This window comes from Pseudarthrobacter sp. L1SW, assembly GCF_020809045.1.
In the GTDB taxonomy this organism is placed as follows: domain Bacteria; phylum Actinomycetota; class Actinomycetes; order Actinomycetales; family Micrococcaceae; genus Arthrobacter.
Genome location: NZ_CP078079.1, coordinates 2,791,830 through 2,849,500 on the forward strand (window position 1 = coordinate 2,791,830; position 57,671 = coordinate 2,849,500).

Consider the following 57,671-nt stretch of genomic DNA (forward strand, 5'->3'; position numbering starts at 1 on the left):
GGTCAGCTCGTGAACGTGGTGCTGACGGCAGCCAGCGGCTACGACCAGCAGGCACCACCGGAGGTCTTGGCTTCTGGCGTGCCTGTGCTGTGGACGTCCGGCCAGGGCGGGCAGGGCGGCCAGTGGCTGGGCATGGCGGAGACTGACGGACTCATCGTGGTGGCAGCCAATGCGGAACAGGCGGCCCGGCTTGCCGGCGCCTCCACCCAGGGGAAGCTCTTTTTCGTCTTGGTGGGGCCGTAGCCCTTGGGGCTGTGGTCCGGGCCAGCGCCGGAGGCGCAGCGCCGGCTTCTTCCACAACGGGCAGGCACTTGCCTCAGCCTGGAGCTAACCTCAGCCCCAGTGGGGAGGTTTCTGTTCCTTCAGCCACGCATCGTGGTCGTCGTCTTCGCGGTCGCCCCAGCCCCGGGGTTCGTCTTCAGCTGCCTTCTTTGGCAGGGCAGGCGCGCCGGGCTGGGCGGCCGTGCCGGACTGGGCAGCCGTGGACGCGCTGCCGGGAACAGCGCCGCGGGCGCCCTCCTCGTCCTGCCCGGGCGCAGGTGCAGCGGCGGCCTGCCCGCTGTCCGAAGCGTCGTTGTCCTGGTGGTCCGGCGCCATGGCACCCGCCTCCTTGCTGTCCGGGCCTTCGGCCTGCATTGGTTCATGGTTCGATGCCGTGTGCCGGGACACGGCATCTATTCCGTTGAGGGCCTGGTCCACGTCGTCGTCCAGGAAGGCGACGGATGTGGCCGTTCGCCCGGAGAGCGCATTTTTTTCGAGGCCAAGGTACCCTGCGATGCGGTCGGCGCAGGCGGACGGATCAGTGAACACCTCGATGGTCCACAGCGGCATGTAGCGCCAGCCATGGCGCTCCAGCAGCTGGGGACGCAGCCGGCTGCGCTCCCGGACGCTCAGGGCACGGTACTGTTCGGTGCCGTCCGATTCGATCGCCACCGGCCACGGGAGGTCTGCGTCCTCCTGGCCCATGGTGCTCAGCGGATCGGCGGCCGCCACGACGTCGATGGCGCCATCGTACTGGTGCCACACCCGGGCGCCGCGGGCGCGCAGGCGGTCTCCGAGGTCAGCCACCAGCGGATCGGCTCCGAGTGCCTGCTCGCTTGCCGCGGCGCGCGAAGCCGGAGTTCCGAGGTCCGTGTTTCCCGCGATTTCACGGTCAAGGAGGGCGTACAGGTCCACCGCACCGTGCGTCAGCCTGGTCTGGTCCAGGTCCTCCGGCCGGAAGCACGTGAGAACATGCATCGACCTGCGGGCGCGGGTCATGGCCAGGGCGAACTTTTCCCGGCCGCCTTCGGCAGAGAGGGGCCCGAAGTTGTGCAGGGCGCGTCCGTGGGGTGTCCGGCCAAAGCCGGGCGAGAAGATGACATGGTCGCGCACCAGCCCCTGGGCCCGTTCAAGGTCAACAACACGGAAGGACTCCGGACCGGCCCCGAAGAAGCCCGCCAGGGCCGGGTAGTTGGGCAGCTGGAGCCGGATGGATTCCCCGATCCTGGCCGCGTGGCGGAGGCTGGCCGTGACCACGGCCAGCGACGTACGCGGACGCAGCCGGGCGTGCTCGAAGACCAGCTGGACCACCCGGTTGACTTCCGCCACCACGGATTCCACGCCTTCGTGGTCCGCACTGGGCAACCCGGTGCCGTCCGGAAGGTATTCCACCAGCAGGGACCGGTCCAGTCCGGTAGCGGACTGCCCTTCCGGGAGCCGGCGGAGGCCGCCGTCGTAAAAGTTCTTACTCAGCTGGAGGACGAGGTCCTCGTCCACCGCCCGATAGACAAAGTTGAGCCTCCACACCGGAAGGACCTTGGACAGGGCACCGAAGGCGCTCTCCACCCGCTGGTGCGCCGATTCGCCCGGTGCCAGACGCTCAACGCCTACCGTGAAAGTGCGGGGGCTGGCAATCCGGGAATCGCCGAAGGCAATGACTTGCCGGGCACGGGCGATGGACGGAAGCACGGCCTGCAGCGAGGTCGCCTCCGCGTCCAGGATGACTACCGCGTCAAACCGCTGTTCCGCCGGCAGCAGGCCGGTCATGAGATAGGGGCTCACGGACCAGACCGGAACCAGCGTTCCGATCAGTTCAGGTGCCTGCGCCGTCAGCGACGGCAGCGACACCCTCCCGTCCTTGAGCAGGCTCCGGAGGAGGTCGGCCTGGCGGGGATGGGCTGCAATGGCGCTGCGCCACCGCTCGGCAAGGTCCCAGCGGAGGCGGGCGGCGCCGCTGGCGATGTGGGCATTGTCCGCGAGGCGGTACTCGGCCTCCAGCTTCCGCAGCGCGTCGCCGTCGGACATGGCCAGGTAGTCGTCGCCGCTGATCATGGCCTCAAGGGCTGACTGCCACCATGCCAGCTCAAGTTCGGCCGCCACGGAGCTGGCGGGAACCTCGCGCTCCGCGAGGTCGGCCAGCAGCTCGCCGAGCCCGTGCTCGCGCATGTTCTCGACGAGCAGGGTGCGCTCGGGCAGTGTCTTCAGTGTGTCGGTGTCCGCCACCAGCCGTTCAAGGCGCTCCATGAGTTCCTCGTACCGGACGGCTGCCAGGGAACCGCCGGCCGCCGTGTGGCGCAGGGCCTCGCCCAGGCGGGCAAGGTCGCTGTCCAGCGAGCGGTACATGGCGTTCATCTCGGCGAGCCCGGACGGCACGGCGGGATGCCGCTGCGTGGTGGCATAACCCGCCCACAGCGCCCGCTGCTCCTGTACCAGCAGGAGGGACGTGTGCAGGTCGGCGATGTGGACCCCGGGCCTGACATACTCCTTCGCGACCCTCCGCAGCCTTGAGCGCTGCATGGAGGTCATCTCGATGCCGCGCTCCTTGCGCCAGGCCGACGGCGCGGTGGCCGAAATGAGGTCCGTCACGGGGCGGTCGAAAATGTCCGGCGTGAACTTGTCCAGGCTGCCCCGCACCGCCACCAGGAGCTCGAGCTGTTCACCCCATTCCGCGAAGGAGGCTCCCAGCCGGATTTCCGCATGTTCAGCCACGGCTTCCATGCGGTCGCGGAGGGCCGGCAGGCTCTTTTCCACCGAGCGGACAAGCTCCTGTGCTTCCTCGGTCTCTTTCCGCGTCAGCAGCCGGGCACCGTGCCACGGGCTGGCGGTGGAGGCCTTGCTGAAGCTTCCCAGCTCAGCTGCCCGGCGGAGCCTCCCCGCAAGCTCGTCACGGTCCCGGATGCTGTCCAGGACGCTCCGCTTCAGCCGCACAGTGGTGGCCGGGGCGGGGTGGATCGAGGTGAGCTCCGCCAGCGACTGCATGGCCTGGTATGGGGAGCAGCCCCACCGCTGCCGGACGTTGTGGAGCGATGCCACATGGTCCATCAACGCGTGGCGGTGCTCAGTCAGCGTGTTGTGCAGGTTCCCCAGCTGGGGTTCCAGCGACTTTTCGTTGCGGACGATGGCACGGACCAGCTGCGCCTTGAGCTGCTGGGCGGTGACGTTCCCGGACAGCTGGAAGAGGATGGACTCCAGGCCCAGGCCCTCAAGCTGGCCGGACACTTCGTTGAGGCTGGCGCGGCGGTCCCCCACCACCAGGACGGTCTTGCCGGCATCCACCAGTGCGCCGATGGTGTTGATGGCGGTCTGGGTCTGGCCGGTGCCCGGCGGGGTCCTGACCACCAGGGAATCACCGGCACGGGCAGCGTCAATGACGTACTGCTGGTCCGTGTCCGCGTCCAGCAGGAGCAGTTCGTCCTTCGGGTGCCTGCTGTCCAGGGGAGGAAACCGTGAGGGGTCCGGCTCCTCGACGTCCACCACTTCGCCTCCGCCGGCGGTGGCCAGCGCGGAAATGAGCGGGTTGGAGTCGTTGATCCACGGGTCGTCCAGGTTGCCGGACAGGTCCGCGAACGTGGAAACCAGCAGGTTGTGCTGCGCCTCGGCGCCGTGAATAGGCCTGATCAGCGTGCCCAGCCGGTCCAGGACGGGCTGGGGATCAAAGCGGGCCGTGCTGTAGGCGAGCCGCGTGACGGCGTTGACGTCAAAAACAATGCCATGGATGTTTTTCAGGTGCCGCACCAGGGCGGGGTTGATGTGCGCCTGCTCGGTCAGCTGGAGTTCGTAGTCGTCCTCCCCCGGCCGGACGGTGAGCGAAATGGCGGTGAGCATGACCGGGGCCGAGACGCGCTGGGGCTTGCCGCCGACGGCCGACGTCCACACCACGGTGCCTGCGGAGAGATAGCCGGCGTCAATGCCGCGCTCGTTGGACAGCTCGAAGATCTTGGACCGGATGTTCCGGGATGCCCTGGCCGCGACGACGTACTGCTGGCGGTCCCGGATCAGGGTGGACAGCCGCGTCTTGCGGCCCGCCATAAGCTGGGCCAGCCCTGACGGATGGGCGTGCGTCAGGTCGATGGAGCCCTCGGGCGTCTTGGTGAAGCGCAGCATGGTGTCTGCCCCGGTGACGGGTTTAAGCCCGGACAGCCATTTGCGGAGCTCCTCGGAGCCCTCCGGGTGGCCTTGACCAACTGACACTACTGCCTTCTTTTCTGCGCTTGCACGTGACGTCCTGGACCATACGGGCATAGGTTCGAGAGTAGCCGCTCAGGCGGCGGGACTGAGAGACCGCAACACTGCAAAGCCCGAAATTCCGGAGGATTTCACCCCGGAACACCAGTGGCCGGCCTCCATTGACGGAGGCCGGCCACTCAGGATGCTATTCCCACTCGATGGTTCCCGGCGGCTTGCTGGTGACGTCGAGCACCACGCGGTTGACGCCCTCCACCTCGTTGGTGATGCGGTTGGAGATCCTGGCCAGCAGTTCGTACGGAAGCCGTGACCAGTCCGCCGTCATGGCGTCCTCAGAGGAGACGGGGCGGAGCACGATGGGGTGGCCGTAGGTGCGGCCGTCGCCCATGACTCCGACGCTGCGGACATCGGCCAGCAGCACCACGGGCATCTGCCAGACCTCGTTGTCCAGGCCCGCGGCAGTGAGCTCGGCACGGGCGATGGCGTCCGCCTTGCGCAGCAGGTCAAGGCGTTCCTTGGTGACCTCGCCGACGATCCGGATTCCAAGTCCAGGCCCCGGGAAGGGCTGGCGCCCCACAATTTCCTGCGGCAGGCCCAGCTGGGCGCCCACGGCACGGACCTCGTCCTTGAAGAGTGCCCGGAGCGGTTCGACGAGCTCGAACTGCAGGTCCTCGGGCAGGCCGCCCACGTTGTGGTGGCTCTTGATGTTCGCTGCGCCCTCGCCGCCGCCGGATTCGACAACGTCCGGGTAGAGGGTGCCCTGCACCAGGAACTTGATCTTCTCGCCGTGGGCGGCGGCCTCGGCGATGATGGCCAGCTCGGCTTCCTCGAACGCGCGGATGAACTCGCGGCCGATGATCTTGCGCTTCGTTTCGGGATCGCTGACACCGGCAAGCGCGGACAGGAAGCGCTCCTGCTCGTTGGCGACATACAGCTTCACGCCGGTGGCGGCAACGAAGTCGCGCTCAACCTGCTCGGCTTCGCCTTCGCGCAGCAGGCCGTGGTCCACGAACACACAGGTCAGCTGGTCACCGACGGCGCGCTGCACCAGGGCAGCCGCGACGGCGGAGTCCACACCGCCGGAGAGGCCGCAGATCACCCGTGCGTCGCCGATCTGCTTCCGGATCCGCTCCACCTGTTCCTCCAGGATGTTGCCCGTGGTCCAGTTGGGCTCGATCCGGGCGCCCTTGAAGAGGAAGTTTTCCAGGACCTGCTGGCCGTAGGCGGAGTGCTTGACCTCGGGGTGCCACTGCACGCCGAACAGGCCCTTCTCCTCGTTGGCGAAGGCAGCCACCTCAGCGCCCGCCGTCGTCGCCAGCACTTCGAAGCCCTCAGGGGCCTCGTGCACGGAGTCGCCGTGGCTCATCCAGGTGTTCTGGTGCTGCGGCATGCCCTCCAGGACCGAGCGGCCTTCGCCGATGATGGTGGTCTGGGTGGAGCCGTACTCCCGCAGCCCGGTCTTGTCCACCTTGCCGCCCAGGGCGTTGGCCATGGCCTGGAAGCCGTAGCAGATGCCGAAGACCGGGACCCCGGCCTCGAAGAGGTCGGCCCCGACGCTCGGGGCACCGTCCGCGTAAACGCTGGACGGGCCGCCGGACAGGATGATGGCGGCGGGGTTCTTGGCCAGGAGCTGCTCGGTGGTGTACGTATGCGGAACCACTTCCGAATACACGTTCGCTTCCCGGACGCGGCGGGCAATCAGCTGCGCGTACTGGGCACCGTAGTCAACAACCAGCACCGGCTTCTGGGAAGTCTGGGATGCAGTGGGAGTAGTCACCGTCATAGCCTACTTTGCGCCGTTGCGCCGGCGCACCTTGAGAAGCGGTGCTGTGACGCAGCAGACTCCCCCGGCGGGCATCGCCGGGCAAGCGCTGGTCAGTAGCGCTGGGGGGCCTGCGGGTTGGCGGCAAGCTCGGCCTCAACCTCCGCGTGGACCTTCTTTTCCACAATGAAGGAAAGGAAAGGGACCACGCCGCCCAGTGCCAGCAGGATCAGCTTGAGGAACGGCCAGCGCATCAGGGACCAGAGCCGGAAGTTCGAGATCAGGTAGACGACGTACATCCAGCCGTGCACGATCAGGACGGCCACGGACAGGTTCACTCCGCCCAGAACCCCGGGGGGCTCCGCGTCAGCGAAGCCAAAGCCGAAAGGCTGGCCGGTGACGGCGTTGGTGCCGCCGGCGAACAGGTACTGCCCGAAGCCGTACCGGGCGGCCAGTTCCGCGCAGAGGAGCAGCAGCATGGTGCCGGTGAGGTACGCGAGCACTTTGTAGAACTTCAGGGCCGAGCGGATCTGGGCTTCCGTGCCGCCGAAGCGCCGCTTCTTGCCGGGGCGCTTCCCTGCAGTGTTGGTGCCTGCGTTGGTGCCGGCGGCGGGAGTGGCCGGTTTTGGATCAATCATGGCTGTACCTTTTGCTGGTTCTGTTCAGGATGCTCGGGTTGTTCAGGGAGAGGGTGGTCGCCATCATGATCGAGGGCCTCCTCAAGGTCCCGGTGGTAGTCGTCCTTGACCAGGCGCCACCAGACGAAGAGGGCAAAGCCGGCGAAGACCACCCATTCGAGGGAATAGAAGAGGTTGAGCCAGTTGATCTGCTGGGCGGGCGGCTGCGGGCCGATATCCAGGGGAAGGAGTCCACCGGGCACGGCGGCCGGGCTGACGTCCTCGCCGCCGGCTAGTTCAGCAGTGGCAGCGACGAAGCCCGGGTAACTGCTGACTTCCCAGTAGTTGATCAGCTCAGCCACGGACACTGCGGTGGCTTCGCCCGGCCGGGGTGCCGTTCCCGGCACAGGTGCCTCGGACGGCAGGAGCCGCCCCGTCAGTTCGAGGACGCCCGACGGCGGCGCCGGGACGTCTGCGGGGTCCGCCACCCATCCGCGGGCCACGGGAATCCACGTCTGGGGTGAGGCGGCCACGCCGCTCAGGGTGGGGGCGCCGGAGACGGCGAAGGCGGTAACCACCCAGTAGCCCGGCTTGCCGTCATGCAGCCGGCCGGGGACCAGGAGCTGTTTTGCGGGGTCATAGGACCCCTGCGCCGAGACCATCTGGTCGGCATCGGTCCCGTGGAAGAACTCGCCGGGCCGGAGGGTGTCCGTCAGTGGCTTGACCTGTTCAGTGGCAGGGTTGGCCGGGATTTCCGGCCGCGTGGACCGCCCGAACTGCCATTGGCTCAGCAGCACGAAGACCCCGGAGATGGCGATCGCGAAGACAAAACCGGCGATCCATCGGGGCTTAAGGGCTGTTTTCCACACGTCTTAACCGTACTTCGTACCGCTGTAGAACAACTAAACGCCGGAGCTGCTGCTCAGTGATCGAAGAACACCAGGCTCGAGTTGATGAGCTCCGCAATCACCTCGGGATCGTAGGCCCGGCGCAGCGATTCCCTGAACGACTCCTTGGACAGCGACCGGGCCAGCGTTGCGAGGACCTCAAGGTGGTCCGAGAAGGAACTGGCGGGGGTGGCGATCAGCAGGATCACCGTGGCAGGGCCATCGGCGGCGCCAAAATCCAAGGCATGCCCGTATTTGGCGATGCCCACGGCGATGGAGGTCTGGGACACGAACTCGCTGCGCGCATGCGGCAGGCCGATGCCGCCCGGGAGTCCTGTGGCCAGCTGGTGCTCCCGGGCATTCACATGCTTGAGGAACCCGTCCAGGTCCGAGATGCGCCCGGCGGCGTACATCCGCTTGGCGAGCTGCGTGGCGGCGTCGGCCTTGTCCGTTGCCTCCAGCTCCAGGATCACCATTTCGGGAGTGGTGAGCTCGGCGTCGTACCGGTCTAGTGGTTCCGCCAAGGCGTATCCCTTCGGTCAGGAGTGCTGTTGCCGTGAATCCCTCAGCGCAAGGGCACGATGTCTTCCACGCCCAGGCGGGCGGCGTCTGCGGATTCGTCGTCCGGCTGTTGCTGGCTGAGGCGTTCGGCCTCCACCCGTGCGATGTAGTGCCGGACCTCGTTTTCGCGCTGTGCGTCACTCCAGCCAAGAACGTCACCCATTAGTTTAGCGACAACCGGCACCGCGGACACGCCGCGGTCCCACGCCTCGATGGAAATCCGTGTCCTCCGGGTCAGGACGTCGTGCACATGCCGCGCGCCCTCGTGGGTGGCGGCGTACACGGCCTCGGCCTGGAGGTAGTCGTCAGCGCCGGGAATCGGCTCAGCCAGGGCCGGATTCTCTTCGATGATGGCCAGCACCTCATCGGTCATGGAGCCATACCGGTTCAGCAGGTGCTCAACGCGGGCCACATGCACTCCGGATTCCTCCGCGGTCCGGTTGCGCCGGTTCCATGCCGCCCGGAAGCCGCTTGCGCCCAACAGCGGGATGGTTTCCGTGCAGCTGGGCGGAACCCGCTCGTCCATGGTGCGGGTAGCTTCATCCACCGCGTCCTTGGCCATCACGCGGTAGGTGGTCCACTTGCCCCCGGCCACCACCACAAGGCCCGGAACGGGATGGGCCACCACATGCTCGCGGGACAGCTTGGCAGTGGAGTCGTTTTCGCCGGCGAGGAGGGGACGCAGGCCGGCGTAGACGCCCTCCACATCCTCCCGGGTCAGCGGCCGCTTGAGGACCTTGTTGACGTGTTCCAGGATGTAGTCGATGTCCTTGCTGGAGGCGGCCGGGTGGGCCTTGTCCAGGTTCCAGTCGGTGTCCGTGGTGCCGATGATCCAGTGCCGGCCCCAGGGAATGACGAACAGCACCGATTTCTCGGTGCGCAGGATCAGCCCCACCGTTGACTGGAACCGGTCGCGCGGCACCACCAGGTGGATGCCCTTGGAGGCACGCACCTTCAGCTGGCCCCGGTCGGTCACCATGGCCTGCGTTTCGTCCGTCCAGACGCCCGTGGCGTTGATGACCTGCTTGGCTTTGATGTTGAACTGCGTGCCGTCCTCGTGGTTGACCACCTTGGCCCCCACTACCCGTTCGCCCTCGCGGAGGAAATCCACCACTTTCATCTGGTTGACGGCGTGGGCGCCGTAGTAGGCGGCAGTCCGCACCAAATTGGCGCAGTATTTGGCGTCGTCCACCTGGCCGTCGTAGTAGCGGATGGAGCCCACGAAGGCGTCGTTCTTGAGGCTGGGGGCGGCGCGCAGGGTGCCACGTCGGGTGAGGTGCTTGTGGAACGGCACTCCCCTGCTGTGCCCGCTGGAGATGGACATGACGTCGTACAGTGCGATGCCGGCACCCACGTACGGGCGCTCGATGAAGGGCTTGGTCAGCGGGTACAGGAAAGGCACCGGCCGGGCCAGGTGCGGCGCCAGTTCCGAGAGCAGCAGGCCCCGCTCCTGCAGGGCCTCCTTCACCAGGCCGAAATCAAGCATCTCCAGGTAGCGGAGGCCGCCATGGATGAGCTTCGAGGACCGGGAGGACGTGCCTGCCGCCCAGTCGCTCGCCTCAACGATGCCCACCGTCAGGCCGCGGGTGACGGCGTCCAGGGCGGCTCCGGTGCCCACGATTCCGCCGCCGACAATGAGGATGTCCAGCTCCTGGCCGGGCTCCGACGTGGCGCGCAGCCGTTGGATGGATGCTTCCCTGGCTTCCGGGCCGAGGGCCCCGCCGTTAACAGGAAATCTCTTCATTGAACGCCTCCAGTGCCTCTTGTGCCGGTAGTAAAACCACCCTACTTGCTGGCGGCACGCTTGGGCAGGCGTCCGTCAGTTTCCGGCGTAAGGGGAAACCACGACGTCGACCCGCTGGAATTCCTTCAGGTCAGAGTAGCCGGTGGTCGCCATGGAGCGGCGCAGCGCACCGATGAGGTTCGAGGTGCCGTTGGTGTGGTGTCCCGGCCCGAACAAGACTTCCTCCAGCGGGCCCACGGTGCCCACGTTGGCGCGGTCGCCGCGGGGCAGTTCAAGGTGGTGGGCTTCCTGGCCCCAGTGCCAGCCCTTGCCGGGCGCCTCCTCCGCCCGTGCCAGCGCGCTGCCGAGCATCACGGCGTCGGCGCCCATCGCGATGGCCTTGACGATGTCACCCGAGGTGCCCATGCCGCCGTCGGCAATCACGTGGACGTAGCGGCCGCCGGACTCATCCATGTAGTCGCGGCGGGCGGCAGCGACGTCGGAAATGGCGGAGGCCATGGGCGAGTGGATGCCCAATGCGCGGCGGGTGGTGGTGGTGGCCCCGCCGCCGAAGCCAACCAGGACGCCCGCGGCGCCGGTGCGCATGAGGTGCAGGGCGGGCGTGTAGCCGGCGGCGCCGCCCACGATGACGGGGACGTCCAGTTCGTAGATGAACTGCTTGAGGTTGAGCGGCTCGTGGTCCTTGGAGACGTGCTCGGCGGAGACGGTGGTGCCGCGGATGACGAAGATGTCCACGCCGGCAGCGAGGACGGTCTTGTAGTGCTCCTGGGTGCGCTGCGGGGTGAGCGATCCCGCCACCGTCACTCCGGCCTCCCGGATTTCGGCGAGGCGGGAGGTGATCAGCTCAGGCTGGATGGGCGCCTGGTACAGCTCCTGCATGCGGCCGGTCACGGCGGGGCTGTTGGTTTCGTCCTCCAGCGCTCCGATCTCGTCCAGGATGGGCTGCGGGTCCTCGTAGCGGGTCCACAGGCCTTCGAGGTCGAGGACACCGAGGCCGCCGAGCTTGCCGAGGGCAATGGCCGTAGCCGGGGACATCGCCGAGTCCATCGGGGCGGCGATCACCGGCATGTCGAACTGGTAGGCGTCGATCTGCCAGGAGACGGAGACGTCCTTCGGGTCGCGGGTGCGACGGTTGGGGACGATTGCTATGTCATCCAGGGAGTAGGCACGACGCCCACGCTTGCCACGGCCGATCTCGATCTCGTAAGTCACTGCTCTAGGTTATCCCAGCCGCTGCGGTGTCCTTGGCTAGAGTGGCACGGTGGGCAGACGCTGGATCTTTGATGGACACATTGCGGGCCTGGGCACCTCCTCCGGGCTGCGTGCGGTGGTGGGCCTCTGGCAACAGTCCCCGTTCGGCGCGTTTTCCGACGTGATGCTCCAGCAGCCGTCCGGGCGGCGGCTGCTGCTGGCACCCACCGCAGAGGTGGCGGACTTCATCTCCGGCACCTACGCGTTCGACGACGTTGTGCTGGTCGGCGTGTCCGCCCGGCTGGAGCGGGGCTCATTGAGGGTCGACGCCGGCCCGCTCGCCGTGAGCGCCAGCATCGGCAGCCGGACCCTCCTGGGCCGCACGCTGCGGGCGGTTCCCCGGCCCCTCGCCGTCCATCCCCGCTGGCTGGGGGCGGTCAGTCCTGTCGCGGGGCTGCTCAGCGGCGGCCCCCGGACCGCCGGAACGGCCGGAAGCGGCCGCCGGGAGTACTACGGGGTGAGCGACCTCCACAACATCACGTCCGCCGTCGTCAGCTGGAACGGCACGGACGCCGGCGCACTGGTGCCCATCCGCCCCGCCGTGACGTTCGGTTTCAGCAGTGTTCCGCCCCAGCCAAGCCTCGCCCGGGTCCGGACGACCATCCTGCAAACTGGTGGCAGCGGGGACAACTCCCCATCGCGGCGGTCCCAGGAGTGACGTAGGTTTTGCTGTGGGCTCTTTGGACTGTGGCAACAACATTGGGGGCAAACTGTGGCGCCAGGAATATATGGGGCTGACATCGATCAGCTGCGGACGCTGTCACGGTCACTGGCAACATCCGGGTCGAGCCTGAAGGGTGTGGAATCGACCGTGAATGCGCTGGTGCAGTCCGCTGCCTGGAAGGGCACCGACGGCGACAGGTTCCGCAGCGAATGGTCCTCCACCCTCCGTCCGATGCTCAACAAAACGTCGGAGTCCCTGCAAAACCAGTCTTCAGCGTTGTTGAAACACGCTGTCGAACAGGAAACCGCCAGCAACCAGGGCGGCGCTGGTTCTTCACCCGCCTCCGGGAACGGGACCAGCACAAATTCCGCGGGTTCCGCCCCGGAAGGCGGGTGGGGTGATGCGTTCACGGACCCGGACTATCAGCATGCTCCCTCCGGCATCGAGTGGCTCCTCGAAAAAATCGGAGTTGACGACGGCAGCGCGGCATCAGGAATTGCTGCGGCCATGGTGTTTGTTGCCGACAAATTCAACTGGAACCTGGAGCTCGCGCAGGTCCAGCCGGGCGTCAGTAAATTCTTCGACTTCATGAAGGGCACCGGGAAGGTGCTGGGCGTCCTGGGCGGGGCAACCGGTGTCCTGGACGTCCTCTCCGGAATCGATGGAAAGGACCCCTTCAGGATCGCGGACGGCCTCATTGGTGGCGGCCTCTCCGTGGCTGCCGTTGTTGCGACAGGGACCATTGTAGGAGCACCTGCCGGTGTAGTCCTGGGCGGACTTGCCCTCGGCTGGGGACTCCTGGGAATGATGTCGGGGGATGTTCCGGTCACCAAGCGGATCTGGGACTTCGGCGCAGGAGTGGTAGGCGCCGCCAAGGATGTGGCCTCCGGCACCCGGGATGCCCTTGGATGGGTGGGCGGTAAGCTCGGTTTCGGCTGAGGCCGAGCCTGGACCAACCCGGCAACCTGATCCTGTGAGGAAACAATGACAGACCCCAGCAGTACGGAAACGGAGACCGGCTCCGCCACACCCGCCTACCGGATCACGAGCCACGAAATCCTTACGCTGCTCGCCTTCGTGCCCGGGGCCGGAACTTCACTGACCCGCCGGGTCCTTGGGCTGGCCGAACTGGCTGATGACCACGATCTTGTCCGTGCCGGCCTGGGAACACTGAACGTCAGGGACATGCTGGAGATCAACGGCGAGGAAGTGTCCCTCCGGGGGGAGGCCAAGGTTCTTGCGCAGATCTTCAGCACATCATCACAGTGGTACGACGTGACCCGGATTGGTCCCGGGTACACGTCCCCGAGCTACCTGGTGGGCTCCCCCGCCGGCCGCGCGGCCGTGTTCCTCCGACCCCTCAGCGAGTATTTGTGCCTTCCGCTCCGGGAGGACGTGGAATTGCTGGACTTCGTCCAGGCCCAGGTGGATGAGGGGGCAGCAGCCCTGGGGAACCAGGGCGGCGGCATCGTGAGCTCAAGGCGGTACAGCGCCGAAACACCGGACCCCGTCATTGCCAACATCAAGGTCCTGGAGGACGGCACACTTCAGCTTGCCTCGGCGCCACTGGACGAGGACGGACAACTCAGAGTCCGGGACCTGGATGAGGCCCAGCAGCCCGGCCTGGCCGTACGGGCGCTGCTGGCGGCCCCGGCATGACGAACATGGCTGCGACCAACACTGAAGGCTTCCCGCAAATGGCCCTGGGGTACGCCCACCGCCGGGCCCGCGTTTTCTGGTTTTGGTGGATGGGCATGGTTTTCGCCGTGCCAGGCACGGTCCAGGCCGCTGTTTTGGCCGGCACAGGCCAGAACCCGGAGGACGGGCTGGTGCTGGCGTTCCTGGGGTTGGCCATCTCGGGAGCCGGGTGGCTGATGGCCGTGGGACCACGCTTTACGCGCAGCGAGCCCCGCCCGGCGAATGACGTCAACCGCGCTGAGCAGTACATCAGGATTGTTCCGGGGACCGTGATCGGCATGGTGGCGGCCATGCTGGTGCTGGTTGCAGCCGTGATGCTGGCCGCACCGCGGGGAACCTCCCCCGACGTCCTGCCCATCCTTGCGTTCCTGGCGGCGTTTCCCTTGCCCGTTGGAGCAGGAATGCTGTACTCGCGCCACCTGCACCGGCACCGGGACCGTCTCTACAAAGGCTGGCTCAGCCGCCGGTGAGTGGGCGGCCGCGAGGGCGCCCGGCCGGAGCCCGGGGGACTCAACCGGCTTCGGCTGGTCCCTGGCCGGGGCTGGCGGGGACGCTGAGCTGGGACTCGAACATCCGGAAGTACCGCCCGCGCAGCGCCACCAGTTCCGTGTGCGTGCCCTGCTCAACGATCCGGCCGTCCTCCAGCATGTACACGATGTCCGCCTTCTCGATGGTTGCCAGGCGGTGGCTGATGGCGATGATGGTGCTGCTGCGGTCCGCGAAGAGGCGGGTGAAGATCCGGTGCTCAGCGAGGGCGTCGATGGCCGACGTCGGCTCGTCCATCACCATGAATGAAGCGTTCCGGTAGAAGTTGCGGGCCATCGCGAGCCGCTGCCACTGTCCGCCGGAGAGACCGCTGCCCTTCCGGCCACGCGGGTCCTCCATCCAGTTACTGACGTGGTTTTCCAGGCCATTGGGCAGTTTGTTGATGAATTCCAGTGCCTCCGCATCTCCGGCGGCCCTGCGGATGCGGGCGTCGTCACGCGGCGAGTCGACATCGCCGAAGTAGATGTTTTCGGCGGCGGTGGCGAACTCGTATTTGAGGAACTCCTGGCTCAGCACCGCCAGGTGGCGGTGCCAGGAGGTGACGTCGACGGCGGCGAGGTCCACGCCGTCGAGCATTACCTGCCCGGAGTCCGGGCGGTACAGCCCGGCCAGGATCCTGATCAACGTGGACTTTCCGGCACCGTTCTCCCCCACGATGGCGATGTGCTGGCCCTCGCGGATGGTGAGGCTGATCCCGCGGATCACTTCGATGTCGCTGCCGGTATAGGTGAAGCGGATGTCCTTAAGCTCCACGGTTTTTGGGGACTGCAGCAGCGGCGGCGCATGCTCCGAATGCACGGGCAGGGCCATAAACAGTTCGTAGTCCTTGAGGTTGGCCAGGTCCTCGTCAATCGAGCTGAGGGAGGAGACGAGGTTGTTCGCGGTGGACAGCGCCCTGCTGACAATCTGCTGCACGTAAAGGAACTGCCCCACGGGCTGGGCGCGGGCGATGATCTGCCCCACCACCCAGACCAGGGACACCACCTCTGCGCCGTACTGGAGGGAATCGGCGACCAGCTGCTTGGGGATGTACCGCCGCTGGTAATCAAGGCGGCGGCGCTCGTCCGCGTCCCGCAGGCGGGAGCGGAGGTCCATCAGGAAGCCGACGATGCCGTACAGCCGCATCTCCGCGATGTGCTGCGGCCGGAGGAGGTTCGTTTCGATCATTCTCCGCTGCCGGCGTGAGTCCACCTGTGTATTCCAGTGCGCAATCTGCTCCCTGGAGAGCTTGAACTGCAGGTAGACGCTCGGCACGATGGCCACCAGCACGATCACCGCGATCCACCAGCTCACCAGCAGCAGCGCCCCGACGGCGAGGACCACAGAGATGAGCTGGGTGAAGATGGCGGCGATCCGGTCCAGGACGCGTGCGTAGGAGTCCGAGAACCTCTTGGCCCGGTCGTACAGGTCAACGGTTTCCTTGTCGTCATACCGCCAGAACTCGAGCGCGAGGAACCTTTCGTACATCTGGTCGCCCACGATGGCGCCCACCTTGAAGCTCATGAGCTGCTGGATATAGCGGTCCACGCTGGTGAAGGCGCCCCAGAACAGGCCGAGCGCGGCGGTGATGATGACGTAGATGATGGCCGACTGCCCTGCGCCGGCATCACCGGCGTAGGCCGCTGCCAGCGCCGTGGTGGTGAGCGCGGCGAAGTAGGTGGTGACCAGCGGAAGGACGGCGGAGATCAGGGAGCCCAGGACCTTCATGACAACCGCGCCCGGGGAGGCACGGAAGCTGACCCGCAGCACCTGGGCTACGGCCCGGGCATAAGGCCGCAGGGCCAGCCGGCGCTGGGGGTCGCGTTTGGGGGTCAGTTCCGCCGGATGGCGTGGTGCGGACATGCAATCAGCCTAGTTCCGTACAGGCGCGGGCAGGCCCTGGAGTTCGAAAACCCCATGGCCTGCCGGATCATGCTGAACCCGCGGTCAGCGGGAGCCGTAGTTCGGCGCCTCGACGGTCATCTGGATGTCGTGCGGGTGCGATTCCTTCAGGCCTGCCGGGGTGATCCGGACGAACTTGCCGCGTGCCTTCAGCTCGGCAACGGTGGGCGCACCGGTGTAGAACATTGTCTGGCGGAGGCCGCCCACCAGCTGGTAGGCCACGGAGGACAGCGGACCGCGGTAGGCCACGCGGCCTTCGATGCCCTCGGGGATGAGCTTGTCATCACCGGAGACGTCCGCCTGGAAGTAGCGGTCCTTGGAGTAGGACGTGTTCTTGCCTCGCGACTGCATGGCACCCAGCGAGCCCATGCCGCGGTAGGACTTGAACTGCTTGCCGTTGACGAAGATCAGCTCACCCGGGGACTCGTCGCAGCCCGCAAGCAGGGAGCCGAGCATCACGGTGTCGGCTCCGGCTACCAGCGCCTTGCCGATGTCGCCGGAGTACTGCAGCCCGCCGTCGGCGATCAGCGGCACGCCGGCCGGGATGGCGGCCTTGGCGGACTCGTAGATGGCGGTGATCTGCGGTACACCCACGCCTGCAACCACACGGGTGGTGCAGATGGAGCCGGGCCCCACGCCCACCTTGATGCCGTCGGCGCCGGCGTCGATCAGGGCCTGCGCACCTTCGCGGGTGGCTGCCTGGCCGCCGATGATGTCCACGTGTGCGGCAACGGGATCGGACTTAAGCCGGCGGATCATGTCCAGCACGCCCTGTGAGTGGCCGTTGGCGGTGTCCACGAACAGGGCGTCGACGCCGGCGTCAACCAGCGCCATGGCCCGCTCCCAGCCGTCCCCGAAGAAGCCGATGGCGGCGCCCACGCGGAGCCGGCCTTCGTCGTCCTTGGTGGCCAAGGGGTACTGCTCCGCCTTGGTGAAGTCCTTGGTGGTGATGAGGCCCTTGAGCCGGCCCTGGTCATCCACCAGGGGGAGCTTCTCGATCTTGTTGGTGGCGAGCTTGTGCGAGGCCTCCTCGCGGCTGATTCCCACGTGTCCGGTGACCAGCGGCATCTTGGTCATGACATCGCTGACCAGCCGCAGCGGAAAGTCGGACTCGGGCACAAAGCGGGTGTCGCGGTTGGTGACGATGCCCAGCAGGCGGTTGTCCTCATCCACCACGGGAAGGCCCGAGACGCGGTACTGGGCGCACAGGTTGTCCAGCTCGCGCAGGGTTGCCTCGGGGCGGATGGTGAGCGGGTTGGTGATCATGCCCGACTCGCTGCGCTTGACCCGGTCCACCTGGTCCGCCTGGTCCGCGATGGAAAGGTTCCGGTGCACTACGCCCAGGCCGCCCTGCCGTGCCATGGCGATGGCCATGCGGGATTCGGTGACAGTGTCCATGGCTGCGGACAGCAGGGGCGTCTGCACGGTGATCCGCTTGGAAATCCGGGAGGACGTGTCTGCCTCGGACGGGATGACCTCGGTGTGGCCCGGCAGGAGCAGGACGTCGTCGTAGGTCAGGCCAATGAAGCCGAAGGGGTTGTGTTCGGGCTCGGTCATGAGTGCGCCTCTTACCTTGGTTGCTGGACGGGTAGGGGTTGCAGCCGATGACCAGCCCGTCATTACGGGACTGGCCTGTGCAGGAGATCGTGCAGGAAGCACCGCGGCAGGCGGCGCCCCGGGGGCAGAAAGTATTGAGTAAATATTAGAACCTCCGCGCCGATCCCCCTATTCCATGGGTTCAATGTGAGCAACTGCACTCCAGCCCGTGGCTGCCAGCAGCCGCTCCTCGAACATGGGAATCATGCTTTCCACATATGTCCGGGTGAGGTGGTTGTCGTCCTTGTACACATAGACGTTCCCCACAACGCCAGGGCAGATCCCCCGCGCACAGATGAAGTCGCTCAGGTCCATCAGGTGCAGCCGGTCCAGTTTGCCCCGGTAGCCCTCCAGCGGTGACGGCTCCACCAGTGACTCTGCCAGGGGCACACTGCATTCTGCAGCGTAGGCACCGTTCCGCTGCACGCACTCAGGCATGTTGAACGTGAAGCGGGGGTTGTCCCTGATCCCGATCACCTCGATTCCCGCTTCTATGAACGGCCGGACACCGTCCAGGTAGCCCGGCACCTCTGTTTCGAAGGGCGCGTCCTCGTGCGTCAGCGTAGCCACGGTGAACACAGCGTCAGGCCGGTGTTCCAGGACGTAGGCGGCGCTGGCCCGGTTGTAGGCGTTGCACTCCGCGTTCCTGGTTTCCGATTCGGCACCGAAGCGGCACGCCGGCATCAGGAGCGTGACCAGTTCCCATCCTTTGGCGGCGGCGATGGGGGCCAGCGCACCCAGGTATTGCTGGGAGTGGGAGTCGCCCAGGACCACGATCCGCCTGGTGGCCTCCCCTTCCGGAACCTCCTGCCGGCAGCCCTCGAGGATGGGATCGCCCGTGGCGTTGGCATCGGTGCAGGGGGCATGGATCCCAGCCCAGTCGTTGTCCAGCGCGGCGGGCCCGGGAATGATCCTCGCATCCGGGGGCGGCACCGGCGCGTTCTCCAGGTTCAGTGCCGCGGCCCCTGGCGTGAGCTCCCGCGGCTGTGCCGCCGTCGCGCTTTCCTCGGCGGTGAGCGTGGTCTGCCATACGGCGACGGGCCCGGCCAGGAGGGCACCGCAGGCAACAATGACGACGGCGGTGCGGCGCGCCCGCAGCTGGGGCCAGCGCCAGTCGCGAAGCGGCTTTTCAACGAAACGCGTGGTGAAGACGGCGAGCACGATGGACACACCGACGATCCCCAGGCCCTGGACGAGATTGGGCGCCTCCACGCCAGTGGCGGCGAGCACCAGCACCAGGACGGGCCAGTGCCACAGGTACAGGGCGTAGGAGTTGTCCCCCAGGGCCACCAGCGGCTTGCTGCTGAGGAGCCTGTCCACGCCCCAGCGGCTGCCGGTTTGCCCCGCGACAATGACCGCGGCGCCGGCCAGGGTGGGCCAGAGCGCAACGTACCCGGGAAATGAACGGTCCACGGTGAGGAGCAGGCCGCAGGAGACCATGGCCGCCAGGCCCGCCCAGCCCAGCACCACGCGGAAGGCCCGGGCGGGTTTGAGGTGGGGCAGGGCAAGGGCCAGCAGTGACCCCAGTGCGAACTCCCAGAGGCGGGCCCTGGTGTCGAAGTAGGCGTAGGCCTGGTTGGTGGCTGTCTGCTCCACCGAGTATGCCAGTGATGACGCGAAGACCGTGCCGAAGGCCAGCCCCAGCAGTCCGCGGTAGTTGACCCGGGCCAGCGCCGGGACGCGGTGCAGCAAAGCCAGCAGCGCCGCGGTGCCCGCGAAGACGAGCGGCCACAGGATGAACACCTGGCCCTGGATGGAGAGCGACCAGAAATGCTGAAGGGGGCTGGCACCTGCGTGGTCCTGGGCGTAGTAGTCCACCGCCGTGTCTGCGAGCAGCCAGTTCTGGCCATAGAACAACGACGCCCAGGCCTGGTCCAGGACCTGCGGCCAACGGCTCTGCGGGAGGATCAGCCAGGTGCCGGCGAGCACTCCGAGGACCACCACGACGGCGGCGGGCAGCAGCCGCTTGAACAGGTGCAGCCAGTGCGCCACAAGTCCGAACGGGCGCCCGGCTTCCGCTTTCCGGACGAAGGAAAGGGTCAGCAGGAAGGCGGAAACCAGCAGGAAGATGTCCACTCCGCCCGACACCCGGCCGAGCCAGACGTGGTAGGTGACCACCATGAGGACCGCGAGCGCCCGTAGTCCCTGGACTTCGGGACGGAAGGCCGGTTTCCTGCCCTTGGCGGAGGCCCCGGGTACCGGTCCGGATTGGGTTCCTGTTCCCGCTATCGACACAAAAAGACCTCACTGGCGCATGGGCAAAACATCAATCCTACCGAGGCGGGGTATTTTTGCTGCCATGTACCGCGCGTCGCGGCCCACGCCTGGAAGCGTCGCGGAGACGGCCGCATACAGGAACTCCTGCCCCAGGAAGAACAGTCCGGGGGTATCCAGGGCGACGCCGCGGTGCTGCCGCGGCAGCGCGCCGCCGTCGAGCAGGGCCGGATCGATCCAGCTGAAATCGTCCCGGAATCCGGTGCACCAGATGACGTTCGCCACCTCCATCCGGGTGCCGTCCTCCAGGACCGGCTTGCCGTCCTCCACTGCGGCCACCCGCGGTGCGAGCCGCACGCCGGCCGCCGCCAGGTCCCTGGTCTTGGTCCTGATCAGGGGCGTGGCGCGCGCCGTGAAGACAGGCGCCGCCTTGCGCCCGACGGGCGTGCCAAGCGTGAGCACATGCATTCCGAGGAAGCGGATGAGCGGAAGCGCATAGCGGGCAGCGGCGCGGCCGTGCTTCAGGGGAAGCTCGCCCCCGGGCTTGCCTGCCACGGTGGTGGGGTGGGAGCGGCTCACTTCAAGGGCGATCTCCGCTCCCGAGTTGCCCAGCCCCACCACCAGGACCGGACCGTCCTGCAGCTGGCCCGGGTTCCGGTAGCCGCTGGAATGGAGCTGGAGTGTGGAGGGGGCAAGCTCCGCCGCAAAGCCGGGCACCTTGGGTGCCTGGCTCACCCCTGTGGCCACGACGGCGTTGCGCGCCTCCCAGCGGCGGCCGTTGGATGCTGCCACGAAGTGGTCCGCCTCCCGCCAGAGGCGTTCCACCCGGGTGCCGTGGAGGATCGGCAGGCCCTCCCCCGTGGCGTAGTTTTCCAGGTAGTCGGCCACCTCATCCTTGGTGGGGAAGGACAGTGGATCGGCCGGGAACGGTGTACCGGGAAGTCCGTCGAACTTCGCCGGAGTGAACAGCCGGAGCGAATCCCACCGCTGGCGCCAGGCGTCGCCGGTGCGCGGATTTTCGTCCAGGATGAGGAAGTGCCGTTGCTGCTCCTGGAGGTGGTGGCCCAGGGCGAGTCCTGCCTGGCCGCCGCCGATGATCATTGTGTCCAGCATGCCGCTCACGTTGCTGCTGTTCATGGCTTTGCTCCTGTTGGGTTGATGGGAATGCCTTTTTCTGAGCCTTCCTGTCTTCCTCCCGTGGCGCCTTCCCGGCGCGGCCTGCGTCCCTGTAGCGGAGCCACCAGCCCAGCATCAGGGCGGAGGCCAGGACGTAGGCGAGGTGGAGGGCCCAGATGGGGCCGGCCGGGAGGTTGAACACGTAGACGGAATGGACCGCGTTGGCCACGTTTGTCAGCATCAGGTTCCCCAGGCTGTAGGAGCCCAGGTCCCTGGTCCGCGCCGCCTTGGCGAGCATGGGCAGCATTCCGACGGCAAAGAGCACCGTGGAAAGGGTGCCGGCGAGGACTGGGAGGTTCATGCTTGAAGGCTATGGGCCCGGTCCGGGTGGCCGCGTCGGGCGAAACATGCAAGTGCGCGGCAGGGCCTGCTGGGTAATTTTGTGTACGCCTCCTAGCCTGTGAGCCCGTGTTCGAAGGCATATTTGGTGGCTGCGGCCCGGGAGGACAGTCCGAGCTTCAGGAAGATGTTGCTGATGTGCCGGGCCACGGTTTTCTCGCTGAGGAAGAGGTGTGCGGCGATGGCGCGGTTTCCTTGCCCGGAAGCCACGAGCCGAAGCACCTCAACCTCCCGCGGGGTCAAGAGGCCCTGGCGCCGGCCGGGGTCGTCCTGGCCTGCCTGGATGAGGGAAGCCGCCCACGCGGCGGCCGGAGCGGCGCCAAGGTCGAGGAATTCTGCATGGGCGGACTCAAAATCCATGAGCGCGGATGCTTCGTCGCCCAGCGCACGGCAGGCGATTCCGATCAGCACCCGGCACCGGGCGGCCTCATACGGCACGCCCAGTTCAGCCCACAGGTGCCAGGCCTGCCGCAGGGAGACGCACGCGGCGGCAGGGTCGTCCCCGGCCAGCCGGACCTCTCCATCAGCTTGGCTGGCCGCGGCCCGGACCATGGGTTTGGGGTACTCCCGGGCGAAGAACTCCAACTCAGCGGCAGCCCGGGCTGCCGCTTCCGGATCTGCCGCTGCCAGTTCGATTTCCACGATCGCCGGCAACAGGTGCCGGCGGGTGGCCTGGTCAGCTTCGCCTGCGGCCCGCCGTATCATCGTTTGCGCCTGCTGCGGGTCGCCACGGGCCAGCCACAGGAGCGCAAGGCCTGGTTGGGGGTCGTAGCCGCTCCGCGCCGCCTGCCGGTAGGAGGCCTCGGCTGCGTCCAGGCTGCCGGCCAGGCGCTGCACCTCGCCCTGCTGGTAGTAGCCGCCGAACAGCGCCTGGGGATCACCGTTGATAGCCCGTTTCTGGGCGACCGCCGCTGCCTCCAGCGCTTCAGGCCAGGCGCCGTGGAGCCGGAAGAGTTCGGCGCGGTGGCCCTGGCACTGGCCGCTGAAAGGAACCATGTCCGGGCGGGCGGCGCACCAGCGGTCCAGGGCCGCCGTCCACTGCAGCGCCCTCTCCAGGTCGAAGGCCAGATGGCAGTTGCCGATCACCGCGCAGTAGATGATGCCGGAAGGGATCGGGGAGAGCTCCCCTGTTGTCACGGCGATCATTGCTTCATCGAACAAGCTGATTGCCTCGTCAGCCCGGCCCAGCATCAGGGTGGCCTGGCCGGTGCCCAGGAGGCCCAGCGCGGACAGGTCCTTGTCCTGGAACCTTCGGCCGGCGTCGGCGGCCTGGGAGAAGAGCTGGAGTGCGCCTGCGGGATCCCCGCCATAGAGTTTGCCCAGGGCTGCGGGGACCAGCAGGAACCCCTCCACGACGTTCGGCTCCGTCAGCTCGTCCAGGAGCCGCTGGCCGCGGGCGAACCATCCCCCGGCCTGTGCCGCCTCGCCGAGGTTCATGAACTGGATCCCCAGCCAGCCGGCACACCGGGCGGCGCCCGCCACATCGCCGACTTCCAGGTATTCCTCGTGGGCGCGGGTCAGTGTGTGCAGTCCTGTTGGCGTGTTGCCGGTCAGGATTTCGGCGGTGGCCAGCCGTTCAAGGTCGGCAGCGGGGAGTCCGCCACGCTGGTCCGCGTCCGTGTAGCTCCTGAGGGCATCGGTCCAGCGATTCTCCCGGAAGGCCAGCCTGCCGTCGTCGATGGCCGTTTCAGTTGACACGTTGACCTCCTCGGGCGCCGTCCGCCCAGCCGGCCTCGTTGCCCCGGGCGCCGGGCATCCGGGACCTAAGCGCCACGCTACGCCCGGTGCACACCGGGCACAAGCGGCAGGACGGGGCGCCTCCCGCTACGGCCGGAGCAGCGCGCGGAGCGTCTGGATGGTGTCCGCTTCCGCCGCGGCCTTGTCGTCTCGGTAGCGCTTGACCCGCGCGAACCGCAACGCGATGCCGCCGGGATAGCGGGATGACTGCTGCACGCCGTCGATCGCTATTTCCACGACGGTAACGGGCTGCACCCACACCGTGCCTGCCGTGCGGCGAACCTCGAGCTCCTGGAAGCGCCCGGTCTGCCAGCGCAGCAGCTCATCCGTGAGGCCCTTGAAGGTCTTGCCCACCATCACGTAGCCGCCGGGTTCGCTAAATTCGCCGGTGGGGTCCAGGGCTCCGAGGTGCAGGTTCGACAGCAGCCCGGTGCGCCGGCCCGAGCCCCACTCGCAGGCGAGGACCACGAGGTCATAGGTGAGCACCGGCTTCACCTTGATCCAGTTGGAACCGCGCCGGCCGGCCGCGTAGGGCGATCCCACGGCCTTCACCACCACGCCCTCGTGCCCGGCTGCGAGCGCATCACGGGACACCCTCTCTGCGACGGCTGCATCGGCCGTGATCTCGCCGGGGATCCGGAGCCCGGGCGCGATGCTATCAAGCACGCCGATGCGGGTGGACAGCGGCTCGTCAAGCAGGTCCCGCCCGTCAAGGTGCAGCACATCGAAGAACCAGGGGTGCAGCAGCGTTTCGCGGACAGCGTCCGCCCCGAACCGGGACATGGTCTCCTGGAACGGCCGCGGGCCCCCGTCCTCGTCCAAGGCGAGCGTCTCGCCGTCGAGGATCACGTCCCGCACGTCGAGGCCGCGAATCGCCGCCACCACCTCGGGCAACCGGTGGGTCACGTCGGCCAGGGTGCGGGTGTAGATGCGCACGTCGTCGCCGGTGCGGTGCACCTGGATGCGCGCGCCGTCGAGCTTGTATTCCACGGACGCCTCCCCGGTGGCTTCCAGCGCCGCGCTGGCGCTGGCCGCGGTTGAGGCGAGCATGGGCTGCACCGGACGCCCGACGACGAGGCCGACGGCGTCCAGCTGGGCGGGCGTTCCGGTGATGGCCAGCAAGGCGGTCCCGCCGAGATCGCCGGAGAGCATGGCCGCGCGGCGGACGGCCTCGACGGGCCGGTCGGAGGCACGGGCCACCGCATCCGTCAGTACACCCTCCAGGGCACCGGTCCGCAGTTCTCCGAGCAGCACGCCGGCGATGAATGCCTGCTCGCGTTCAGTGGCTGCCGCCGTGAGCGTCCTGAGCGTCGCGGCGCGTCCTGCTGCCGATCCCGCGCCTGCTGTTGCAAGCAGCCGGTCCAACGCAACATCGAGGTCCGCGACAGTCAGGCTCGGCTCGGCGGCGGGCTCCCCCATGGCGGCTGACATGCCGCGCCAGCCGACCCCTACCCGGCCTTGGCGGGGCTTGGCAACCAACAGCCCAACCGCCGTCGCGATCTCTGCGGGCTCAAGCCGGCGCAGCAGGTGGGCCAGCGCGTCCACCTTCACGAGCCGGGACCGGGTGGACGCCACGGCATCCGCAGTTCTGACAAGCTCGTCCAGCAGCATGGCAATCAGTCTGCCACGCACGTGGACGGACGGCTGGCCGCTGATGCTGGACAGCGCGAAATGCCAGTTCCAGACTGGACCCATGGGAATCATCGTCGCGAACCTGTTCATGACCCTCGACGGCGTCTACCAGGCGCCCGGCGGCCGCGAGGAGGACACCGCGGGCGGCTTCGCCTTCGGTGGGTGGCAGGCGCCGGTGTCCGACGACGAGGCTGAAGCGTCCATCGAGGCTGGGATCAACCAGATCGACGCCCTGCTTCTCGGCCGGAAGACCTACGACATCTTCGCTTCCTACTGGCCCCACCAGTCCGGCGACATTGGCGGCACGCTCAACCGCGTGCCCAAGTACGTTGTCTCCGGCACCCTCACCGCTCCTGGCTGGGCGGGCACAACAGTCCTGCCGGATGCCGAGGCCGCGGGCCGGCTGCGGAAGGACTACGAGCAGGTCCATATGTTCGGCAGCGGCGTCCTCATCCGTTCGCTGCTCGCGGCAAATGTGCTCGACCGCCTCCACCTCTGGCTGTACCCGGTCACCCTGGGGCAGGGCAAGCGCCTTTTCGACGCCGGGACCATCCCCGCCACGTTCCGCCTCGCCGAGCCGGCGCGCAGCTTCCCGAAGGGGGCGGTGTCGCTGGTCTACGAGCGCGCGGGGGGCGTGGAGACCCAGGACATGCCGGGGACTTGATCCCTAGGCCCACAAAAAACCGGCCCAGCGGATGCTGGACCGGTTTTTTGTGCATGCACGGTTGCCCGCACGGAGCCACAGGTCAGTGGCTGTGGCCTGCGTGCTCGTCTTCCTCGGCAGGCTTTTCGACAACCAAGGTCTCGGTGGTGAGGACCAGGGCAGCGATGGAAGCTGCGTTGCGGAGGGCGGCGCGGGTGACCTTGACGGGGTCGATCACGCCGGCGGCGATCAGGTCCTCGTACTCGCCCGACTTGGCGTTGAAGCCGTTGTTGGTTTCGAGCTCGGCAACCTTGGCGGTGATGACGTAGCCGTCGAAGCCGGCGTTCTGGGCAATCCAGCGCAGCGGCTGGACCAGCGCGCGGCGGACGATGCCCACAGCAGCGGCGGCGTCGCCTTCGAGCGCCTTGACAGCAGGGTCCTCGTCCAGTGCCTTCAGGGCGTGGATCAGGGCCGAGCCGCCGCCGGCGACGATGCCTTCTTCAAGGGCAGCGCGCGTGGAGGAAACAGCGTCCTCGATGCGGTGCTTCTTTTCCTTGAGCTCAACCTCGGTGGCTGCGCCGACCTTGATGACGCCGATGCCGCCGGCCAGCTTGGCCAGGCGCTCCTGGAGCTTTTCACGGTCCCAGTCGGAGTCGGTGCGGGTCAGCTCGGCGCGGAGCTGGGCGACTCGTGCTGCCACGTCTTCGGCCGAACCTGCGCCGTCGACAATGGTGGTGTTGTCCTTGGTTACCGTGATGCGGCGGGCGGTACCCAGCACCTCAAGGCCGACGGTGTCCAGGCTGAGGCCCAGTTCCGGGGAGACAACCTGCGCACCGGTGAGGGTGGCGATGTCCTGCAGCATGGCCTTGCGGCGGTCGCCGAAGCCGGGAGCCTTGACGGCCACGACGTTCAGGGTGCCGCGGATGCGGTTGACGATCAGCGTGGACAGGGCCTCACCGTCGATGTCTTCAGCGATGATGAACAGCGGCTTGGAGCTCTGCAGGGCCTTTTCCAGCAGCGGCAGGAATTCCTGCACCGCGGAGATTTTGCCCTGGTTGATCAGGATGAGGGCATCCTCAAGGACTGCTTCCTGGCGTTCCGCGTCGGTGACGAAGTACGGGGACAGGTAGCCCTTGTCGAACTGCATGCCCTCGGTGAGGACCAGTTCGGTCTGGGTGGTGGAGGACTCCTCGATGGTGATCACACCATCCTTGCCCACCTTGCCGAAGGCCTCGGCGAGGAGCTCGCCGATCTCGTCGCTCTGGGCGGAGATTGCTGCAACGTTGGCCACCTGGGTGCCTTCAACGGGGCGGGCGTTCTCCAGCAGGCGTGCTGCAACGGCTTCAACGGAAACCTCGATGCCCCGCTTGATCTGGCCGGGAGCAGCGCCTGCCGCTACGTTGCGCAGGCCTTCCTTGACCAGGGCCTGCGCCAGGACGGTTGCCGTGGTGGTGCCGTCACCGGCAACATCGTTGGTCTTGGTGGCCACTTCCTTGGCCAGCTGCGCGCCAAGGTTCTCGTAGGGGTCGTCCAGTTCCACTTCGCGGGCGATGGTGACGCCGTCGTTCGTGATGGTGGGAGCGCCCCACTTCTTGTCCAGGACGACGTTGCGGCCGCGGGGGCCGAGCGTCACCTTGACGGTGTTGGCGAGCTTATCGATGCCGGCTTCAAGAGACCGGCGGGCAGCGTCATTAAACGCAAGCTGCTTTGCCATGGTTTTGTCCTTTCAAGACAGAACCCCGCGCAGCTGACCAGCAGAATGCAAGACCAGCGGCACGGGGATCCGGGGAGTTACTTTACGACGATCGCCAGGACGTCGCGGGCGGACAGCACGAGGTACTCGGTGCCGCCGGTCTTGACTTCGGTTCCGCCGTACTTGGAGTAGATAACGACGTCGCCGACGGCTACGTCGACAGGAACGCGGTTGCCGTCTTCGAAGCGGCCGGGGCCTACAGCAACAACTTCGCCTTCCTGGGGCTTCTCCTGCGCGGAGTCCGGGATGACCAGGCCGGAAGCCGTGGTCTGCTCGGCTTCGAGCGGGCGGACAACAATACGATCCTCAAGAGGCTTAATAGAGACCGACACTCGGACCTCTCCTTTTCGTCAGCAAATTCGTGGACTGGAAAGCATTCCGCCGTGGCTGGCAAACCGTCGTCGCGGTGCCGGCAGCAGCCTGGCTGGCAGCTCTTCATGTATTAGCACCCTCCTAGGGAGAGTGCTAATGAAGACTCTATGTAAGGGTTAGCACTCGGTCAAGGCGAGTGCCAGCATTTCGTCACGGGCGGACACCATCCATGTACATTTGACCGGTGCGAGCAGCCCTGTACCTGACCCTTGCCACCCTCTTCTGGGCGGGCAACTTCGTTGTAGGGCAGGCCGCCATGGAAACCATGCAGCCGCTCCAGTTGACCTTCTGGCGCTGGGCCCTGGCTGCCGTGCCGCTGCTGGTCCTTGCCCAGGCCGTTGACCGGCCCGACTGGCGCGCTGTCCTGCGCCGCTGGCGCATGCTCCTGCTCCTGAGCTGCCTGGGCATGAGCGCCTACACACTGCTGCTCTACAGCGCACTGGGACACACCTCGGCCCTGAACGCTTCCCTGGTGACTGCCGCGAACCCGGCCCTGATCATGGTCCTGGCCGCCATCCTGCTCCGGGACAGGCCGGGCCCGCTGAGCTGGGTGGGCGTTGCCCTGGGCCTGGCAGGGGTCCTGCTGGTCCTCACCGGCGGCAACCTGCAGCGGCTGCTGACTTTCTCCATCGACGCCGGTGAATTGCTGATCGTTGCGGCCATCACCGTCTGGGGTTTTTACACCATCACTGCGCGCAGGCTGTCCGTCCCGGCGATTACGTCTACCGCGGTGCAGGTGGCCATGGCGGCCGTTGTCCTGGTCCCCTTTGCGGTGGCAGCGGGAGCCGGGCTGCCGGCCACTCCCTCGGAGGGCTGGTCGCTGGCGTACATCGCCCTGTTCCCCTCGCTGGGTTCCTACCTGCTCTGGAACCTGGCCCTCAAGCGCACCACGGCTGCCAACGCCGGCAACTACCTGAACCTCATCGCAGTGTTTACCGCCATCATCACCATTACCTTGGGGCAGCCCATCACCGTCCCCCAGGTCCTGGGCGGCATCCTGGTTATTTCAGGCGTCCTGCTCACCAGTGCGGGCAGCAAGCCACCTCAGCGGCCCAGGTCGTCGAAGTCGACGTCCTCTCCGCCGTCGGCCTCCCCCGGGGAATTCCGCCCCCGGTAGAGGAGGAAGGCAGAAGCCAGGGCAGTCAACAGGGATGCGACAAGGAAGACGACGCTGCCGGCCCGGGCACCGTCGTAAAGCCCGCGGATATCCCGGGCCTCCTGGGTGTCGTCCTGGATGTTGTTGCCGCCCACCGAGTAGACCGTGGCGTTGAAGGTGTCCAGGAAGAAAATGACCACCAGGAGCGCGAGGCACACCACGGCCACCACCGAACTGGCGATCAGTGCCGGCCGGGCAAACCTCGCCAGCCCGCCGTCCCCGGGTTGGGGCTGACGGGACTGCTGGGGACCTGCACTCTGGTTCATGGCTTCAACACTATCGGCATCGCGGCGTGCCGCTCCTCCACTAGGCTGGAACCCATGGCTCACGCTCCCCAGGACCAGATTGCACCGCTGCTCACCCCTGAAGGCTGGGAGCTCCTGGCGTCCCTGGGCCCCTACCAGGAGGAGAAATCCTTCGAGCTGAACTCCGCCCTCCGCAAGGCAGGCCACTCCCCCGAACTGGTTTCCGCCGTCCTCACCCAGTCCAGGCTCCGCACCAAGGCCGCCGCGAAATTCGGTGAGTTCGCCCGCAGCATGCTGTTCACCCAGGCGGGGCTGGAACAGGCAACCCGGCTGAACGTAGCCGCCCGCCACGCCCAACGGTTCGCCGAGGCCGGCATCCGCCACGTGGCGGACCTCGGCTGCGGCCTCGCTGCGGACTCGCTGGCGCTGGCATCGATGGACATCAACGTCACCGCCGTCGAGATGGACGAGACGACGGCGGCCTGCGCCACGGTGAACCTCATTCCGTTCCCCAACGCCACAGTGGTCCACGCGGACGCCACGGCTGTGCCGCTGGACGGGGTCGACGGCGTCTGGCTGGATCCCGCGCGCCGCGTCACCTCCAGTTCGGGGACCAAACGGATTTGGGACCCGGAAGCATTCTCTCCGCCGTTGTCCTTCGTGGAGAAGCTGGCGGCGTCCGGGCTGGCCGTGGGCGTCAAGATGGGGCCCGGCATGCCGCATGAGTCCGTTCCGCCCGGCTGTGAGGCGCAGTGGGTTTCGGTAGCCGGCGACGTCACCGAGGTGGCGCTGTGGTTCAACGCGGTGCGCCGGCCCGGAGTCCGCCGGGCTGCGCTGGTGCTCGGCGCCCAGGGCGCGGCCGAGCTGACCAGCGGCGAGGACTTTGGGGCGGGGCCAGCGGCACCGGTGGGGCCGGTGGAGGGATACCTGTACGAACCGGACGGCGCCGTGATCCGGGCCGGCCTGGTGGCCGACGTCGCACTGCAGCTGGACGGGCACCTGGTGGATGAGCACATCGCCTACATCTGCGCTCCCCGCCTGGTGGACACCCCGTTCGCGCGCGCCTACAAGGTCCTGGACGTGATGCCGTACAACGTGAAGGCGCTGAAGGCCTGGGTGAAGGCGGAGGGCATCGGCGTGCTGGACATCAAGAAGCGCGGCACCGCCGTCACACCCGAAGAACTGCGCAAGCAGTTGCTGCCCGCAGGGAAGAACCCAGCCGGGAAGAATGCAGGGGGGAAAGCAGCTGGCAAGAAGGCCGGGGCCAAAACAGCCACCCTGGTCCTGACCCGCATTGGGGAGGACCGGGTGGCCATCGTGGTGGAGCCGGTGCAGGGCACTGCCGGCGAAGAAACGGCTACTGCGCGCGCATGAACTCCTCGGCGGCACGCACCTGCCCGGCCGTGGGCCGGACGCCGGTGTAGAGCACAAACTGCTCCAGCGCCTGGATGGTGGCCACTTCCGCACCGGTAATTACCGGCTTACCTGCCGCCCGTGCTGCCTTGACCAGTGGCGTCTCGGCAGGCAGCGCAACGACGTCGAACACCACGCGGGCGGCGGCGATCGCTTCCTGCGGAAAGGCGAGCGACTCAGCCTCCGGCCCTCCGGCCATGCCGATGGGGGTGACGTTGATGATCAGGTCAGCCGTCCCGCCGTCGAGCGCTGCCCGCCATTGGAAGCCGTACTGTTCGGCGAGCGCCCGGCCCGTGCTTTCGTTCCGCGCGAGGACAGTGACGTCGGTGAAGCCGGCGTCGCGCAGCGCCGCGACGGTCGCCTTGGCCATCCCGCCAGCGCCCTGGACCAGGACGGAGTAGCCGGTGGGCACCTTGTTGGTGGCCAGAAGCTGTTCGATTGCCGTGTAGTCGGTGTTGTAGGCCTTGAGGTGCCCGTCAGTGTTCACGATGGTGTTCACGGAATCGATGGCCTTGGCGGAGGGGTCCATCTCGTCCACGAGGGCGATCACATCTTCCTTGTACGGCATGGAGATGGCGCAACCCCGGATGCCCAGCCCGCGGACCCCGGCGATGGCCTGTTCCAGGTTGGTGGGGGCGAACGCCTTGTAGATCCAGTTAAGGTTCAGCTGCTCATACAGGTGGTTGTGGAAGCGGGTCCCGTTGTTGCTGGGCCGGGCCGAGAGCGAGATGCAGAGGGTCATGTCTTTATTCAGAATGGGCACCCCACCATTTAACCCGCTCCCTCCCAACTGGGTAGCGCCAAGTGTCGTTTTGGGGGTTCAAAACGACACTTAGCGCTACTTAGTTGGGTTAGGGGCAGCCGGTTCCCGCGGGGAAGCTTCCGACGGCGGCGGGCAGCTTCCCGGGGGCGGGCGCCTTTCCTGCCAGGACGGCGGCCAGGGCGTCGAAGGCGCCATCGCTGCGGCCATAGAGGGCCATCTTCACCGGAGCGGCCGAGTCCTGCAGCGGCCAGGGAGCATCGAGGGCGACGGCGATGTCCCCTTCCGCCCCGCGCCCGCCGTAGCCGATCAGGGTGACCAGCGGCCCGGAGCCCACGGACAGTCCGGCCCGGCCGGCAGCAGCTTCAAACCGGGCCCTGTCCGCCGGCCCGCCGCCGGCCACCCGCACCGCCCCCGGCACCAGCGGGCCGGTGCACGGTCCGGAGAGCATGGTGACTGCAGCGGCCGAAACCCGGGCTGAGAGGGATCCCCCGCTTCCCGCCGGCGCACCGGTTGCCGCAGCAGTCCGGCCGTGCCACGCCATCATGGTGGCCACCCGCCGGGCGGCTTCATCCAGGCGTTCAGCCGGCAGGCTGCCGGATGCAACGGCCTGGACAATGGCCGCATGCGCCTGCGCCACGTCGGCCGGCATGAGCAGGAGGTCCGCACCGGCGGCGAGGGCCATCACGGCGGCCGTTCCGCCGGGGTACTGCTTGGTCACCGCGCCCATGTTCAGGGCGTCCGTCACCGCCACCCCTTTGAAGCCCAGGCCCCGCAGCGCCGCGTACGTGGGTCCCGAGAGCGACGCCGGGACGCCGGGTTCCAGCGCCGGGACGGCGATGTGTCCGGTCATCACCATCGGCGAACCGGCGGCGACGGCGGCCTCGAACGGCTTCCAGTCGCGGCCGCTGAGTTCCGCAACGGACGCGGGCTGCACGGGGAGGCCCACGTGGGAATCAACGGCCACCGAGCCGTGCCCCGGGAAGTGCTTGACGGCCGGCAGGACTCCAGCGGCGAGCATCCCCTGGGCGAACGCGACGCCGAGGGAGGCGGCAGCGCCCGGGTCCGAGGACATGGACCTGGCACCGATGGTGGGGTCCTTCGGGCCGATGGTGACGTCCGTATCGGGAGCGAAATCCACGTTGAACCCCAGCGGCACAAGCTCAGCCGCCAGCCCCTGCCCTGCCTCCTTGGCCAGCGGCGCGCTCCCGGCTGCCCCGTAGCTCATGGGCGTGGGCCATTCCGTCAGGGGCGGCCCCAGCCTGGCAACCTGGCCGCCTTCCTGGTCCACCGCGATGATCCCGGGCCAGGGGCGGCCGGCTGCGGCCTGGGCCAGCCGCTGGTTGATCGCAGCCATGCCGGGCACGTCCATCCTGCCCTGGGGGTCGAGCGGAACGTTGTCGCCCATGATGATGGACCCGGCAAGGTGCAGGCGCTCGATGGCGGCAGCGTGGGCCTCCACCTCCCTGCCCTTGAAGAACGGCAGGAGGACCTGCCCCGCTTTCTCTTCGGTGGTCATCGCGGCCACGGCGGCGGCGGCCTTGTCCGCGTCGCGCTGCTGGGGACCCCAACCCAGTGGCCTGGCACCCGGATCAGGTGCCGGCGAGGAGGTGGCGGGCGCCGTCGTGGTACCCGTAGGGGTGGGCGGGGCTGGAGCGGAAGGGGCCGACGACGGGACGGGCCCGGGTGCGGCCATGCAGGACGCCAGGGCTACTGCGGCAGAGGCTGCCGCCAGGAGTGGGAGGGTTTTGTTAGGACTGTCACGCAGGTGTTGGAACAAGGCCATCAATACGATGCTACCCCTGCACTAGACTTGAACCACCCGTTCGCCTGCCGGCAACAGCCTGTCAGTGACGGCGTGAGCCAGCGGCAAACAGGACAGTTAGGAAATGCGTGAAGATCGATTTCGCCCCCTCAAGGCAGTCAACCCTGGGCGTTGAATGGGAACTCGCGCTGGTGGACGGCAGGACAGGCGAACTCGCATCCGTTGCCAATGAGGTGCTCCGCGGCGTTGCCTCACGCCACCCGGAACTGAACGATGACGACGAGCACCCGCACATCAAGCAGGAACTGCTGCTGAACACTGTTGAGCTGGTGACCGGCATCTGCGAGACCGCCGCTGAGGCCAAGGAAGACCTGAGCCGCTCGCTGGCTGCCGTCCGCGAAATCACCGATCCCATGGGCGTGGAGCTCTTTTGCGCGGGAAGCCACCCGTTCAGCCCGCCGCAGCTCCAGCCGGTGACGGACAAAGCCCGCTACGCCAAGCTGATCGACCGCACCCAGTGGTGGGGCCGGCAGATGGTCATTTACGGTGTGCACGTCCATGTGGGGCTGGACCGCCGCGACAAGGCCCTGCCGGTGCTGGACGGCCTGGTCAACTACTTCCCGCACTTCCAGGCGCTCTCCGCATCAAGCCCGTTCTGGGGCGGCGAGGACACGGGCTACGCTTCGCAGCGCGCTCTGATGTTCCAGCAGCTCCCCACCGCCGGGCTGCCGTTCCAGTTCCGCTCATGGGAGGAATACGAGTCCTACGTCCAGGACATGTTCACCACCGGCGTGATCGACACCCTCTCGGAGATCCGCTGGGACATCCGGCCGGTGCCCAACCTGGGGACCATCGAGATGCGCATTTGCGACGGCCTGGCCACGCTCGAGGAAGTCGGCGCCATCGCCGCCCTCACCCAGTGCCTGGTGGACGAGTTCTCCACCATCCTGGACAATGGCGGCACCATCCCCACCATGCCGCCGTGGCACATCCAGGAAAACAAGTGGCGCGCGGCCCGCTACGGCATGGACGCCATCATCATCCTGGACGCCGCGGGCAAGGAGCAGCTGGTCACCGAGCACCTGCTGGAGACCCTGAACCGGCTTGAGCCCGTGGCTGCCAAGCTTCGTTGTGCCGACGAACTTGCTGATGTGGAGAAAATCATCCGCCGAGGTGCCGGCTACCAGCGCCAGCGCCGCGTGGCGGCTGAACACGGCGGGGACCTACGGGCCGTGGTCCTGGACCTGGTCAAGCAGATGCGCAACGGCCCCACCGCCTGACTTCCCCTGCCGAATCGGGGCACTTCAACACGCACACGCCGGCCGCCCTCGTGATTTACGACGGCGGCGCCCCCAAAGTGCCCCGCGACGGTTGGCGGGACGCCCTGCCGTCAGGCGGGCAGGGAGACCGACGTGACCGGCATGGACGAGTCCGGTGCGAAATGGATGCCGCTGGGTTCCACTCCCGCCATCACCAGCTGCGCGCCCAGCGCGGCCACCATGGCGCCGTTGTCCGTGCAAAGGTCCAGCGGCGGCACATGCAGCCGGATCCCGGCGGAGGCGCAGCGCTGGCCGGTGAGCTCGCGGAGACGGGAATTTGCCGCCACGCCGCCGCCCAGGAGCACGTCCTTGATGCCGTGCTCACGGCAGGCCAGCACCGCCTTGGACGAGATGATGTCCACCACGGCCTCCTGGAAGGCGGCGGCGATGTCAGCCACCGGAATCTCTTCGCCGCGCGCCTCGAACTGCTCCACGCACCGGGCCACCGCGGTCTTGAGGCCGCTGAAGGACCAGTCGTAGCGGTGCTTGCCGGGCTCTTCGGCGGTGCCCATGTACTTCGGCTGGCTCAGGCCGCGGGGGAAGCGGATGGATTTCGGGTTGCCGGTGCGGGCCACCTTGTCGATGGCGGGCCCGCCCGGGTAGCCGAGGCCGAGGATCCGCGCCACCTTGTCATAGGCCTCGCCGGCGGCGTCGTCGATCGTGGAGCCGAGGAGCACCACGTCGTCGGTGATGCTGTTGATTTTCAGGATTTCCGTGTGGCCGCCGGAGACCAGCAGCGCGCCGAGGTTGTCCGGAAGCTGCGGGGCGGCGCTGCCCTGCCGGGCGGCGTTCTTCCCGTCCAAAAGTCCCACGCCCACATGGGCCACCAGGTGGTTGATGGCGTACAGGGGTTTGCCGGTGGCCACGGCCAGGGCCTTGGCCGCGCAGACGCCCACCATGAGGGCCCCGGCCAGGCCGGGTCCCGAGGTGACGGCGATGGCATCCACCTCGTCGAGGGTGACGCCGGCCTCGGAAAGCGCCTGCTCCAGGGTGGGAACGAAGGCGTCCAGATGGGCCCGGGAGGCGATCTCGGGAATGACGCCACCGAAACGGACGTGCTCGTCCATCGAGGAGGACACGGTGTTGGTCAGCAGCGTTGTTCCGCGGACCACGCCGACGCCTGTCTCGTCGCAGGACGATTCGATGCCCAGCACCAGTGGCTGCGAGCGGTTCATGGCTGGCCTCCTTCCTTGGGATTCACGTCGTCGGCGCCGGTTCCTGGGGTGCCTGTTGCAGAGGTGCCTGTTGCAGGGGTGCCGGCGAGCTGGAGGCGCATGATGAGGGCGTCGGTGCCGTCGCGGTAGTACCGGGGGCGGATGTGGATCTGTTCGAAGCCGAAGCGGACGTACAGCTGCTGGGCACGCGGGTTGTCCGCCCGTACCTCCAGTAGGACGTCTGCTGCCCGCCTGCGTCGGGCTTCGTCGATGAGGCTGGTGAGCAGCGCAGTGCCGATGCCCCGCCCCTCATATTCAGGGACGACGGCGATGGTCTGGACGTCCGCGATGGGCTCGATGCACATCAGGCCGGCGTAGCCCACGATGCCGTCACTGCCCTGCGCCACCAGGTAGCGGCGGGTTTCCGGCTGGGACAGTTCGTCAAGGAACATCTGCAGGGGCCAGGCATCCACCGGGAAGAGCCGCTGCTCCAGGGCACTGACGGCGGGAATGTCATCCAGTGTCATGTCGCGGACAGTGATGCCGTGGCTGCGGGGGTCGGCGTTCACAGGGCCCTCTTCCTCGGTCCGGGCACCTGGGCGTCGGATTCCCTGAGGTACAGCGGAGTGGAGTCCAGGAGCCCGTTGCCTTCCGCCAGCCGGGCAAGCGCGAACTTTCCCAGGAACAGGGCGTCCGGCTGTTCCTCCGTGAATCCGGGGTGGGCATCCAGGGCATCCGCGTACAGGCCGGCGCCGGCGCCGAAGGCCGGCAGGTCCGGCAGCTCGCCCGCGAAACTGACGTGGGGGCCGTCCTCCAGGACCGGAAGCTGGCCGTCCGCAACGCTGTAGCGCGCCCAGTAGACCTCTTTCCGGCGGGCGTCGGTCACCACCAGGAACTCCGCGACGGCTGCAGCGGATTCCGCCACCTCCAGGGCCACGGCGTCCAGGCTGACCAGCCCGTAGAGGGGCCTTCCCCAGACAAAGGCCAGGGTCCGGGCGGTCGCAATTCCAGACCGCAGTCCGGTGAACGGCCCGGGTCCCACACCCACCACCAGGGCGTCGATGTCCTGCCCGGCCACGCCGGCACCGGCGAGCAGGTCCTCGATTCCCGGGGCCAGCACTTCGGCATGGCTGCGGGTGTCCTCGGTGGAGAAGCTGGCCAGCACGTGCCCGGGAGCCTCGGATGAGACCAGGGCGGCGCTGGCAACGGCGGAGGTGTCAATGGCGAGGACCAGCATCAGCGGACCCCTTCCGTGGCGGCGCCGAGTTCAGGGGCGGCAGCCCACCGCGGGCCGTACCCGCGCATGACGATGGTGCGCGGCTCGTCCATGTCCTCTGTGTCGAAGTCCAGGCCAGCAGACTGCAGCCCTGCAGAGGACGCGCCGGCAGAGGGCAGGCCGGCTCCGAGTCCGATCGCCCGGTGCAGGTCGATCTCCAGCCTGCTCTCGCTAAGGTGTTCCACCCGGTCCCGGCCCCACTCCACCACCGTGACGGCGGAGTCCATGGTGTTTTCCAGGTCGATGTCGTCGATTTCGGCAGCGGAACCCAACCGGTATGCGTCCACATGGACCAGGTCCGGGCCGCCGGGCCGTGGACCGTCGGCCAGGTTGGGGTGGATGCGGACCAGGACGAACGTGGGGGAAATGATGCCCTCCCGGACGCCCAGCCCTTCTCCCAGCCCCTGTGTGAAGGTGGTCTTCCCGGCACCCAGCTCACCGCTCAGCACCAGCAGGTCCCCGGCCTCCAGGGCCGCCGCAAGGCTGACGGCGAGCGCATGGGTCTGCTCCGCCGTCGTGGCTGTGAAAGTCTTTTCCCAGTTGGGCAGGGCAGCCTCGCCGTTGGTGCTCACGAGGACGTCTCCTGGCTGGACGCGGAGCGCTGGTCCTCTTCGTTGACGAAGTACCGCGGCACCCTGGGGCTGATCCTGGTGACGATCTCGTAATTGATGGTTCCGGCTGCGCGCGCCCAGTCATCGGCGGTAGGGCCGCCGTCCGCGCCGTCGCCGAACAGCTCCGCCTCCGCGCCTAGCAGGTCCGCGCCGCCGGGGCCGTCGTCGCCCATGTCGATGACCATCTGGTCCATCGCAATCCTGCCCACCACGGGGTATGTCCTGCCCGCCACCCGCACCGGCCCGCCGGTGGCAACCCGCGGGACGCCGTCGGCATAGCCCATCGGAATCAGTCCCAGCGTGCTGGGGCCGCTGGTGTGGTAGCGGAGGCCGTAGGAGACGCCTTGGCCGTCCGGCACGCCCTTGCACTGTGACACCAGGGTCCGCAGGGTCATGGCCGGTCGGAGTCCCAGCTCGGCGGAGCTCTGCCCGCTGAAGGGCGAGAGACCGTAAATGCCAAGGCCCACCCGGACCAGGTCGAAGTGGGTGTCCGGCCGGGAGAGCGTGGCCGGGGTGTTGGCCAGGTGCCGGACCTCCGGGTCCACGCCGGCGTCCTCGGCAACGGCGAGGACTTCCCGGAACGTGGCCAGCTGCTGGTCTGTTTCGGGGCGCTCGGGCTCATCGGCAACCGCAAGGTGGGAGAAGATTCCCACCACCCGCAGCAGGCCCTGGTCCTGGTATTCCATGGCTTCGCCCACCAGCTGGTCCCAGGTGTCCAGGGCGGCTCCGTTCCGTCCCAGGCCGGTGTCCACTTTCAGGTGGATGCGGGCGGGGCGCTCCTGTTCCCGGGCCGCGGCCACGACGCTTTCCAGCTCCCAGCCCGAGCAGCCAATATCGACGCCGGCCGCCACAGCAGCACCAAAGTTGCTTTCCGTGGTGTGCAGCCAGGCGAGCAGCGGCGCCTCGATGCCGGCAGCGCGCAGCGCCAGCGCCTCGGATATGTGGGCCACCCCCAGCCAGGAGGCGCCTGCCTCCAGGGCGGCCCGCGCCACCGGAACCGCGCCGTGCCCGTACGCATCAGCCTTCACCACGGCCATGACTTTCGCCGGGGACGCGGCAGCGGCCAGGCGCCGGACGTTGTGCCGGATGGCGTCGAGGTCGATCACGGCGGACCGTTCATATCGGGGGCCGTGCCCCGGGGCAGCACTGGATTCTCCGGTTGTTGCGGGGTAAGTCACCCTAGTGATTCTAGTGCTGGCGCTTCAGGCCGAATAATCCGTCAGGCGTCCGAGAGGTGGGCGATGGTGGCCGACGCCCGGCGCTGGGCGGCGAGCGGGACATCCTGGATGATGTCGGCGAGGAAGCCGAAGCGCCGCAGCCATTGGCTCGTCTGCCGTTCGGGACGGGCGTTGGCGCGCTTCCACCAGTCGGCAATGTCGCCCCAGCCGGGGGCAGCCAGCGATCCGCCCACCTCCTGCACCGCCAGCGAGGCGCAGAGGTTGGCGAAGCGCAACCTGTTGCCCAGCGGCCAGCCGGCCAGGCTGCCAACGATGAACGCGGCGTCGAAGCAGTCCCCCGCGCCGGTGGGATCGTAAGCCTTGACCGGCAACGAAGGTACCCATTCCTCTTCCCCCGTCTCGGAATCCACGGCCATCGCGCCCTGGGCGCCGAGCGTCACCACCGCCACCGGGACCCGGTCCGCCAGCGCGTAGAGGGCGGTCCACGGATCGTCCTTCCCCGTGAAGGCCATGGCCTCGCGCTGGTTGGGGAGGAAGGCATGGAAGTACTGCAGGTTGTCCAGCCGGGCGGGCGCCCATTCTCCGCTGGGGTCCCAGCCGACGTCGCCGAACAGCTTGACCCCCGCGTGGTGCGCTGCCTTGGCCCACGGCTCGATCTCCCTGCCCACTTCCGCGATGCCTGCGAGCGCAGGGGGCGGGTCCCCGATCAGCTCGGAGGAGGTGATCGGGGCTGCGTGGCCGTGGGTCACCATGGACCGGTCCTTCTCCACGCAGAGGGAGACTGTGACGGGCGAGTGCCAGCCGGGCACTTTTTGCGACAGCGTGAGGTCCACATGCTCCTGGCCGGACAGGATCTTCCAGTTGAAGTCCCCGTAGCCGTCGTCCCCGAACGCGGCCGCCAGCCCTGTCTTCAGGCCCAGCCGGGCCGCAGCGATGGCCTGGTTGGCAACCCCGCCGGGGCAGCTGCCCATGCCGTCGCTCCAGATTTCGGTGCCGGGCTCCGGCGCGTGCGGAAGGCCGGTGAAAATGATGTCCTGGAAGACAGTTCCGGCCAGCAGCACATCGAATCCGGGCGTGGACGGCGGGCGGACAGCTGCCAGGGGGTCGAACGGGCGGGCTGGGATCGCGTCCATGTCCGCACACTACGCCCTGCCGCTGACATCCGGTAGGGGCCCGCCCGGCACGGGCCTAGACTGCTGGTTATGCGGCTTCTTATTGCCGGCGGCGGGGGTTTCCGGGTGCCGCTGATCTACCGGGCACTGGCATCCGGCCGCTTTGCCGGGATGGTCACCGACCTTGTGCTGTACGACGTCGACCCCGCCCGCCTCGATGCTGTCACCGCTGTTCTCCGCAGCATGCCGGAAGCGCCGGGTGCGCGCCTTGCCGTCCATCCCACCACCGACCTTGTGGAGGCGCTGGCAGGTGCCGGGATGGTGTTCGCCGCCATCCGGCCGGGCGGTACCGCGGGACGGGTTGCGGACGAAAGAGTGGCGCAGGACCTTGGCCTGCTGGGCCAGGAAACAACCGGCGCCGGCGGGATTTCCTACGCCCTGCGGACCATCCCGCACATGCTCCGCCTGGCCCGGCTGATGAAGGAGCATTGCCCGGATGCCTGGCTGATCAACTTCACCAACCCCGCCGGAATGGTCACGGAGGCGCTGCTTCCCGTGCTGGGCGGGAAGGTGATCGGCATCTGCGACTCCGCAGGGGCCCTGGTGCAGCGGGCCGCACGGGCGGCCGGCGCGGCGCTTCCGGAAGGACGGCTCGACGGCGTGGGCTACTACGGGCTCAACCACCTGGGCTGGCTGTACCGGCTGGAGTCCGCCGGGCGGGATGTGCTGCCGGAGCTACTTGAGGACCCGCGGGTGCTGGGCTCGTTCGAGGAGGGCCGGCTGTTCCCGCAGCCGTTCCTGGCCGGCCTTGGCGCACTGCCCAACGAATACCTCTATTACTACTACCAGCACGACGCCGCGCGGACGGCGATGCGCGCGGCGTCCCGTACCCGCGGCGAGACCATCCACGGCCAGCAGCAGGAGCTTTATCCGCGGCTGGCCGCAGCCGGCACCGATGCCTTCCGGCTGTGGGAAGAGGCGCGCCGGTCCCGCGAGGAGGGCTACCTGGCCGAGGCCCGCAGTGAAAGTGGGCAGCGGGACGAGGAGGACTTGGCGGGCGGCGGCTACGAGCGGGTTGCCCTTGCCGCGATGCACGCCCTGTCCGGTGCAGGCGACACCCAGCTGATACTCAACACCCGCAACTCGCTGCCCGCATCACAGCAACCCGGGCCGGACGCCGCCGTGCCACCCGCCGCCCAGCCAGCCACTGCTCAACCAGCCACTGCTGAACCGGCGATTCCGGGGCTGGCGGCGGACGCCGTCGTCGAAGTTCCCTGCACGGTGACCACCAACGGCGCCGTACCACTGGCCCAGCAGGCTCCCCCGGAGCCGCAGCTGGCACTGCTCCGGCGGGTGAAGGAGGTGGAGCGGCTGACGGTGCGGGCGGCCACGGACGGGAACCGGGACGCTGCCCTGGAGGCGTTCACGCGCCATCCCCTGGTGGATTCCCGGGAGCTGGCCGTGCAGCTGCTGGCGGGCTACGAGCGGGAGTTCCCGGCCCTCCGGGACCTGTGGCGCCGTGGCGGGCGTTGAGGGAGGAGTAGTGTTTTATCGGATGCGCACACTACCGGCGCTGCCAGGACACGCCGGTGGCCGGAAGGAGGTCCCATGGCACTGATCCGCAGGGTCGCTTTGCTCTCCCTCCACACCTCCCCCATGGAGCAGCCGGGCTCCGGCGACGCCGGCGGGATGAACGTCTACATCCGCGAACTTGCATCAGCCCTGGCCGAGGCAGGGGTTGAGGTGGAGATCTTCACCCGGTCCACCTCAGCCAACCAGCCCGCCGTCGAACATCCGGATCCCGGCGTCTGCGTGCACAACGTCCTGGCCGGGCCCCTGAAGAAGATCCCCAAGGAAGAGCTTCCGGGCCTGCTGCACAGCATGGTGGCTGAGATCGAGCAGATCCGCCGCCGCCAGCCGCACGGGCGCTACGACGTGATCCATTCGCACTACTGGGTCTCGGGAATTGCGGGGCTGGAGCTGTCCGCACTCTGGGGCGTGCCGCTGGTCCACACCATGCACACGATGGCCAAGGTCAAGAACCTCCTGCTCGAATCAGGTGAACAGCCGGAGCCGCGGCGGCGGGAACTGGGCGAGCACAACATTGTTGACGGCGCGGCCCGGCTCATCGCCAACACGAGCGCCGAGGCAGCAGAACTGGTGTCGCACTACGGCGCCACGTACGACCGGATCGACATCGCCCCGCCCGGCGTGGACCTCAGCACCTTCACGCCTGCCTTCCGGGCCAGGTCCAGGGCAGAGCACGGCATCGGTCCAGGGACGTTCCACCTTGTGTTCGCCGGCCGCATCCAGCGGCTGAAGGGGCCCCAGGTCCTGGTCAGGGCCGCCGCGCTCCTTCGGCGGCGCCGCCCGGACATCGACCTCCGGGTTACCATCCTCGGATCGTTGAGCGGGAACAAGGAATTCAACCTCCGGCGCCTGGTCTCCGAGGCGGAAATGGACGACGTCGTCACGCAGCTTCCGCCGGTCAAGGCACCTGAGCTGGCGGCCTGGTTCAGGGCAGCGGACGTGGTGGTCATGCCCTCCTTCAGCGAATCCTTCGGGCTGGTGGCGCTCGAAGCGCAGGCCTGCGGCACACCCGTGGTGGCCACCCGGGTGGGCGGGCTGTCACGGGCGATCTTCCATGGCAGGACCGGACTGCTGGTGGACGGGCACCACGCCGCCGACTGGGCGGACGCGCTGGAGGCCCTGTACGACGATCCCGCCACCCGCGAAGACATGGGGCGGGCCGCCGCCATCCGCGCCCAGAACTCCGGATGGGCCCGCACTGCGGCGATCACGCTCGAAAGCTACCATGCCGCCGTCGACCGCTACTCGGGGAGCCGGCTGGTGCAGGCCTTTCCGGCCTCATGACTGTTCCCCTCCACGCAAACCTGACCGTACCCGCCAAACAGAAGGACAATGATGCCCTCCACCCCAAGTGACCTGGAGATCGCCAGGGCGGCACGGATCCGGCCCATCGAGGAAATAGCTGCTGCGGCCGGCATTAACGCCGACGCCCTGGAACAGTACGGGCGCTACAAGGCGAAGATCGACCCCGCGCGGCTGCAGGCTCCTGCTCCGGCCGGGAAGGTGGTGCTGGTCTCCGCAATGTCCCCCACGCCCGCCGGCGAGGGGAAGTCCACCACCACGGTGGGGCTGGCGGACTCCCTGGCCCGGGCGGGCCACAAGGTGATGATCGCCCTGCGCGAGCCGTCGCTGGGCCCGGTCCTGGGCATGAAGGGCGGCGCCACCGGCGGCGGCTACTCCCAGGTGCTGCCGATGGACGAAATCAACCTCCACTTCACCGGCGATTTCCACGCCGTGACGGCCGCCAACAATGCCCTGATGGCGCTGGTGGACAACCACATCTACCAGGGGAACCAGCTCAACATCGACCCCCGGCGCATGACGTTCAAACGGGTCCTGGACATGAACGACCGCGCCTTGCGGGAAGTGGTCATCGGGCTGGGCGGGCCCACCCAGGGGATTCCGCGGCAGGACGGTTTCGACATCACGGTGGCGTCCGAAATCATGGCGGTCTTCTGCCTGGCGACTGATGTGGCAGACCTCCGTTCCCGACTGGGCCGGATCACGTTCGGCTACACCTTCGACCGGGCCCCTGTCACGGTTGCGGACCTGGGCGTGCAGGGTGCGCTGACGCTCCTGCTGAAGGAAGCCATCAAACCCAACCTGGTGCAGACCATCGCCGGCACCCCCGCCCTTGTCCACGGCGGTCCCTTCGCCAATATTGCCCACGGCTGCAACTCGCTGATTGCCACCCAGACGGCCCGGCGGCTGGCGGACATCGTGGTCACGGAAGCTGGCTTCGGCGCCGACCTGGGCGCCGAAAAGTTCATGGACATCAAGGCCCGGACCGCCGGCCTGGCGCCTTCAGCGGTTGTGGTGGTGGCAACCGTGCGCGCCCTGAAAATGCAGGGCGGGGTGGCCAAGGACCAGCTCACCGTGCCGGACCTGGCCGCCCTCGAGGCCGGTGTGGCAAACCTGCGCCGGCACGTCCGGAACGTGGAGAAGTTCGGGGTGCCGCCCGTGGTGGCCATCAACAGGTTCGCGTCCGATTCCGCTGAGGAACTCGACTGGCTGCTGGCCTGGTGCGCCGCGGAGGGCGTTCCGGCCGCCGTCGCCGATGTCTGGGGGCATGGGGGCGGAGGCGACGGCGGGGACGAACTTGCCGCGGTTGTAGCCCAGGTAGCCGCCCGCCCGAACAGCTTCCGGCACCTGTACCCCCTGGAACTGCCGGTGGAGGACAAGATCCGGACCATCGCCCAGGAGATCTATGGGGCGGACGGCGTGGATTTCTCGGTTCCTGCCTTGAAGCGGCTGGCGGATATTGAGCGGAACGGGTGGGGCGGGCTGCCGGTGTGCATGGCCAAGACGCAGTACTCGTTTACGGACGACGCGTCCCGCCTCGGCGCACCCAAGGGCTTCACCATCCACGTGCGGGACCTCCTGCCCAAGACCGGCGCAGGGTTCATTGTGGCGCTGACCGGAGCGGTCATGACCATGCCGGGCCTGCCTGCGGCCCCGGCGGCAATGCGGATGGACGTGGACAGCGACGGCAACCCCGTGGGCCTCGCCTAGCGCCCCGCCGCCCCCTGCGACGCTCTCTCACTTAACGTGGGCTTTCCACAGACGCTCTCTCACTTAACCTGGCCTTTCCACAGACGCCCTCTCACTTAACGTGGGCTTTCCGGCGATCCTCTCGCATGTTCCGGCGAGTCAGGGACTCTGGCGGCCGCCGCCAGTGCGGCCACAAGGGCCGGGTCGGCATGCCCACCCGGCCGCAACGACGCGGCGCTCCCCCACCAGAGTGAGAGAGCGCCGCGTGAATACCCACATTAAGTGAGAGAGGATCGTCCAGAAACCGACGTTAAGTGAGAGAGGGTCGCAAGGGGGCAGACGGGCTCAACGCTTAGCGCTCGAGGTCTCCGCGGATGAAGGCTTCCACCTTTTCGCGGGCGAGGTCGTCGTTGAACTGCTCCGGCGGGGACTTCATGAAGTAGCTCGATGCCGAAAGCAGGGGTCCGCCGATGCCGCGGTCCAGGCCGATCTTGGCGGCGCGGATGGCATCGATGATCACGCCGGCGGAGTTGGGTGAGTCCCAGACCTCCAGCTTGTACTCAAGCGACACGGGCGCGTCGCCGAAGTTGCGGCCCTCAAGGCGTACAAACGCCCACTTGCGGTCATCGAGCCACTGGACGTAGTCGGACGGGCCGATGTGCACGTCCTTGGCGGCCAGTTCGGCTTCCACGTTGGACGTGACGGCCTGGGTTTTCGAGATCTTCTTGGACTCCAGCCGGTCGCGCTCCAGCATGTTCTTGAAGTCCATGTTACCGCCGACGTTCAGCTGGTAGGTGCGATCCAGGGTGACACCGCGGTCTTCGAACAGCTTGGCCATGACGCGATGCGTGATGGTGGCGCCGATCTGGCTCTTGATGTCGTCGCCCACGATCGGCACGCCGGCGGCGGTGAACTTGTCAGCCCACTCCTTGGTTCCGGCGATGAACACGGGCAGGGCGTTGACGAAGGCAACCCCGGCGTCGATGGCGCACTGGGCGTAGAACTCTGCAGCTTCCTGCGAGCCGACGGGCAGGTAGCAGACCATAACGTCAACGTTGGCGTCCTTGAGTGCCTGGACAACGTCCACGGGCTCTTCGGTGGACTGCTCGATGGTCTCGAGGTAGTACTTGCCGAGGCCGTCGAGGGTGTGCCCGCGCTGGACGGTGATGCCGGTGGGCGGCACGTCGGCGATCTTGATGGTGTTGTTTTCGCTGGCCAGGATGGCGTCGGCCAGGTCAACGCCGACCTTCTTGCCGTCGACGTCGAACGCGGCGACGAACTCAACGTCACCCACGTGGTACTGGCCGAACTCAACGTGCATCAGGCCGGGGATCGTGGCCTTGGGGTCTGCGTCCTTGTAGTAGTGGACGCCCTGGACCAGCGAAGCGGCACAGTTTCCTACGCCGACGATTGCAACACGAATCGGATGTGAAGACACGGAACTCCTTTGAGGACAAACGTCAGCCGGCCGGTTCGGCTTCGGAGGAAGTACGACGGCGGCCGGCAGGCACGGCGCCGCGCGGCGCCTTTTCATAGTACCCAACGGAGTGGGACAAGGGAGTGTTCCCCTGTCCCACTCAGTGAAACAGCCGTAACGGAGTCAGACGGTCTGCTTCCAGAGGTTGATGTCCGATTCCACGGCGAATTCATCGATGGCGTTCAGCTCATCCGCGGTGAAGTCGAGATTGTTGATGGCGGACAGGGTGTCCTCCAACTGCCGGACGCTTGAGGCACCGATCAGGGCGGACGTGACCGGCGAGCCCTTCGGCTGGTCCCGCAGGATCCACGCGACGGCCATCTGGGCCAGGGACTGCCCGCGGCCCTCGGCGATCCTGTGCAGGCCCCGGACCCGGTCCAGCTTCTCGTCGGTGATCAGGCCTTGGTCCAGGGACTTGTGCTGCGCGGCCCGGGAATCGGCGGGAATGCCGCTGAGGTACCGGTCCGTCAACATGCCCTGGGCAAGCGGTGAGAAGGCGATGGAGCCCGCCCCCACCTGGTCCAAAGCCTCGTAGAGGTTGGGGGTGCCGTTCTCGGTCCAGCGGTTGAGCATGGAGTAGCTGGGCTGGTGGATCAGCAGCGGCGTGCCGAGTTCCTTCAGGATCCGGGCCGCCTCAAGCGTCTGCTCCGGGGTGTAGGAGGAGATGCCGGCGTAGAGTGCCTTGCCCGAACGGACGGCGTGGTCCAGGGCGCCCATCGTCTCTTCCATCGGAGTCTCGGGATCCGGCCGGTGGCTGTAGAAGATGTCCACGTAGTCCAGGCCCATGCGCTGCAGGGACTGGTCCAGGCTGGAAATGAGGTATTTGCGGGAGCCCCATTCCCCGAACGGGCCAGGCCACATGTAGTAGCCGGCCTTGGTGGAGATGATGAGTTCGTCGCGGTAGGGCTTGAAGTCGTCACGCAGGTGCCGGCCGAAGTTGGTCTCGGCCGATCCGGCGGGCGGGCCGTAGTTGTTGGCGAGGTCGAAGTGGTTCACGCCGAGGTCGAAGGCGCGGCGGAGGATGGCGCGCTGTTCGTCAAAGGGCTTGTCGTCGCCGAAGTTGTGCCAGAGGCCGAGGGAGATGGCCGGGAGTTTGAGTCCGCTGCGGCCGACGCGGCGGTAGGGCATGGATTCGTAGCGGTCTTCCGCCGCGGAGTAAGTCATAGGTCCCATCCTGCCAGCTGTGACGCGGGCAACAACCGAAGGAGCAAAAGTTACGCCGCGGGCTGACAACAGCCCGCGGCGTAACCTTGCCTGAACGGCGGGTCAGGACTTCACAATAGCTGCACTCCAAGGCGCCAGCGCCAGGGCTTCACCCTCAAGGGCGGTAGCCTCATCGGTCACCAGCAGGACTGAGCCGGGGACATTTTCCAGCCGAACCTTGGCGTCCGACAGGTTCAGCAGCACCTCAACGCTCCCCCGCCGGAAACGCAGCCAGCCGGCGTCGTCGTCGTACGTCACGTCCGTCCCGCCAAAGCCAAGCCCGGCAAGTTCGGCGTGCTCCCGGCGAAGCGCCGTCAGGGAACGGTACAGCTCCAGCAACCGCGCGTGGTCGCCCCCGGCGGCCTCGTCCCAGTTCAGCTTGGACCGGCGGAAGGTTTCCGGATCCTGGGGATCGGGCACGACGGCGGGATCCCACCCCATGCGCTCGAACTCCTTGATGCGCCCTTCCGCAGTCGCCTTGCCGAGCTCCGGTTCCGGGTGCGAGGTGAAGAACTGCCAAGGCGTGCTGGCGGCAAACTCCTCGCCCATGAACAGCATCGGCGTGAAGGGCGAGGTCAGCGTGAGTACGGCGGCAATGGCCAGCTGCCCGTAGGACAGCGACTGGGACAGCCTGTCCCCTGTGGCTCGGTTGCCGATCTGGTCGTGGTTCTGGTTGCAGACCACCAGCGCCGCCGGGTGTACCAGCGAAGCGTTGATGGGCCGGCCGTGGTGGCGCCCCCGGAAGCTGGAGTAGCTGCCGTCGTGCAGGAAGCCGTCCTTGAGGACCTTCGCCAGCACCCCCAGGGACTGGAAGTCGGAGTAGTACCCGGTGGTCTCGCCGCTGACGCTGACATGGACCGCGTGGTGGAAATCGTCGCTCCACTGCCCGTCCAGTCCGTAGCCGTTGGCATCCCGGGGATAGAGCAGGCGCGGATTGTTCAGGTCCGATTCTGCGATCAGGGTTTTCGGCAGGCCCGTTTCGGCGGAGACCGCGTCGCCCAGGGCACCGAATTCCTCCAGGATGTGCACGGCCCGCTCGTCGCGCAGGGCGTGCACCGCGTCCAACCGAAGCCCGTCCACGTGGTAGTCGCGGAGCCATAGCGCCAGGTTGTCCAGGATGTACTCGCGCACCACGTCGGAGCCGGGGCCGTCCAGGTTCACCGAGTCGCCCCATGTGTTGGCGTCGCCCTGCTTCAGGTACGGGCCGAACCTGGGCAGGTAATTGCCGCTGGGGCCGAGGTGGTTGTAGACAACGTCCTGGATGACCCCAATGCTGGCAGCATGCGCCGCGTCCACGAACTGCTGGTAGGCCGCCGGCCCGCCGTAACCTTCATGGACCGCGTACCACTGGACGCCGTCGTACCCCCAGTTGTGGGTTCCGTTGAAGCCGTTGACCGGCAGCAGTTCCACGAAGTCGACGCCGAGGTCTGCCATGTAGCCCAACTTTGCGGCTGCGGCCTCCAGGGTTCCCTCTGGCGTGAAGGTTCCCACGTGGAGTTCGTAGATGACAGAACCCTGCAGCTCCTTCCCCTTCCAGCCGCTGTCCTGCCAGGCGTGGGCGGCGGGATCAAAGGTCCTGGACAGTTCATGTACTCCCGCCGGCAGCCGGCGCGAGCGCGGATCCGGCACCGGGTGGCCGTCCCCGTCCAGCAGGTAGCCGTAGTCCACCTCGCCACTGCCCGGCGCGTCCGGAGCGGTCCACCAGCCTTCCGAGCCGGGCGCCGTCTCCTTCTTCAGCATCGGGTACTGCCGGCCGTCGGCCACTAGGGTCACCGAAGAGGCCTCCGGAGCCCAGACGTCGAAGCGCTCGGGGCCACTGTTCACAAGGGTCATGCCTGTTCTCCATCCACCGGTACCAGCAAAGCCACCGGGTAGGTACCCAGCACGTCCGCGACCGAAACGGCGCCAGCTGCGTAACCGGCGCCGGTGAGCGCGTCCTGCATGGCAACGGGAAGTTCGACGGCGGTGTCCCGCCAGCCGCCGTCGGCTGCCAGTCCGGCGGGCAACCGGGTGGCCAGCGTCAGGGCACCGGGCGCGCCTTCCGTCCCGCGGTGGAACGCGAGCAGGTGCCCGGCCGCCGGACCTGTGGCCGTCGCCGGGCTGTAGCCCTGGAACAGTTCGGGCCGGTCGCGCCGGAGCCGGAGTGCCCGGGAGGTGACCAGGAGCTTGCTGGCTTCGGTACCCGCCTCAGGCAATGTTCCGCCGTCGAGCTTTGCCAGCTCCTCCTGGCGGACCGCAAAGTCCACCGGCCGCCGGTTGTCCGGATCCGTGAGGGACCGTTCCCAGAACTCGCTGCCCTGGTACACATCCGGCACGCCGGGCATGGTCAGCTGGACCAGTTTGGCGGACACGGAATTGGAGGCGGCGTGCGAATCGATCCGTGCCACGAAGTCCTCCACCACTTTGGTGACCCGCTCGTCGTCGAACACGGCGTCCACCGCCGCCTTGACCTGCGATTCGAACTCCTCGTTCGGGTCCGTCCAGGTGGTGGAGTTGCCGGCTTCCCGGGCGGCCTTTTCCGCGTAGCCCTGGAGCCGTTCCCGGCTGGCCGGCCAGGCGGCGACGATCGCCTGCCAGAGAAGGTTCTCGTACGGGCCGTCAGGAACGGGGGCCAGCTCCCGGAGGGTGTCCAGGGTGTCCGTCCACTCCTGGGGAAGTTCGGCGATGACCGAGATCCGGGCCCGGGCGTCCTCGCTGCGCTTGGTGTCGTGGGTGGACAGGGTGGTCATGGACAGGGGCAGTTCCTGCTGGCGCCGCAGCATCCGGTGGTGGAACTCCTCCGGGGACACCGAGAACTCGGTGGGCTCGGCGCCCACCTCGGTCAGGGTGCCCAGGCGGGTGTAGCGGTAGAACGCAGTGTCCTCCACGCCTTTGGCCATCACCATGCCGGAGGTCTGCTGGAACCGGACTGCGATGGGGTTGGCAGGGTCGAGGAGCAGCGGCAGCAGCGTCCCCACCGCAACGTCCAGCTCGGGCCGGCGGGCGGCGGCGGACTCGCACGCCTCCTTGAGGATCTCGGCACCGGTAGGCAGGTAGCTCCGGTACACCGGGAAGGCCGCGATGATTTCCGCAATGGCGTCAGCGGCCTGCTCCACCGAAAGTCCGTGGGATTCCGGCACCAGCCGGGCCAGCCGCAGCACCTCGGACCGGAGGATACCGTCCGCGATCATCCGCTTGGTGCCGCGGATCATCTCGGCGTAATCCGCCGGAGCTGGTGAGCCCCGCAGGGCAGCGTCCAGGGCATCCAGCGCCTGCTGGCCGGCCGGGTCAATGAACACCCGGTCCACATCCGCCAGTGCGTCATAGCCGGTGGTGCCCTCGGTGGCGAAGTCCTGCGGCAGGACCTCGCCCGGCTCGAGGATCTTCTCCACCAGCACGTAGGCTCCGCCGGTGAGGTCCTTCAGCCAGCGAAGGTAGCCCGCAGGATCAGCCAGGCCGTCCGGGTGGTCCACCCTCAGGCCGTCCACCAGGCCTTCCTTGAACCACCGGCCCACCTCGGAATGCGCCTTCTCGAAAACGCTGGCAAGTTCCACCCGGATGCCCGCCAAAGTTGTGACCGCAAAGAAACGCCGGTAGTTCAGCTCGGCATCCGCGCGGCGCCAGTCCATCAGCTCGTAGTGCTGGCGGCTGTGCACCTCCTGGGGCGTATCGCCGTCGGAGTAGGAACCTTCGGCGAGCGGGAAGCGGTGGTCGTAGTAGTGGAGCTCCCCGTCCTTGACCTCCAGCTTGTCCAGGTCCTCGCCGGAGCCGAGCATCGGCAGCCGGATCTTTCCTCCGCCCAGGTCCCAGTCGACGTCGAAGGCTTCAGCATAGGGCGAGCCCTGCCCTTCCTTCAGCAGGGACCACCACCACGGGTTCTGGGCAGGCGTTGCCACGCCCACGTGGTTAGGCACGATGTCCACCAGGACGCCCATGCCGTGTTCGCGGGCAGCCCTGGACAGGGCGAGCAGGCCTTCGGGGCCGCCCCGCTCCGGGTCCACGGCGGAGGGGTCGGTCACGTCATAGCCATGGTCCGAGCCCTGCTCAGCGGTCAGGATGGGTGAGAGGTAGACCCAGTCGACGCCGAGGTCCTTGAGGTAAGGGACCTTTTCCGCGGCGTCGAACAGGGTGAAGCTCTTGCGGATCTGCAGGCGGTAGGTGGACGCGGGAACCCTCATTTGTTGGGGGACTTCCGTGCGCCCACCTTGGTGGTCTTCCCGGGCTCGGCCACCATGGGCGCGGTGAGCGACTCGGTTTCGCTGGTGGCGGTCTGGGTCAATGCCGCGAGGGAGGCCGCCACGGAATGGTCGGGTTCCACTTCCTCGATGGTGTGGGCCCGCAGGACCACCAGGGACTTCGCCTCCACGGGCAGCGGCTCGCCGGCGTTGACCGGCTTGGTGTCCGCGTTCTGCCCTGCGGTGTCGATAATGACGTCCCAGGCGGGGGCGTACTCGTCGGATGGCAGCGTGAACTTCACAGTGTCATCGTGCGCGTTGAAGTACAGCAGGAAGTTCACGTCGGTGATCCTCCGCCCGCGGCTGTCCTTGCCCTGGATGCCGTGCCCGTTCAGGAAGACGCCCACGGACCGGCCGAATCCGCTGTCCCATGCTTCCGGCTTCATGGTCTCGCCGGACGGGTCCAGCCATACGATGTCCGGCAGGCGTTCGCCCTCGCCCCGCAGCACGGGCCGGCCGTCGAAGAACCGGCTGCGGCGGAAGGTGGGGTGCTTGGCGCGCAGCGCGTTGACCGCTGACGTGAACTCGATCAGCGGCTGGTCCACCGTGTCCCAGTTGATCCAGGTCAGTTCGGAGTCCTGGCAGTAGCCGTTGTTGTTGCCCTGCTGGGTGCGGCCCAGTTCGTCGCCATGCAGGAGCATGGGGACGCCCTGGGACAGCAGCAGCGAGGCGATGAAGTTCCGCTGCTGGCGGGCGCGCAGGCCAAGGACTACGGGGTCATCGGTGGGACCTTCAACACCGCAGTTCCAGGACCGGTTGTGGGATTCGCCGTCGTTGTTGCCCTCGCCGTTGGCGTCGTTGTGCTTCTCGTTGTAGGACACCAGGTCCGCCAGTGTGAAGCCGTCGTGCGCGGTGACGAAGTTGATGGACGCCACGGGGCGCCGGCCGGAGTGCTCGTAGAGGTCCGCGGAGCCGGTGATGCGGGAGGCGAATTCGCCGAGCGTGGCGGGCTCGCCCCGCCAGAAGTCGCGGACGGTGTCGCGGTACTTGCCGTTCCATTCCGTCCACTGCGGCGGGAAGTTGCCCACTTGGTAGCCGCCGGGGCCCACGTCCCAGGGTTCGGCGATGAGCTTGACCTGGGAGACTACCGGGTCCTGCTGGATGAGTTCGAAGAAGGTGGACAGTTTGTCAACGTCATAGAACTCACGGGCCAAGGTGGAGGCGAGGTCGAAGCGGAAGCCGTCCACGTGCATCTCGGTGACCCAGTAGCGCAGCGAGTCCATCAGCAGCTGGAGGGAGTGCGGCTGGCGGACGTTCAGGGAGTTACCGGTGCCGGTGTAGTCCATGTAGTGCTTCTCGTCGCCCTCCATCAGCCGGTAGTAGGCGGCGTTGTCGATGCCCTTGAAGGACAGCGTGGGACCCAGGTGGTTGCCTTCGGCGGTGTGGTTGTACACCACGTCCAGGATGACCTCGATGCCGGCCTTGTGCAGGGACCGGACCATGGCCTTGAAGTCCTGGACCTGCTGGCCGGTGTCGCCGGTGGAGCTGTAGGTGTTCTGCGGCGCGAAGAAGCCAATGGTGTTGTAGCCCCAGTAGTTGTTCAGGCCCTTGTCCTGCAGGGTGCCGTCGTTGACGAACTGGTGCACCGGCATCAGTTCGATGGCGGTGACGCCGAGCTTCTGCAGGTGGGAGATGACGGCGGGATGCGCCACGCCGGCATAGGTGCCGCGCTGCTCCTCGGGGATTTCCGGGTGCAGCTGGGTGAGGCCCTTGACGTGGGCTTCGTAGATGACCGACTGGTGGTAGGGGATCCGCAGGTTCTGGTCGCCGTCCCAGTCGAAGAACGGGTTGATGACCACGCCCATCATCATGTGGCTGGCGGAATCCTCGTTGTTGATCGAGTCCGGCTCGCCCAGGTTGTAGGTGAACAGCGACGGATCCCAGTCGACCTGGCCGTGGACAGCCTTGGCGTAGGGGTCCAGCAGGAGCTTGTTGGGGTTGAAGCGGTTGCCGGACGCGGGGTCGTAGGGCCCGTGGACGCGGTAGCCGTACTTCTGGCCGGGCTGGACCTGCGGGATGTAGCAGTGCCACACATACCCGTCCACTTCGTCCAGTTCGATGCGGGTTTCCTTGCCCTCCTCGTCAAAAAGGCAAAGTTCGACCTTTTCTGCTCGTTCGCTGAACAGGGCAAAGTTGGTGCCGGTGCCGTTGTACGTGGCGCCAAGGGGATAAGCCGATCCAGGCCAGACTTCCATAATGCTCCTCTTTGTGATTCGGCAGCAGAGGAGCAGGAGCGCCCCTACTGCCGGTGCGAACTAATGCCTACCGTAGCGGCTGGCTGTGACTATTACATTTCCCGGCCCCAGCGTTACTAAGCATGCTGACTTTACCCCACACTTCGGGTAAGGCGTCGGCAATTCCGCCAGCAGCGATCGGACCGCCGGAGCAAGCGTCCGACGCCGAGGTGCCGGCCCTGCCGTGCAGCGCGGCTCCCAGCGCGGCAATGGCCGCCCACCGCGCCTCCGCGTCGATGCCTGCCTTCCGGAAGCGTCCGACGTCGGAACCTCCCTGGGCGAGCAGCGCACCAATGACGCCGGCCAGGACGTCCCCGCTGCCGGCGGTGGCGAGCCAGGGTGTGCCGTCGGCCTGGCTGTACACGCCGCCGGAGGGGGCGGCCACCAGGGTGGTGGCGCCCTTGAGCAGCACTGTGGCACCGGTCAGTTCCGAAGCCCGGCGGACGGCGGCCAGGGTGCCGGCCTCGACGGCATCCCTGTCCTCGGTCCCGCCGAGGCGCTGCAGGAGTGCGGCCAGCTCGCCGGCATGCGGGGTGAGCACAACGTGCGGCGGCAGGACATCGGGCAGCGCGGGCAGGGCCCCGGCATCCGCCACAACCGGGAGGTCGGAGTCCACGGCGTCGCGGGCGCGCTGGAGCTGGTCGTGGTCCCCCGGCCCCATCCCCGAGCCCACCAGCCACGCTTGGACACGGTTCTCGGCAACGGTGCCGGTGCTGCAGACCACCTCGGGGCAGGATTGCCGCACCAGGTCCGCCACTTCGGGCGGACCGAGGTAGCGGACCATCCCCACCCCGGCTGCCAGCGCGCCCCGGCAGGCCAGCACGGCCGCCCCTGGATAGTCGGCGGAGCCTGCCACCACCCCCAGCACCCCGCGCGAGTACTTGTGGGCGCGGCGGGCCGGGCGTGGCAGCAGCCGGGCCAGGTCCAGGCCGTCGAGCCGGTGCAGCGAAGGTTCGGGAAGGTGTTCCTCGATGCCGATCGGCACCACGTCCACCCTGCCGGCGTAGTCGGCACCGGGGTCGGCCAGCAGGCCCGCCTTGGCGCCGCCGAACGTGACGGTCAGGTCCGCCGGCAGCACCGGCAGGAAGGCCTCGCCGCTATCGGCGTCCACCCCGCTGGGAAGGTCGCAGGCCACAACAAAGCTGTGTCCGCCGCGGCCGGCCACAAGCCCGGCGAGGGCGGACACAAGGTCGGCAGCGCTCCCCCGCAGCCCGCCTTTCGCACCTGTGCCCAGCACGGCATCGATGACGACGTCGGCAGGCGCCGCCTCTGCCGCCAGTTCCCCGGGTGCCGCTTCCGTAACGTGCCGCAGCCGGCCGCCGGCGCGCTCAAAGGCAGCCAACGCCAGGGCGTGGGCGGAGTCCCCGGTGAGCACCGCCGTCGTACGCATACCCCGGGCCGCTAGGAAAGCGGCCGCGTACAGGCCGTCCCCGCCGTTGTTGCCCTTGCCGGCCAGCACCACGACGCTGGCGCCGTAGATTCGGCGGCCGCGGGCCTTCAGCTCCGCGATGACCGCATTGGCAAGGCCGTGCGCCGCGCGCTGCATGAGGACGTCGGCCAGTCCGGAGGCGAGGAGCGGTTCCTCGGCTTGCCGGACCTGGGTGCCGGTGTAGGCGCTGATCACGTCGGTCCTGGAGCGGGCGCCGGCTCAGCCTTCGGCCAGGACCGTGGCCGTGGCGATGCCGCCGTCGTGGCTGATGGAGAGGTGCCAGCGCTTGACGCCCTTGGCCTCTGCCACGGCCAGCACGGTGCCCTTCACCTGGACGGTGGGCCCGTTGTGGTCCAGGCCGATCCAGCAGTCCTGCCAGTTCATGCCGGCGGGCGCTCCCAGGACCTTGGCCACAGCTTCCTTCGCGGCAAACCGCGCGGCGAGGGACCGGGTGTTCAACTCCCGCTCGGCAGGAACGAACAGCCGGTCCCGGAGGCCGGGGGTGCGCTCAAGCTGGCGGCCGAACCGCTCGATGTCTACAACGTCAACGCCAATGCCAACAATCATGCGGCTTATTCTACGGTGGCGCCCGATGACTCCCGCCCCTGCCGGGCCCGGCAGGAATGCGTGGTTTTTGGGCCCACAGCTTAATGGCTGCCCTGTGCTGCCGGGCCCCCTGCTGCCGGGACCGGCAAAAGTCACGCGAACAGGTTCCAAAAACGCTGAAGCCCCGGGCGGCGTGCCCGGGGCTTCAGCTTTTCGATCACGACTGGTTACTCGACCGTGACGCTCTTGGCGAGGTTGCGTGGCTGGTCCACGTCGTAGCCCTTGGCCTGGGCGAGTTCCGCGGCGAAGATCTGCAGCGGGACGGTGGTCAGCAGCGGCATCAGCAGCGTGGGCGTCTCCGGGACGTAGAAGACGTGCTCGGCGTAGTCGCGGACGGCGGTGTCGCCTTCCTCGGCGATGACCAGGGTGCGGGCACCGCGGGCGCGGACTTCCTGGATGTTGGAGACCACCTTGGCGTGCAGGGAGTCGCGGCCGCGCGGGGACGGGACCACCACGAACACCGGCTGGCCTTCATCGATCAGGGCGATGGGGCCGTGCTTGAGCTCGCCGGCGGCGAAGCCCTCGGCGTGGATGTACGCGATTTCCTTCAGCTTCAAAGCGCCTTCGAGGGCCACGGGGTAGCCCACGTGGCGGCCCAGGAACAGCACCGACTTCTCGTTGGCCATGCTGCGGGCCAGTTCGCGGAGCGGGCCGGCGTTGTCCAGGATGGTCTGGATCTTCGCGGGGATCTTGTTCAGGTCCGCGAGGACGTCCTTGATCTGGCCGGAGAAGATGTTCCCGCGCAGCTGGGCCAGGTACAGGCCCAGGAGGTACGCGGCGGTGATCTGGGCCAGGAACGCCTTGGTGGAGGCCACCGCGATTTCCGGGCCGGCGTGCGTGTAGAGCACGGCGTCGGACTCGCGCGGGATGGTGGAGCCGTTGGTGTTGCAGATCGAGATGGTCTTGGCGCCCTGCTCCCGGGCGTACCGGACGGCCATCAGGGTGTCCATGGTTTCCCCGGACTGGCTGATGGACACCACCAGGGTGTTCGCGTCCAGGATCGGGTCCCGGTAGCGGAACTCGTGCGCGAGCTCCACCTCGGTGGGGATCCGGCACCAGTTCTCGATCGCGTACTTGGCCACCATGCCCGCATACGCGGCGGTGCCGCAGGCCAGGACGATGATCTTGTTGACCTGCTTCAGCTGCTCCGGATCGATCCGCAGCTCATCCAGGGTCAGCTTGTGGTTGATGTCGGAGCGGCCCAGCAGGGTCTGCGCGACGGCGTCGGGCTGGTCATGGATTTCCTTCTCCATGAACGAGCTGAACCCGCCCTTTTCGGCGGAGGCAGGATCCCAGTCCACGTGGTATTCCTTGCCCGCGGCCGGGTTGCCGTAAAAGTCGGTGATCTCCACCGTGTCCGCGGTGATCGTGACAATCTGGTCCTGGCCCAGCTCCACCGCACGGCGGGTGTAGTCGATGAACCCGGACACGTCCGAGCCGAGGAAGTTCTCCCCCTCGCCCAGGCCCACCACCAAGGGCGAGTTGCGGCGGGCTGCCACCACAACGTCGGGCTGGTCAGCGTGGACCGCAAGGAGCGTGAACGCACCCTCAAGGCGCTGGCAGGCGAGCTCCATGGCCCGGGTCAGGCCGCCGTCGGACGCGTCCCCGCCAAGCTTGTTCCGGAAAATGTCACCCAGCAGCGCCGCGGCCACCTCGGTGTCCGTCTCGGACAGGAACGTCACGCCCTTGTCCAGCAGCTCCTGCTTGAGCTCGGCGAAGTTTTCGATGATGCCGTTGTGGATCACGGCGAGCTTGCCGCCGTCGGCCAGGTGCGGGTGCGCGTTCCGGTCCGTCGGGCCGCCGTGCGTGGCCCAGCGGGTGTGGCCGATCCCGGTGACCGTCTCCGGCAGCGGACGCGCCTCGAGTTCGGTGATCAGGTTGCTCAGCTTCCCGGACTTCTTCCGGGACTCGATCACGCCCTGGGACACCACAGCCACCCCGGCGGAGTCGTAGCCCCGGTATTCCAGGCGGCGCAGCCCCTCAAGGACAACATCCAGCGCACTGTGACTTCCGCCGTTATCAGAACGGCCTACATATCCCACGATTCCACACATAGGCTCAAGACTATCGGCAGGGGTGCCCTACATCTAAACCGGGACACTCTGCGCGGGCCGTTATACGCAGTGAGCTTTGGCGCAGCCGCCGCGCTCAAATCAGCTTCCATTTCGCTATGCGCCGGGCGAGGGGCAGAATCTCTAACGTGACTTTGCAACGCAACGAGGCGAACGGGGAGGGTGTCTCCCCGTTCGTCGAGCTGGACCGGCAGACCTGGTCCCGGCTCGCAGACGAGATGGAACAGCCTCTCAACCAAGAGGACATCATCCGTCTCCGCGGCCTCGGGGATCCCTTGGACATGAAAGAAATCCGAGAGGTCTACCTTCCCCTGTCTCGGCTCCTCCACCTGTATGTCGAGGCTGCC

Annotated in this window: 45 protein-coding genes and 1 pseudogene (2 of these 46 cut by a window edge); 13 read left to right on the forward strand and 33 right to left on the reverse strand. The window is 67.6% G+C overall.

The features are described from left to right. Positions 1–243, forward strand: partial view of an RcpC/CpaB family pilus assembly protein gene (locus tag KTR40_RS12845; protein WP_228403972.1) — the 3' end only. 525 nt of this gene lie to the left of the window's left edge; the window shows 243 of its 768 coding nt (coding positions 526–768); its start codon lies off the left edge, out of view; it ends in the stop codon at positions 241–243. 90 nt (positions 244–333) lie between these two features. On the opposite strand, the gene KTR40_RS12850 is transcribed toward KTR40_RS12845, so the two are convergent. The 7 genes from KTR40_RS12850 to KTR40_RS12880 form a co-directional block, all read right to left on the reverse strand. Continuing rightward, positions 334–4,503 (reverse strand): DUF4011 domain-containing protein, encoded by a 4,170-nt coding sequence (locus KTR40_RS12850; protein WP_228403973.1) that lies wholly within the window; start codon positions 4,501–4,503, stop codon positions 334–336. 130 nt (positions 4,504–4,633) lie between these two features. Continuing rightward, a complete protein-coding gene (gene guaA, locus KTR40_RS12855; RefSeq protein ID WP_157241662.1) occupies positions 4,634–6,229 on the reverse strand; it encodes a glutamine-hydrolyzing GMP synthase in 1,596 nt (531 codons plus the stop codon). Positions 6,230–6,321: 92 nt separating this feature from the next. Beyond that, on the reverse strand, positions 6,322–6,846 hold the full coding sequence (locus KTR40_RS12860) for a DUF3817 domain-containing protein (RefSeq protein WP_228403974.1): 525 nt from the start codon (positions 6,844–6,846) through the stop codon (positions 6,322–6,324). Further along, positions 6,843–7,694 carry an SURF1 family protein gene (locus tag KTR40_RS12865; protein ID WP_228403975.1) on the reverse strand — a complete coding sequence of 284 codons (852 nt, stop codon included), beginning with the start codon at positions 7,692–7,694 and terminating at the stop codon, positions 6,843–6,845. Before KTR40_RS12865 ends, KTR40_RS12860 begins: the two co-directional genes overlap by 4 nt. Before the next feature lie 53 nt (positions 7,695–7,747). After that, positions 7,748–8,236, reverse strand: coding sequence for a PTS sugar transporter subunit IIA (locus KTR40_RS12870; protein WP_139029870.1), 489 nt, complete (start codon positions 8,234–8,236; stop codon positions 7,748–7,750). A 41-nt stretch (positions 8,237–8,277) separates the two neighbouring features. Beyond that, entirely contained in the window at positions 8,278–10,017 is a 1,740-nt protein-coding gene (locus KTR40_RS12875; protein ID WP_139029871.1) for a glycerol-3-phosphate dehydrogenase/oxidase, read from the reverse strand. 75 nt (positions 10,018–10,092) lie between these two features. Continuing rightward, positions 10,093–11,229, reverse strand: a complete 1,137-nt coding sequence (locus KTR40_RS12880) for a GuaB3 family IMP dehydrogenase-related protein (RefSeq protein WP_139029872.1) — start codon at positions 11,227–11,229, stop codon at positions 10,093–10,095. Between the two features lie 49 nt (positions 11,230–11,278). Between KTR40_RS12880 and KTR40_RS12885 the strand changes: the two genes are divergently transcribed. The 4 genes from KTR40_RS12885 (at position 11,279) to KTR40_RS12900 (ending at position 14,100) form a co-directional block, all read left to right on the forward strand. Then, complete coding sequence (locus tag KTR40_RS12885) at positions 11,279–11,926, forward strand: hypothetical protein (protein ID WP_228403976.1); 648 nt, start codon at positions 11,279–11,281, stop codon at positions 11,924–11,926. Between the two features lie 141 nt (positions 11,927–12,067). Further along, entirely contained in the window at positions 12,068–12,871 is an 804-nt protein-coding gene (locus KTR40_RS12890) for a hypothetical protein (protein WP_228403977.1), read from the forward strand. Between the two features lie 45 nt (positions 12,872–12,916). Continuing rightward, entirely contained in the window at positions 12,917–13,591 is a 675-nt protein-coding gene (locus KTR40_RS12895) for a hypothetical protein (protein WP_228406245.1), read from the forward strand. 5 nt (positions 13,592–13,596) lie between these two features. Next, positions 13,597–14,100: a hypothetical protein gene (locus tag KTR40_RS12900; protein WP_139029876.1), complete on the forward strand. Its 504-nt coding sequence runs from the start codon at positions 13,597–13,599 to the stop codon at positions 14,098–14,100. Between the two features lie 40 nt (positions 14,101–14,140). Here KTR40_RS12900 and KTR40_RS12905 read toward each other — a convergent pair whose 3' ends face one another. The 7 genes and pseudogenes from KTR40_RS12905 to KTR40_RS12935 form a co-directional block, all read right to left on the reverse strand. After that, positions 14,141–16,018 (reverse strand): ABC transporter ATP-binding protein, encoded by a 1,878-nt coding sequence (locus tag KTR40_RS12905; protein WP_228403978.1) that lies wholly within the window; start codon positions 16,016–16,018, stop codon positions 14,141–14,143. An 84-nt stretch (positions 16,019–16,102) separates the two neighbouring features. Further along, positions 16,103–17,614 carry an IMP dehydrogenase gene (gene guaB / locus KTR40_RS12910; protein WP_104998577.1) on the reverse strand — a complete coding sequence of 504 codons (1,512 nt, stop codon included), beginning with the start codon at positions 17,612–17,614 and terminating at the stop codon, positions 16,103–16,105. Positions 17,615–17,782: 168 nt separating this feature from the next. Further along, complete coding sequence (locus tag KTR40_RS12915) at positions 17,783–19,888, reverse strand: acyltransferase family protein (protein ID WP_370633133.1); 2,106 nt, start codon at positions 19,886–19,888, stop codon at positions 17,783–17,785. Positions 19,889–19,897: 9 nt separating this feature from the next. Further along, positions 19,898–21,004 (reverse strand): NAD(P)/FAD-dependent oxidoreductase, encoded by a 1,107-nt coding sequence (locus KTR40_RS12920; RefSeq protein ID WP_228403979.1) that lies wholly within the window; start codon positions 21,002–21,004, stop codon positions 19,898–19,900. A 79-nt stretch (positions 21,005–21,083) separates the two neighbouring features. Further along, positions 21,084–21,344 (reverse strand): annotated as a pseudogene (locus KTR40_RS12925) (hypothetical protein); the annotation flags it as partial. 92 nt (positions 21,345–21,436) lie between these two features. Further along, positions 21,437–23,080, reverse strand: a complete 1,644-nt coding sequence (locus KTR40_RS12930; RefSeq protein WP_228403980.1) for a response regulator transcription factor — start codon at positions 23,078–23,080, stop codon at positions 21,437–21,439. 126 nt (positions 23,081–23,206) lie between these two features. Continuing rightward, positions 23,207–24,730 carry an ATP-dependent DNA ligase gene (locus tag KTR40_RS12935; RefSeq protein ID WP_228406141.1) on the reverse strand — a complete coding sequence of 508 codons (1,524 nt, stop codon included), beginning with the start codon at positions 24,728–24,730 and terminating at the stop codon, positions 23,207–23,209. 82 nt (positions 24,731–24,812) lie between these two features. On the opposite strand from KTR40_RS12935, the gene KTR40_RS12940 reads away from it, so the two are divergent. Continuing rightward, complete coding sequence (locus tag KTR40_RS12940; protein ID WP_228403981.1) at positions 24,813–25,415, forward strand: dihydrofolate reductase family protein; 603 nt, start codon at positions 24,813–24,815, stop codon at positions 25,413–25,415. A gap of 82 nt (positions 25,416–25,497) precedes the next feature. Here the strand turns inward: KTR40_RS12940 and groL are convergent, their stop codons facing one another. Continuing rightward, positions 25,498–27,108, reverse strand: coding sequence for a chaperonin GroEL (groL, locus tag KTR40_RS12945; protein WP_228403982.1), 1,611 nt, complete (start codon positions 27,106–27,108; stop codon positions 25,498–25,500). A 77-nt stretch (positions 27,109–27,185) separates the two neighbouring features. Then, entirely contained in the window at positions 27,186–27,479 is a 294-nt protein-coding gene (groES, locus tag KTR40_RS12950) for a co-chaperone GroES (RefSeq protein ID WP_003805290.1), read from the reverse strand. A gap of 224 nt (positions 27,480–27,703) precedes the next feature. Between groES and KTR40_RS12955 the strand changes: the two genes are divergently transcribed. Beyond that, positions 27,704–28,636 (forward strand): DMT family transporter, encoded by a 933-nt coding sequence (locus KTR40_RS12955; protein ID WP_139029884.1) that lies wholly within the window; start codon positions 27,704–27,706, stop codon positions 28,634–28,636. Here KTR40_RS12955 and KTR40_RS12960 read toward each other — a convergent pair. After that, positions 28,564–28,941 (reverse strand): hypothetical protein, encoded by a 378-nt coding sequence (locus KTR40_RS12960; RefSeq protein ID WP_139029885.1) that lies wholly within the window; start codon positions 28,939–28,941, stop codon positions 28,564–28,566. The genes KTR40_RS12955 and KTR40_RS12960 overlap by 73 nt on opposite strands. A gap of 54 nt (positions 28,942–28,995) precedes the next feature. Here KTR40_RS12960 and KTR40_RS12965 point away from each other — a divergent pair, with 54 nt between their 5' ends. Next, on the forward strand, positions 28,996–30,294 hold the full coding sequence (locus KTR40_RS12965; RefSeq protein ID WP_228403983.1) for a class I SAM-dependent methyltransferase: 1,299 nt from the start codon (positions 28,996–28,998) through the stop codon (positions 30,292–30,294). On the opposite strand, the gene KTR40_RS12970 is transcribed toward KTR40_RS12965, so the two are convergent. Together KTR40_RS12970 and KTR40_RS12975 are read right to left on the reverse strand one after the other, a co-directional pair. After that, complete coding sequence (locus KTR40_RS12970; RefSeq protein ID WP_139029899.1) at positions 30,278–31,075, reverse strand: shikimate 5-dehydrogenase; 798 nt, start codon at positions 31,073–31,075, stop codon at positions 30,278–30,280. The genes KTR40_RS12965 and KTR40_RS12970 overlap by 17 nt on opposite strands. A gap of 109 nt (positions 31,076–31,184) precedes the next feature. Beyond that, entirely contained in the window at positions 31,185–32,612 is a 1,428-nt protein-coding gene (locus KTR40_RS12975) for a glycoside hydrolase family 3 N-terminal domain-containing protein (RefSeq protein WP_304940898.1), read from the reverse strand. A gap of 374 nt (positions 32,613–32,986) precedes the next feature. Here KTR40_RS12975 and KTR40_RS12980 point away from each other — a divergent pair, with 374 nt between their 5' ends. Next, a complete protein-coding gene (locus KTR40_RS12980) occupies positions 32,987–34,138 on the forward strand; it encodes a glutamate--cysteine ligase (protein ID WP_228403985.1) in 1,152 nt (383 codons plus the stop codon). A 110-nt stretch (positions 34,139–34,248) separates the two neighbouring features. On the opposite strand, the gene tsaD is transcribed toward KTR40_RS12980, so the two are convergent. From tsaD to KTR40_RS13010, 6 genes are read right to left on the reverse strand one after another with little or no spacing between them, the layout of a single operon-like run. Further along, complete coding sequence (tsaD, locus tag KTR40_RS12985; protein WP_228403986.1) at positions 34,249–35,352, reverse strand: tRNA (adenosine(37)-N6)-threonylcarbamoyltransferase complex transferase subunit TsaD; 1,104 nt, start codon at positions 35,350–35,352, stop codon at positions 34,249–34,251. Then, positions 35,349–35,858: a ribosomal protein S18-alanine N-acetyltransferase gene (gene rimI / locus KTR40_RS12990; RefSeq protein ID WP_228406143.1), complete on the reverse strand. Its 510-nt coding sequence runs from the start codon at positions 35,856–35,858 to the stop codon at positions 35,349–35,351. The genes tsaD and rimI overlap by 4 nt, the downstream gene beginning before the upstream one ends. 38 nt (positions 35,859–35,896) lie before the next feature. Continuing rightward, a complete protein-coding gene (gene tsaB, locus KTR40_RS12995; RefSeq protein WP_228403987.1) occupies positions 35,897–36,568 on the reverse strand; it encodes a tRNA (adenosine(37)-N6)-threonylcarbamoyltransferase complex dimerization subunit type 1 TsaB in 672 nt (223 codons plus the stop codon). Further along, positions 36,568–37,179 carry a tRNA (adenosine(37)-N6)-threonylcarbamoyltransferase complex ATPase subunit type 1 TsaE gene (tsaE, locus tag KTR40_RS13000; RefSeq protein WP_228403988.1) on the reverse strand — a complete coding sequence of 204 codons (612 nt, stop codon included), beginning with the start codon at positions 37,177–37,179 and terminating at the stop codon, positions 36,568–36,570. Before tsaE ends, tsaB begins: the two co-directional genes overlap by 1 nt. Next, complete coding sequence (gene alr, locus KTR40_RS13005) at positions 37,176–38,396, reverse strand: alanine racemase (protein WP_228403989.1); 1,221 nt, start codon at positions 38,394–38,396, stop codon at positions 37,176–37,178. The genes tsaE and alr overlap by 4 nt, the downstream gene beginning before the upstream one ends. Before the next feature lie 41 nt (positions 38,397–38,437). Further along, positions 38,438–39,529, reverse strand: a complete 1,092-nt coding sequence (locus KTR40_RS13010) for a carbohydrate kinase family protein (protein ID WP_139029892.1) — start codon at positions 39,527–39,529, stop codon at positions 38,438–38,440. Positions 39,530–39,598: 69 nt separating this feature from the next. On the opposite strand from KTR40_RS13010, the gene KTR40_RS13015 reads away from it, so the two are divergent. The 3 genes from KTR40_RS13015 (at position 39,599) to KTR40_RS13025 (ending at position 44,110) form a co-directional block, all read left to right on the forward strand. Further along, on the forward strand, positions 39,599–41,041 hold the full coding sequence (locus tag KTR40_RS13015) for a 6-phospho-beta-glucosidase (protein WP_228403990.1): 1,443 nt from the start codon (positions 39,599–39,601) through the stop codon (positions 41,039–41,041). Positions 41,042–41,116: 75 nt separating this feature from the next. After that, the gene (mshA, locus tag KTR40_RS13020; protein ID WP_139029894.1) at positions 41,117–42,382 is read left to right on the forward strand and encodes a D-inositol-3-phosphate glycosyltransferase; all 1,266 of its coding nucleotides are present in this window, start codon (positions 41,117–41,119) and stop codon (positions 42,380–42,382) included. A gap of 51 nt (positions 42,383–42,433) precedes the next feature. Beyond that, a complete protein-coding gene (locus tag KTR40_RS13025) occupies positions 42,434–44,110 on the forward strand; it encodes a formate--tetrahydrofolate ligase (RefSeq protein ID WP_228403991.1) in 1,677 nt (558 codons plus the stop codon). Between the two features lie 331 nt (positions 44,111–44,441). Here the strand turns inward: KTR40_RS13025 and KTR40_RS13030 are convergent, their stop codons facing one another. From KTR40_RS13030 to glmS, 8 genes are all read right to left on the reverse strand, one after another. After that, positions 44,442–45,527 (reverse strand): inositol-3-phosphate synthase, encoded by a 1,086-nt coding sequence (locus tag KTR40_RS13030; RefSeq protein WP_228403992.1) that lies wholly within the window; start codon positions 45,525–45,527, stop codon positions 44,442–44,444. A 162-nt stretch (positions 45,528–45,689) separates the two neighbouring features. Further along, positions 45,690–46,730, reverse strand: a complete 1,041-nt coding sequence (gene mgrA, locus KTR40_RS13035; protein WP_228403993.1) for an L-glyceraldehyde 3-phosphate reductase — start codon at positions 46,728–46,730, stop codon at positions 45,690–45,692. 102 nt (positions 46,731–46,832) lie between these two features. Beyond that, positions 46,833–48,602 (reverse strand): malto-oligosyltrehalose trehalohydrolase, encoded by a 1,770-nt coding sequence (gene treZ / locus KTR40_RS13040; RefSeq protein ID WP_228403994.1) that lies wholly within the window; start codon positions 48,600–48,602, stop codon positions 46,833–46,835. Continuing rightward, positions 48,599–50,926: a malto-oligosyltrehalose synthase gene (treY, locus tag KTR40_RS13045; RefSeq protein WP_228403995.1), complete on the reverse strand. Its 2,328-nt coding sequence runs from the start codon at positions 50,924–50,926 to the stop codon at positions 48,599–48,601. The genes treZ and treY overlap by 4 nt, the downstream gene beginning before the upstream one ends. Beyond that, positions 50,923–53,178 (reverse strand): glycogen debranching protein GlgX, encoded by a 2,256-nt coding sequence (gene glgX, locus KTR40_RS13050; protein WP_139029906.1) that lies wholly within the window; start codon positions 53,176–53,178, stop codon positions 50,923–50,925. The genes treY and glgX overlap by 4 nt, the downstream gene beginning before the upstream one ends. A gap of 67 nt (positions 53,179–53,245) precedes the next feature. Next, on the reverse strand, positions 53,246–54,841 hold the full coding sequence (locus KTR40_RS13055; protein WP_228403996.1) for an NAD(P)H-hydrate epimerase: 1,596 nt from the start codon (positions 54,839–54,841) through the stop codon (positions 53,246–53,248). A gap of 24 nt (positions 54,842–54,865) precedes the next feature. Further along, complete coding sequence (locus KTR40_RS13060) at positions 54,866–55,213, reverse strand: holo-ACP synthase (protein ID WP_013601780.1); 348 nt, start codon at positions 55,211–55,213, stop codon at positions 54,866–54,868. Positions 55,214–55,419: 206 nt separating this feature from the next. Next, positions 55,420–57,306 (reverse strand): glutamine--fructose-6-phosphate transaminase (isomerizing), encoded by a 1,887-nt coding sequence (gene glmS, locus KTR40_RS13065; RefSeq protein WP_228403997.1) that lies wholly within the window; start codon positions 57,304–57,306, stop codon positions 55,420–55,422. A 116-nt stretch (positions 57,307–57,422) separates the two neighbouring features. Between glmS and coaA the strand changes: the two genes are divergently transcribed. Beyond that, a protein-coding gene (gene coaA / locus KTR40_RS13070) for a type I pantothenate kinase (protein WP_228403998.1) crosses the window boundary here: on the forward strand, positions 57,423–57,671 show its 5' portion. 747 nt of this gene lie beyond the right edge of the window; 249 of the gene's 996 nt are visible here — the first part of the coding sequence; its start codon is at positions 57,423–57,425; its stop codon lies off the right edge, out of view.

Excerpts from the sequence above, each read along its gene's own strand:
- KTR40_RS12850 (WP_228403973.1), bottom strand. The coding sequence starts at position 4,503 with ATGCCCGTATGGTCCAGGACGTCACGTGCAAGCGCAGAAAAGAAGGCA.
- guaA (WP_157241662.1), bottom strand. The coding sequence starts at position 6,229 with ATGACGGTGACTACTCCCACTGCATCCCAGACTTCCCAGAAGCCGGTG.
- KTR40_RS12860 (WP_228403974.1), bottom strand. The coding sequence starts at position 6,846 with ATGATTGATCCAAAACCGGCCACTCCCGCCGCCGGCACCAACGCAGGC.
- KTR40_RS12875 (WP_139029871.1), bottom strand. The coding sequence starts at position 10,017 with ATGAAGAGATTTCCTGTTAACGGCGGGGCCCTCGGCCCGGAAGCCAGG.
- KTR40_RS12895 (WP_228406245.1), top strand. The coding sequence starts at position 12,917 with ATGACAGACCCCAGCAGTACGGAAACGGAGACCGGCTCCGCCACACCC.
- KTR40_RS12900 (WP_139029876.1), top strand. The coding sequence starts at position 13,597 with ATGGCTGCGACCAACACTGAAGGCTTCCCGCAAATGGCCCTGGGGTAC.
- KTR40_RS12905 (WP_228403978.1), bottom strand. The coding sequence starts at position 16,018 with ATGTCCGCACCACGCCATCCGGCGGAACTGACCCCCAAACGCGACCCC.
- guaB (WP_104998577.1), bottom strand. The coding sequence starts at position 17,614 with ATGACCGAGCCCGAACACAACCCCTTCGGCTTCATTGGCCTGACCTAC.
- KTR40_RS12920 (WP_228403979.1), bottom strand. The coding sequence starts at position 21,004 with ATGAACAGCAGCAACGTGAGCGGCATGCTGGACACAATGATCATCGGC.
- KTR40_RS12935 (WP_228406141.1), bottom strand. The coding sequence starts at position 24,730 with ATGCTGCTGGACGAGCTTGTCAGAACTGCGGATGCCGTGGCGTCCACC.
- KTR40_RS12940 (WP_228403981.1), top strand. The coding sequence starts at position 24,813 with ATGGGAATCATCGTCGCGAACCTGTTCATGACCCTCGACGGCGTCTAC.
- groL (WP_228403982.1), bottom strand. The coding sequence starts at position 27,108 with ATGGCAAAGCAGCTTGCGTTTAATGACGCTGCCCGCCGGTCTCTTGAA.
- KTR40_RS12960 (WP_139029885.1), bottom strand. The coding sequence starts at position 28,941 with ATGAACCAGAGTGCAGGTCCCCAGCAGTCCCGTCAGCCCCAACCCGGG.
- KTR40_RS12965 (WP_228403983.1), top strand. The coding sequence starts at position 28,996 with ATGGCTCACGCTCCCCAGGACCAGATTGCACCGCTGCTCACCCCTGAA.
- KTR40_RS12970 (WP_139029899.1), bottom strand. The coding sequence starts at position 31,075 with ATGACCCTCTGCATCTCGCTCTCGGCCCGGCCCAGCAACAACGGGACC.
- KTR40_RS12975 (WP_304940898.1), bottom strand. The coding sequence starts at position 32,612 with ATGACCACCGAAGAGAAAGCGGGGCAGGTCCTCCTGCCGTTCTTCAAG.
- tsaD (WP_228403986.1), bottom strand. The coding sequence starts at position 35,352 with ATGAACCGCTCGCAGCCACTGGTGCTGGGCATCGAATCGTCCTGCGAC.
- rimI (WP_228406143.1), bottom strand. The coding sequence starts at position 35,858 with ATGACACTGGATGACATTCCCGCCGTCAGTGCCCTGGAGCAGCGGCTC.
- tsaB (WP_228403987.1), bottom strand. The coding sequence starts at position 36,568 with ATGCTGGTCCTCGCCATTGACACCTCCGCCGTTGCCAGCGCCGCCCTG.
- KTR40_RS13010 (WP_139029892.1), bottom strand. The coding sequence starts at position 39,529 with ATGGACGCGATCCCAGCCCGCCCGTTCGACCCCCTGGCAGCTGTCCGC.
- KTR40_RS13015 (WP_228403990.1), top strand. The coding sequence starts at position 39,599 with ATGCGGCTTCTTATTGCCGGCGGCGGGGGTTTCCGGGTGCCGCTGATC.
- mshA (WP_139029894.1), top strand. The coding sequence starts at position 41,117 with ATGGCACTGATCCGCAGGGTCGCTTTGCTCTCCCTCCACACCTCCCCC.
- KTR40_RS13025 (WP_228403991.1), top strand. The coding sequence starts at position 42,434 with ATGCCCTCCACCCCAAGTGACCTGGAGATCGCCAGGGCGGCACGGATC.
- mgrA (WP_228403993.1), bottom strand. The coding sequence starts at position 46,730 with ATGACTTACTCCGCGGCGGAAGACCGCTACGAATCCATGCCCTACCGC.
- treZ (WP_228403994.1), bottom strand. The coding sequence starts at position 48,602 with ATGACCCTTGTGAACAGTGGCCCCGAGCGCTTCGACGTCTGGGCTCCG.
- treY (WP_228403995.1), bottom strand. The coding sequence starts at position 50,926 with ATGAGGGTTCCCGCGTCCACCTACCGCCTGCAGATCCGCAAGAGCTTC.
- glgX (WP_139029906.1), bottom strand. The coding sequence starts at position 53,178 with ATGGAAGTCTGGCCTGGATCGGCTTATCCCCTTGGCGCCACGTACAAC.
- KTR40_RS13060 (WP_013601780.1), bottom strand. The coding sequence starts at position 55,213 with ATGATTGTTGGCATTGGCGTTGACGTTGTAGACATCGAGCGGTTCGGC.
- glmS (WP_228403997.1), bottom strand. The coding sequence starts at position 57,306 with ATGTGTGGAATCGTGGGATATGTAGGCCGTTCTGATAACGGCGGAAGT.